Source organism: Paraburkholderia sediminicola, assembly GCF_046027825.1.
Lineage (GTDB): Bacteria > Pseudomonadota > Gammaproteobacteria > Burkholderiales > Burkholderiaceae > Paraburkholderia > Paraburkholderia sediminicola_D.
The window spans coordinates 1-57,264 of sequence record NZ_JAQQDU010000053.1 but is presented as its reverse complement, the minus strand read 5'-3'; the positions used below and the strand labels follow the sequence as shown (position 1 = coordinate 57,264).

Sequence of the window (57,264 nt, the reverse complement as noted above, 5' to 3'; positions counted from 1 at the left end):
CATGCGTGACGTCGATCCCTTGCCCACCGGGGGCGACGTCGGATTGCACGGTGATGGTGGGTTGCCGGTCGCGTTCCCAGATCACACCGTATTCGAGGTCGTTGCGCAGATGACCGAGCGTGCCGAGCGGCACCGGGCCGTTCGGCGTTGGCATCGCCAGCGTGACGAGCTTCGCGGGGTCGACGCGTTCCGCTTTGGGCGCGCGCAGATCGACGCTGATCAGCTTGTCGCGCTCGCGATACTGCGTGACGGTGTAGCCGGAGAGCGTCATCGCGAGGAAGCTCGAAATGTCTTCGGAGGTCACGCCGAGTTCGCGTGCCTTCTTCTGATCGACTTCGAAGCGCACGGAACGCTCGGCGGGCTCGTCCCAGTCGAACTGGACGTTGCGGGTGCCGCTGTCGGCGCGCATGGTCGCGGCAACGCGCTCGGCGATCGACCGCACGGTGGCGATATCGTCGCCGCTCACGCGGAACTGCACGGGGTAGCCGACCGGTGGGCCGTTCTCGAGGCGCGACAGGCGTGTGCGGATCGCCGGAAAATTGTTGCGCAATTCCGGTTCGAGCCACTGTGCGAGCTTCTCGCGATCTTTCACCGATTTCGCCGTGATTACGAACTGCGCGAAATTGGGCTGCGGCAATTGTTGATCGAGCGGCAGATAAAAACGCGGCGCACCGGTGCCGACGAAGTTCACCGTATGATCGATTTCTGGACGGCCAACGAGCGCCTTTTCCAACCGCTCTGCTTGCCGCAATGTCGCATCGAACGACGCGCCTTCGGGCAAGCGCACATCCACCAGCAGTTCGGGACGGTCAGAGCTCGGGAAGAATTGCTGCGGCACCAGCGTGAAACCCGCCATGGCCAGGATGAACAGCACGACGGTGATCGCCAGCACGACGAAACGCCGTTCGATGCACCAGCCGATCCAGCCGCGCAGCCGATGATAGAAGCGGGTGTCGTAGATGTCGTGTTCGTGATCTTCCGCTTCGTGAGCCTGACGTTTGCGCTCTGGCAGCATGTGATAGCCGAGCAGCGGAATCAGCACCACCGCGGCGAACCACGACGCGATCAGCGCGATCGCCGACACCTCGAAGATCGAGCGCGTGTATTCGCCTGTGCTCGACTTCGCCAAAGCAATCGGCAGGAAGCCGGACACGGTCACGAGCGTCCCGGTCAGCATCGGGAAGGCGGTACTGGTGTACGCAAAGGCTGCCGCGCGCGTGCGGCTCCAGCCTTGCTCGAGCTTCACGGACATCATTTCGACGGCGATGATCGCGTCGTCCACCAATAGCCCCAAAGCGAGCACCAGTGTGCCCAGCGACACCTTGTGCAACCCGATATCAAACAGATACATGCACAGCGCCGTGACGGCGAGCACGACAGGTATCGAGATCACGACCACCATCCCGGTGCGCACGCCCAGCGACAGAAGACTGACCACCAGCACGATCGCGATCGCCTCGGCGACGGCTTCGAGAAAATCGTCGACAGAATGCGCGACGGCGTTCGGCATGCTCGACACTTCGACCAGGTGCAAACCGGCGGGCAGGTAGGCCCGCAGCGTGACCATCTGCTGATCGAGCGCTTTGCCCAGACGAATCACGTCGCCGCCCGGCTGCATCGTGACGCCGATGCCGAGCACCGCCTTGCCGCCGGAGCGCATTTGCGTGGCGACCGGATCGTCGTAGCCGCGCTTGATGGTCGCGATGTCGCCGAGACGGAACGAGCGGTTGTTGATGCGGATCAGCGTGTCGGCGAGCGCGTTGACGTCCTTGAACTGACCGGTGGGGCGCACGAACACGCGGTCGTCGGTGGTAGTCAGCGTGCCCGCTGGCGAGACGCTGTTCTGTGAATTGATGGCCTGGCCCAGTTGCTGCGGCGAGATGCCAAGGCGCGTCAATTGCGTGTTGCTAATCTCGATGTAGATGTGCTGATCCGGATCGCCGAAATAATCGACCTTGCCGACGCCCGGCACGCGTAGCAGCACCGTGCGCAACTGGTCCGCGTAGTCGTGCAGTTGGGCGGCGGAAAAGCCGTCGCCCTCGAGCGTCCAGATGTTGGTGTAGACGTCGCCGAATTCGTCGTTGAAGAATGGGCCTTGTATGCCTGGCGGCAAGGTTGACGCGATATCGCCGACTTTCTTGCGCACCTGATACCAGGTTTCGGGCACGTCCTTGACCGGCGCCGAGTCCTTCATTGAGAAGAACATCAGCGACTCGCCGGGGCGCGAGTAACTACGCACGAAATCAATGGCGGGCGTTTCCTGCAATTTCCGGCCGATGCGGTCCGTGACCTGTTCCTGCACCTGGCGCGCGGTCGCGCCGGGCCAGAAGGTCCGGATCACCATGACGCGAAACGTGAAGGGCGGATCTTCGGATTGGGCGAGACGGGTATAGGCGAGGACGCCGAATGCGGTGGCGAGCGCGATCAGGAAGACGACCAGCGCCTGATGGCGCAGCGCCCATGCGGACAGGTTGAAGCGTCCTTCTTCAGGCGTGGTGCTCATGAAGCGAAGTCCTCGGGATGCAGCGGCGGGACCGCGTGGACTTTTTCGCCGGCAGTCACAGTGTGTACGCCCTGGAGTACGACGCGTTCACCGTCCTTGAGCCCCTGGGTGATCACGATCGTGCGCTCGTTGTAGCGCGTGACCGTCACTCGGCGCAGTTCTAATGCATTGTCCGTGGCGCGCACGACCCACACGGCCGGCTGGGTGCCGTCGTGGAACAGGGCGGTGGCGGCTACGGTGAAGGCCCCGCTTTGACCCGCTGATGCATTGGCAGATGAATCCGAGGGCGAAGGGGCGGCGAGTGCGATGTCGGCTGTCATGCCGAGGCGCACGTCCGGGCCGGGATTCTCGAGTGTGAGCTTGGCGCGGTAAGTGCGGCTTTGCGGATCGGCGGCAGGCGACAGTTCACGCACGCGCGCATTGAAGCTGCGGCCCGGCAGTGCAGCCAGCGTGACCGTTGCGGTCTGCCCGATTGAGAGCGCGGCTAGCGCGCTTTCCGGCACGTCGCAGACGACGTCGATGTCGCCGCTCCATGCGAGGTTGTAGACGGCTTGACCCGCGGACACATTCTGGCCGGTGTCGGCCTGTTCGGCGGTGATCACGCCGGCGTGATCGGCAATGAGCGTGGTGTACTGCAACTGGTCTTTCGACAGCGCCGCCTGCTGCGCGGCCTGGTCGCGCTGCGCGGCGGCAGATGCGTAGGCGTTAGTGGTCTGTTCGAGCTGTGCGGGCGCGATCAGGTTTTCTTTCGCCTGTGCCTGGTCACGATCGAGTTGCTGCTTCGCATACACGAGCGTGTGTTGCGCGGCTTCGAGTTGAGCCTGCGCGCTGGCGGCATTCTTCTGCGCATCCGCCGGGTCGAGCCGGGCGACGATCTGCCCGTTCTTCACCACGTCGCCCAAACGTACGCGCCGTTCAATGATCTTGCCACCGACGCGAAACGATAGCGGTGTGGAATAGCGCGCCTGCACTTCGCCCGGCAACGATGCCGCGGCCGTCGCGCTGCCGTCCGCATGCACGGCGACGGCGACCACCGGACGGGGCGCGGGCGCCGCCGCTTCTTTCTTCGAGCACGCGGCTAGCGTGACGAAACCGGCGAGAGTGAGGGCGAAGGCTGCGCGGCGCAGGCGCGCGGGACGGGCATACCGATGGAACTGCGGGCGTATCTCAGGCGATGCGGGAGGACCGGGACGCTTCACAATTACCCCAACAGGAGACAGCGAACGAACAGGGCAAGCCGCAGTGGCCCGCCAGCGAAGACGCGGGGCCGAATCATGCAATTGGCATACGCGTCTGACTTCGAATGATGGAATGCATTCTAATACACACATGTATTTGAATGTTGGAGTGAATTGGGATTCTTTTCGGTGCTAGACTGGCGCCCATGAAACGGCAACGACTTACACGCGAGCAGAGTAAAGACCAGACGCGTCAGCGTCTGCTCGATGCTGCGCAAGCGATTTTTATGAAGAAAGGCTTTGTCGCGGCGAGTGTCGAAGACATCGCCGGGGCGGCGGGTTATACACGCGGTGCGTTCTATTCGAACTTCCGCAGCAAGAACGAACTGTTCCTCGAACTACTGCGGCGCGACCACGAGACCATGCAGGCGGGGTTGCACGCTATTTTCGAAAACGCGGCGTCGCGCGAAGAGATGGAAGCGCGCGTGCTGCGCTACTACAGCAACCTGCATCGCGAGAACAAGTGCTTCCTGCTGTGGGTAGAGGCGAAGCTGCTGGCCGTGCGTGACGGCCGCTTCCGGATACGCTTTAACGCGTTTACGCACGAGAAACTCGAGCAGTTGAGCGCGTACATCCGAGAATTTTCGCTGCGAGTGGGCACGCCGCTGCCGCTGCCGGCGGAGACACTGGCGATGGGCTTGATGGGGTTGTGCGACGGCGTGCAGTTTTTCTACACGGTCGACCCGCAGAACGTGCCAGCGGAGATGGCTGAAACGGTACTGGGGGGATTTTTCGCGCGCGTGGTGTTTGGGCGCAACGCGTAATCGGCGCGCGAGAGGGGCGCGGCGAAGGCGCTCAGATTACCGCAGCGTAGCGGGCGCGTGCAGCCGAGCGACGCCGGCTGGCGTGCGTTGGGCCGCCGCACATGCTGCGCGGTGAGATCCGCGCATCAATCATTTTGTATGATGAATATCGGAGAATCAGTTCGCCGGCAACTGCGCGCAGGCGTCCGCAACCGGCGTGGCGCAGGCGAACGAATACTGCCCGCTGTAGCGCAGGGCCTCTTCGCCGACGTGCAGGACGACCTTGATGTCCGGGCACCGCTCGTAAGCGATGAAGGCCGAACAGGCCGCGGCGGACCAGCAAACCAGTGAAAACGCGATTTTTTCGAGAAGCTGAAAACGATGTGGCATAGCGATATGTTCCTTTCGGGCGCTATGATACCAGCATCTAAGGGTTTATACCTATCTTATGCCCGCAATAAACCTCGCAATAGTGTCGCGAGGGCCTCAGGAACCTGACGGGATTGTCATGTTCAGGTCAGGGTTGGGACATGATCGGGTCGATACAATCGAATCGTTGGGCAAATCCGCGCGCACCTTGTCGCGCGGGTCGACATAGGCGGCAGCGTTGCGCCGGCCCGGCGTTACCGAGGCAGGAGTCGTCCATGAATCAATTGCAGTCGATGCGCGTATTCGTCAAGGTGGCCGACCTGGGCAGTTTCGTGCGCGCGGCCGGCGCGTTGGATCTTTCCACTGCCGTCGTCACGCGTCACGTCGCGGATCTGGAGGCGCGCCTCGGCACGCGGCTGCTCAATCGCACGACGCGCCGGCTTTCTCTGACCGAATCCGGCTCGACCTATCTGGAACGTGTGCGCCACATTCTCGATGACCTGGAAGGTGTCGAGCAGATGGTGGTGGCGCGCAATCACGAACCGGTCGGGACCTTACGCATCGTCGCGCCGGTCGTGTTCGGGCTGCATAGCCTGGCGCCCGTGGTGCAGACGTACGCCGCGCATTATCCCGATGTGAAGCCTGACGTCACGCTGGCGGATCGCCACGTCGATCTGGTGGAAGAGGGTTATGACGTCGGCATCATGGTCGCGCGGCAGATGCGCAGCGCGAGCATCGTCACGCGGCGGCTGACCACCGGTTATATGACGGTGTGCGCGACGCCCGCATATCTGGAGCAGCACGGTACGCCGACCCGCCCGGAAGATCTGTTGACGCATCCGTGCCTGAGCCGGCCAGCCGAGCAGGGTGGTGACGAAAAGGTGTTCACCGGGCCGCAAGGTGAAGTCCGCGTGAGGCCTACCAACGCGATTGCGGCGAACAACACCGAGATGCTGAGGCAGTTCGCCCTGCTGGGCATGGGCGTGGCGATTTTGCCGAGCTATCTGATCGGCCGCGATCTTGCGTCGGGGCGCCTCGTGCCCTTGCTTACCGACTATCGTCTGCCGCAAGTCGAAATCACGATTGCGTATCCAAGCCGGCTACATTTACCGGCGAAAGTGCGGACCTTTATCGATCACCTTGTCGCGCATTTCCAGCAGACCGATGAGCACGCGCGCGATCCACGCGCCAGGATGCCGCGGCGAGCCGTGGCCGGCTCGCCGGTTTATGCCGACGACCTGCCGGTGTCCGCCTTGCCGGGCGACGCGGCGCGGCTGAAGCCTCAGGCTCCGCGCGCGCGAATAGTGGTGGCGTCTTCACCGCTCTGACGGGCGTGCGCGGCACCTCGGCGCATGGGCGACGCAAGCCCGCCTAGATCCACACGTCGTTTGCGGCGGTGCGTTCGTTGCTTTCTTCGCCGGTATTCTTCACGCCACGTGGCTCGATCAGCAGGAGCTTGACCTCGTGTTCGGCATACGGTTTGTGCTCCGTGCCTTTGGGCACTACGTACATTTCTCCTGCTGAAAGCAGCACGGATCCATCGCGCAGGTCGATGCGCAACTGTCCGTCGAGCACGATAAACGTTTCGTCCGTGTCGGCATGTTCGTGCCAGACAAAGTCGCCTTCGATGCGCACCAGCTTGAACTGATAGTCGTTCATTTCCGCGACGACGCGCGGTTGCCATTGGTCGTTGATGAGCTGCAGCTTTTCCGCAAAGTTGATGGCGCGGTGAGATTGTTGAATCGCTTGATGGGTGGACATCGAGGTGCTCCTCCTGAGTGGTAGGTGTCAGGCACGAGCGTAGAGCGGAAGGCGCTATTGGGTCTTGTACGTTTGTGCGCGCCGCTGCCCGGCGCTAAGATACCCGTCGGTCGCGTTGTCGCCTAACGCGTGCCGAGCATGGTTGGGCCCAGCATCCTGAGCCAATGTGCTGGCGCCACGCCCCACGCGCGCTTGAAGTGCCGCGTCATATGGCTCTGGTCGGTAAAGCCGGCCGCCGCCGAGGCGTCGGCGAGCGACACGCCCTGAACCGCGAGGCGGCGCACGAGATCGAGGCGGCGCATGGTCAGATAACGGTGCGGACTCGTGCCGAACAGCGCACGAAAATCCCGCGACAGACTCCAGCGGTCGCGGCTTGCGGCTGCCGCCAGTTCGTCGAGCGTCACCGCGCTATCGAGCGAACCCAGCATGTACTCGCGGGCCCGCTCCGCCGCGAGGTAATCCACTGGCCGGCGCGTCGTGCTCGCCGCACCTGCCACTGCGTCGAGCGCGATGGCCAGATCGTAGAGCGCATCGTCCTGTTCGAGCGAATCGATGGCGCAGTCCATCGTGCGCAACAGGCTTTCGGTGGCCGCAAAGAGGCGCGGGTCGTTCGACAAGCCGCCTTCGAGGAAGGGCAACGGCTTGCCGCCGAGCGCCTGCTGGAACAGCGCCGGGTCGACATAGATCATCCGGTAGTGAAAGCCGTCGCGGGTGCCGGCCTGGCCGTCATGCGGTTCATCGGGATGCAACACCATCGTGCCGCCCGGCAAGCTGTTACGCATGCTGCCGCGATAGCGGAAGCTCTGCACGCCTGCCAGCGTGCGGCCGATCGCATAGGTGTCGTGCCGGTGCATGGCATAGCCGGCATGATGAAAGAATGCTTCGATTCGCTCAATGCCGCTCGCGCCGCCCGAATGTGGCGAGCGATGAATCCAGTCGGCCGTGGGTTGCTGGTCTGACGAACGCGAACCCAGCGTTATCAGGCGGGACTTTCCGCTCATGCCCCCAGACCCGGCCCGTAATTGCCGCCGATCAGGCGCGTGATCGACGTCACGTCGGCGTAATCCTGTTCCGGCAAACCGTCGAGCATCGACACCAGCTCGTTGCTAGCGCCGGCTTCGCGCGCGGCCTCGACTAGCGCATCCTTATAAGTCGGGAAACGGACTTCTTGCAGAATATCGGCGATCTGGAGATCAATCGATTCGCCGGGAATAGCCGATGCGGTCATGCAAGCGCTCCTGGGGGGCGGTTTTCAGGTCTTATTCAGGTCTGCAGGTGCTCGTTCTGGCCCGTGAAGCTTCGCTCCAGATGCCGCGACTTGGGCAATGCGATGTATTGCCATTGTTGCGGACGATTGTCGTCCGTGACAGCGACGTCCGGCGCCGCGGGGGCGACGGGTGCAGCGTTGGCGCGTTCGGCAAGGCTATTGGCGGCCGTGCTGTCCGTCGCGGTATGAACCGGGGCGGCAAAACACGAGGCTGACAGCGTAACCATGGTCAACAGTGTCGAGGTTTTCATCGCCCGACCTCCTAAGCTCATGCGGCGCTAACAGTTGAGCGAGCGCTGTGCCGTCCCCGCGTCGAAAGGAAGGCGCAACCTACACGCGGCGTTGCCCTATGCGGGCGGCGTGCATCTACCATCTTAGATGGCAAACGGCTGCGGCGCGCGCGCAAAAGCGACAAAACCTCATTGTAGATTTCACATGATGGCAGGAAAAAGGCAAAGCAGTCGCGAACGGTCGTACAGCATTTATGTTGCGATGCAATACACCCCGCGTCTAGCGCAGCACCTCGAACCGTGTCCATGGCCACGACGGCCGGTCGCGCATATAGCCGTTGAGCCAGTTCCACTGCGGATGGCGCTTCATGAACGCCTGGGCGTCGAATGGGCGGCCGCACGGATGTCCCCAGCGTGCGGTGAAGGCCATGCTGCGCGCCATGTCGCTGTCGACCACCTTGCCGTCGTTGGCGCCCCACGGATTGAACGGCCCCTGGTCGGAACCGCCGAAGCGCGCGTCGTCCAGTTCCAGATGCCCGCAGATGGTGCGCGAGCACGGGTTGTCGTTGCGGTCGAGATAAACGTCGTGATGGTCGGCGATCATCTCTTTCGCGAGTTCGGCGTCGATCTTGCCGTGATGCATTTCTTCGAGCTGCATGAAGCGTAACCGGCGCGCGCCGTTCTTGCGCACGTCCGTATAGTCTTCGCCTTCGCCGATGCATTCCTGGTTGCGGATCTTCAGATCGGTCGCGGTGTTGTAACCGCTATAGAAGCCGTTTTTCGTACTCTCGAAACCGGAATAGTGCAGCCCGAGTTCGTAGCGCGCGATCTCGCCGGTCTTGGTGTCGCCGAGCAGCCAACTGTTCGCATAGCCGCCGTTATTGGCGACCGCGAACATCTCGCACCATTCGCCGATGTTGTTGGCGTATTGCGACGCGCGCCGTGAGCGATAGAACTCCGGCGCACCGGCCGCGTTGTAGCCGGCAAAGTTGGAGATGGTGGTTTCAGTGACCATCAGGCCGGCTTCGGTGACCCAGAAATCGGTGAGGCTGGAGATGCAGCCCGGCAGGCCCTGCATCAGGATGCGGTTGCCACGATCCGGCACGATGTCGAACACCACGTTGAACGCGTCGCCCGCGGCATAGCGGTCCCACGAGTTGTGCGCCATCACGATGCGGCCGTCCCGTGTGGCATTGCCGGTGGCGATGAACGCGCTGCAGTGATGGCCGCGACGTCCACGCCACGGTTTCAGGCCGAGCTGCGGTTGCTGGACTGCCGCATGGCTTGGCCACCAGCTTTGCAGCAAATCCATGTAACCGTTCCAGGCCAGCACTTCGGCGAACGGCAGCTTCGCGCCGTCGGCGATGCCCTGGATTTCGTCGGCGAATTCAGTGTCGAGTTTGTTGGCGAACTGGGACACGGCGGCGTCGACGAAGGTATCGAAGTCTTCGCCGGTATCCCATTTCGCGAGGTAGCGGGCGGTGCGGATCGCGTTCTGGATTTCAGTGGCGAGCAACTGGCCGTGCTGCTCACCGCGATCGTACGGCTCACCTTCGATATGCAGGAAAATCCAGCCCGCCTGATCGCGGCGCAGGGCATCGAGGGACGGTTCGCTCATCTTCGCTCCGATCGAAGGGCGGGCGTCTCGGTGCGCCCGTCTTGGCGTAACGCGCGCTGCTCGCAATCGCTGCAGCGGTTTCCCCATTGTAGAGAATCTGCCGCGCTTTGCATCGGCTGAGGCAGGAGCATGGGTGAGGCACCGCGCATTGCCGCGCGGCCTCGGCCAATGACTCAGCGATTGCGCGTCCCGGCGCCGGATGCCCGAATACCCGAACCCGGGCCTAGCGCGTCGGATTCATGCGGAAGTAGGCATCGAGCAGCGAAGTCTTGTACACCACCCCCGCCAGCTTCGGATCCGCAGCGCTTTCGACAACCGGCAGCCGCTCCCCCTGAAACGCCATGAAGTGCTGCAACGCAACGCCGAGCGGCATATCCGGTGTGAGCACGTCGAAATGCGGCTGCAGATAATCCGCAGCGGTTTTCGTGGCGGTGTCGCGCTTGTCGAGCAGATCGGAGGTGATGTCCTTGAGCGCGACCACGCCGAGAAACGCGCCGGACTCGTTGGCGACGTACAGATACTTCACGGGATATTCGAGGAACACGCGCGTCATGTCATGCACGGTCGCGTTCGGCGGCACGACGGTTTCGGCGGGACGGATCAGCTCGCGCATCTGCGTTGCGCGCAGGCGGGTGCGCTCCTGCTCCTCCTGATTGCGGCGCAGCGTGATCTCGTACATCGACGTCTTGCCGATCGCACGCGACACGAAATACGCAACCACACACGACAGCATCAGCGGCAGCACCACCTGATAGCTGAGCGTCATTTCAAAGATCATCAGGATCGCCATCAGCGGTGCCTGCGTGGCGCCGGCCAGAAACGCGCCCATACCGACCATCGCATAAGCGAACGGCGCCGAGGTGCTGTGCGGCCACAGTGCGTGCATGCCCAGGCCGAACAGCGAGCCGACCACCGCGCCGACGAAGAGCGTCGGCGTGAACACCCCGCCGATCGCGCCTGAACCCACGGTCGCCGACGTCGCGACGATCTTGAACACCAGCACGAGGACGAGTGCGTTCCACGTCCACGGCGAATGCAGAATCGAATTGACGACGCTGTAGCCGTTGCCCCACACCTCGGGCGTCCAGACCGACAGAATGCCGACTACCAGACCGCCCAACGCCAGCCGGATGGGCAGCGGCACGGGCAGTTTACGAAAGTTCTCTTTGGAGAAGTCCATCAGCCGCAGAAACTGCGGCGCGATCGCACCGCAGAGCAGCCCGAGCCCGACGAACAACAGAACTTCGGCACCCGCCACCGGCGGAAACACCGGCATTTCGTACGGCGGCTTGTAGCTGGTGAACTCGCGCATCGTGATGTTGGCGACCACCGCCGAGACCACCACGGGACCGAAGCTTTCCATCACGATCGAGCCGAGCACGATTTCAGTGACGAAAAACGCGCCGGCAATCGGCGCGCTGTACGCGGCGGTAATCCCGGCTGCCGCGCCGCAGGCGACCAGCAGACGCAGACGCGGCGGATCGAAATGCACCCAGCGGCCGATCAGCGACGCGGCCAGCGCTGCCAGTTGCACCATCGGGCCTTCACGGCCGATCGAGCCGCCGCTCGAAATCGTGAACAGCGACGACACGCTGCGCCAGAAGCTCAGCTTGACTGGCACCACGCCGTCGCCAATGGCGACTGCTTCCATGTAGTCGACGTGATTGCTCTTGTCGACGTGACGCTGCGCGATCAGTAGAAAGAAGCCGGCGACCAGGCCACCCGCGGCGGGCAGCCACACGCGCACTGTCCACGGCAAGCCGCGCGCCATTTCGACGAAACTACCGGACTTGCCGACAAATGCCAGTTGCAGCAACGCGATGGCTTCGCGAAAGGCAATCGTCGCGAACGCGCCCGCGACGCCGACCACGACCGACCAGACCAGCATCGTATGGGCGTCGGACAGACGGAACAGGCGTTGGGCGCGGGTGCGCAGCTTCAGCAGGAATGAAAGCACGTCGGCGGGAGAGGGTGTGATGGGTGGATGAAATGCGCGTACGGTAACAGCATTGCGCCCGCTGTTGGAAGCGGGCGCAATGCGGAGCGTGCGCGAAGAAGGAGGGCGCGGATCAAGTCGCCGCCTTGTCGAGTTCCGGGTAGTGCCGGAAGATGCAGGCTTCGTTATGCTCGATGCGCCGGTCGGACTGGAGATAGGCGGCGATGTTCGGCCGCTCGATCACCGCGTCGTGCAGCGCCGCGAGGCGTGGGTAGTGTTCGCCGAAACGCTTGAGCGCGCGCGGAAACGCGTACAGCAGACCGTCGATCAACTGGAACATCGACAAGTCGACGTAGGTGAGCGCGTCGCCCACCATGAACGTGTCGCCGGACGGGTTCTGTTTCAGCACGCGCTCGAAGTACTTCATGAACTTCGGAATCCGATTGTCGATGAACTCGTGTGCGCGCACTTTGGCGGCGTCTTTCTGGTCTTCGTAATACAGGGCGCTGGCGAGCGGATGATGCGTGTCGTGCGCCTCGGTCACCATATCGGCGATCGTCAGTTGCAGCCCGTTGGCGACATAGCGCAGGCTTTCAACCGATGGCGCCAGATTGAGCTTCGGGCCGAGGTAGAACAGGATGTTGGCGGTCTGCGCGATCACCAGATCGCCGTCTTTCAGAAACGGCGGCGCGAATGGCGGATAGGGCTCGTCGCGGCTCTTCATGATTGCCATCATCGCGTTCGTGCCCAAGCCGTCCGACGGCTCGCCGCGCGCCACTTCCACGTAGTCCGCGCCGGCTTCTTCCAGTGCCAGCCGCACGAATTCGCCGCGGCCCTGCAGGCCGTCCCAATAGTAAAGTTCCAGGCTCATCGATCGGTCCTCATTCCGGTTGCATGAACGGGTTTGCGTGGACGGGTGACGTCAGCAAGCAGTATGCCGTGCATGCGCGCCGGATGGGCTTCCTGAACGCACAAAACCCCGCACGCGGCGGGGTGGGTCAGGGGGCGAGGGCGGCTTAGCCGAACAGGTGCTGGACGGTCCATGTGATACCCAGTCCGCCCGCAATCAACCACACATACAGGATGAAGCCGGTGGTCAATGCGCGGGGTCCGGCCTGACGGATCTGCGAGATGCGGGTTTCGATACCGAGCGCGGTCATGGCCATGGTGAGCGCGAAGGTGTCGAGCATGTTCAGCGTGCTGGTCGCGCTTTCGGGCAAGACATGCAGCGAATTGATCACGACGAAGGCCAGGAAGCCGAGCGCGAACCAGGGAATGGCCAGCTTGCGCGGTGCATGTTGCTTGCCGTCTTCGGCCGTTGCGGTGGCGGCCGCGCCGCGTGCCGGGCGGTTCACCCACACGCCGACGACCAGCAGCACCGGCACCAGCAGCATCACGCGGGTCATCTTGACGATGGTCGCGATGTGAGTCGCTTCCGGGCTCACGTTGCTGGCCGCGCCGACCACCTGCGCCACTTCATGAATCGTGCCGCCGAAGAACAGACCCGCGCCCACCGTGTCGAGATGCAGCCAGCCCGCCTTGAACAGCACCGGGTAGAGGAACATCGAGAGGGTGCCGAACAGCACCACGCTGCCCACGGCCATGGCGCTCTTGTGCGGCTTCGATTGCAGCGTCGACTCGAATGCGAGCACGGCCGCCGCGCCGCAGATCGCGCTGCCCGCAGCCGTCAGCAGTGCCGTGTCGCGGTCGAGCTTCATGATCTTCATACCGGCCCACGTGCCGATCACCAGCGTGCTCACCACGATCAGCACCGATTCAGCGAGACCGGGCAGGCCGACCTGAGCGATTTCCTGCAGGCTCACGCGCAGCCCGAAAAACGCCACCGCGATGCGCAGGAGCTTGCGCGCCGAGAAGTTGACGCCGGCCGCCCAGCTATCGGGCATGCCGTCGCGCAGTGCGTTGCCGTAAATGGCGCCGGCCACGATGCCGACGATCAGCGGGCTCAAACCCAGGCCGGCGATGGCCGGGATCGCCGCGATGCGCGTCACGGCAGCGGCGAACAGCGCAACGAACAGAATGCCGTTGAGCTGGCCACGGGTGGATGACCCCGACGACCCGGCGGGTTTGGCAGAAGCGGCGAGGTGAGCGGTGGACATGGCGTAGCGCCTTCCTATGACTGTTCTGATTCGATAGTTCCAATCCTAAATTAGATATATCGATATGAAAAATCGTGATTTAGAATGTAAAGCATCGGTTCAGCAGATATTTCGACCCCCATGACCCCGGATCAACTTATAACGTTCGCCGCTGTCGCCGAGCATCGCAACATCAGCCGGGCGGCGGTTGCGCTGCATTTATCGCAGCCGGCCGTGTCCGGCCAGTTGCGACAGTTGCAGGACGAATTCGGCGAGCCGCTTTACCAGCGCGACGGCCGCGGCGTGCGCCTCACACCCGCTGGCGAGCAGCTCGCCAGCTATGCGACCCGGATGCGGGATACCTGGCGGCAGGCGCATGCGTATCGCGACGCCCTGCGCGGCCTTGAGCAAGGCACCTTGCGCATCGGCGCCAGCACCACCCCGGCGAGCTATCTGTTGCCGTACCTGATTGCCGACTTTCACCGCCGCCATCCCGACGTGACGCTGCATACCGCCGATGGCAACACCACGGAAATCGTCGGCGCGCTGGGCTCGGTGGATATCGCCATGATCGAAGGGCCGGTCGGCGTGGATCTACCGCCGGACACCGCGGTGCATGCGTGGCGCGAGGACGAGATCGTCGCGATCATGCCGCGTACGCATCCGCTGGCGCAGGCGAGCGCGGCGGACGGGGTGTGCATCAACGGCGGGCGGGCGGAGATGGCGGCACTCGGTCCGTATCCACTGGTGTTGCGCGAAGCCGGGTCGGCCGTTCGGCAGATCGTCGAGCGGGCCTTTGCGCGCGCGGGCGTGCCGATGCGTGTGGCATTGGAGATAGCCGGGGTCGAGGGCGTCAAGGAGGCGGTGCGGGCGGGAATGGGCGTCGGTTTCGTGTCGGCGATGTCGATGCGTCACGAGGACGGGGTGCTGTGCCGGTTCTCATTGAGCCCCGAGCCGCTGACGCGGCGGCTGTCGATTCTGGTGCCTCACGCGAGTGCGCCATCGCGGGTGGTCGAACAGTTCCTCGCGTTGTGCCTGGCGGATGGGCCCTGATCACGGTTGCCTGGGGATTTCCACTATGGTGCGCGACGGCTGGCTCGGCGCACTATTCGGTCATTCAAGCGCCTCGGCGCTTTTTTTCGAAACGTGTTTGGAACCGGTTCCAAATGCCGATCGTGAGACAGATTTGAGTAAATTCGACATGAGTGACGCAGTGGACGTGGTGATCGTCGCAAGCGCCTTCGGGATGGACGCGGTCCGCAAGGGCGGTCATCTGAAGTGGGCCAACGCGAGCAAACAGGCTGGCGCGGCAGCGTTCGAAGTGCGCCGCGAACTGTTCGCGGACGAAGCCGATGCCGCGCCGCAGGCATTGCGCGCGCTCGGCAAGTCGATCGCCGAACTGGGCCTGTGGTCGGTGTATTCGACCCCCGCTTCGCTGTACACGTCCGACGGACACCTCGACGCCGACGCATTGCGTCTCGCGCTCGATGAAGCGACGGCGTTCGGCGCGCGCTTCGTGAAGCTGCAACTCGGCGGTTTCGCCGCCGAGGCCAACGGCGCGGCGATTGCGGACCACCTGCGCGGCGCGAACGTGCGGCTTGTCGTCGAGAACGGCCAACTGGCCGAAGGCGGCTCGCTCGCGCAATTCACCGGTCTGTTCGATGCGCTGAAGCGCGAAGGCCACGCCGGTCTGCTCGGCATGACCTTCGACATCGGCAACTGGGCATGGCGCGATGTCGCGCCGCTCGACGCCGCCGGGCCGCTGGCTGCGCACGTCGAATACATCCATTGCAAGACGACGGTGGGCGAGGGCGCACGACGCTTTCCCGCCGCCCCGGCCGCCGGCGATACGCAGTTCGCCGCGGTGCTCGACACGCTGCCGCGCCACGTGCCGCGGGGCATTGAATTTCCGTTCGATGCGAATCGTATCGATGCGGACGCGGCGCACTACGTCGCGTGGCTGGCCGCCGCGTAAGCGGCGCGCAGGACCTTAAAAAATACGCAGGAGCGAAGCATGAGCAACACCAACGCAGCACTCGACGTCATCACCTACGGCGAAGCGATGGCCATGTTCGTGGCCGCCGAAACCGGGGCACTCGCCGGTGTCGGGCAATTCACCAAGCGCGTCGCGGGTGCCGATCTGAATGTGGCGATCGGTCTGTCGCGATTGGGTTTCAAGGTAGGTTGGATGAGCCGGGTCGGCAACGATTCGTTCGGCCAGTACGTGCGCGACACGCTGACGAAAGAAGGCATCGACCAGCGCTGCGTCACCACCGACGAGCGCTACCCGACCGGTTTCCAGTTGAAGTCGAAGAACGACGACGGCAGCGATCCGGCTGTCGAGTACTTCCGCAAGGGATCGGCGGCGAGCCACCTGTCGTTGGCCGACTACACGGCCGATTACGTGCTGCCCGCGCGTCACCTGCATCTGACGGGCGTGGCGCCGGCCATCTCGGCGAGTTCGTGCGAACTAGCCTTCCATCTGGCGCGTGAAATGCGTGCCGCAGGCAAGACCATTTCGTTCGACCCGAATCTGCGCCCGACGCTGTGGCCCTCGCGCGCCGCGATGGTCGAAGGGCTGAATGCGCTCGCCGCACTGGCCGACTGGGTGCTGCCCGGCATCGGCGAAGGCGAGATTCTGACCGGCTATACGCAGCCGGACGACATCGCAAAGTTTTATCTCGACCAGGGCGCGCGCGGCGTGATCATCAAGCTCGGCGCACAAGGCGCGTACTTCCGCACCGCCGACGATGCTGCTGTGATCGCCGGCCAACCGGTCGCGAAGGTGGTGGACACGGTTGGCGCGGGCGATGGCTTTGCTGTCGGCGTGGTCAGCGCGTTGCTAGAAGGCAAGACGCTGCCGCAAGCGGTCGCACGCGGCAATCGCATCGGCGCACTGGCGATCCAGGTGATCGGCGATTCGGAAGGCCTGCCGAGCCGCGCCGAACTCGACGCGCCCGAACGGACCGATGTGCCGCGCGTCGCGACCGTGGCCTGAGCGCGGGTGAGCCACGTACAACGCCGTATCCAGCACATTTAGCCAATCAGCATTAGCTAGTTCGATAACAGCAAGAGCGCGCGAGACGTGCCTCATGACCCCGCCCATCGTTGCTTCGGGAAGCCGTTAGCAACTACTTGCATGGGACCAGAGTAAGTGCTTTGCACCAACTCTGGTCAACAAAGGAGACTCCCATGACCTCATCGCTCGCGATTCGCCGTTGGTGGACGATCATGCCGATCGTATTCATCACATACAGCCTGGCCTATCTCGACCGCGCGAACTTCGGTTTCGCGTCGGCCGCCGGCATCAATCAGGATCTCGGCATCAGCAAAGGGCTGTCGTCGTTGATCGGCGCCTTGTTCTTCCTCGGCTATTTCTTCTTCCAGATTCCCGGCGCGATTTACGCAGAACGCCGCAGCGTGAAAAAGCTCGTGTTCTGGAGCCTGGTCCTGTGGGGCGGATGCGCGGCGCTGACCGGCATGGTCAGCAATATTCCCTCGCTGATGGTGATCCGGTTCGTGCTCGGCGTCGTCGAGGCCGCGGTGATGCCCGCCATGCTGATTTTCATCAGCAACTGGTTCACGAAGAGCGAGCGCTCGCGGGCCAACACCTTCCTGATTCTCGGCAATCCGGTGACGGTGCTGTGGATGTCGGTGGTATCCGGCTATCTGGTGCACTCGTTCGGCTGGCGCCACATGTTCATCGCCGAAGGTGCACCCGCGATCATCTGGGCGGTGTGCTGGTGGTTCATCGTGCAGGACAAGCCGCAACAGGTGTCGTGGCTCACGCAGCAGCAAAAGGACGACCTCGCCGAAACCTTGCGCGCCGAACAGGCCGCGATCAAGCCGGTCCGTAACTACAGCGAAGCGTTCCGCACACCTGCGGTCATCAAGCTGTGTGCGCAGTATTTTTGCTGGAGCATCGGCGTGTATGGTTTCGTGCTGTGGCTGCCGTCGATCCTGAAGAACGGTTCGACGCTCGGCATGGTCGAAACCGGCTGGCTCTCGGCGCTGCCGTATCTGGCCGCTACGATCGCCATGCTTGCGGCTTCGTGGGCATCGGATAAACTCAACCGCCGCAAAGTGTTCGTGTGGCCGTTCCTGCTGATCGGCGCGGTTGCGTTCGCCGCGTCGTATGCGCTGGGGTCTACGCACTTCTGGATTTCGTATGCGCTGCTGGTGGTCGCCGGCGGTGCGATGTATGCACCGTATGGGCCGTTTTTCGCGATCGTGCCGGAGCTGCTGCCGAGGAACGTCGCGGGCGGCGCGATGGCGCTGATCAACAGCATGGGTGCGCTCGGTTCGTTCGTCGGCTCGTACGTGGTCGGCTATCTGAATGGTGCGACCGGCTCGCCTGCGGCATCCTATGCGTTCATGAGCGCGGCGCTCGTCGCCGCGGTGATTCTGACGCTGATCGTCAAGCCACAGCCAGAAGCAGAGCCGCAGAACAAGGCCGCCAAACTCGCTACACCGTTGCAAGGAAAATAAGCTGATGAAGAAGATCGTCGCCTGGAAGTCGCTGCCCGAGGATGTGCTCGCGTATCTGCAACAGCATGCGGAAGTCGTGCAGGTCGACCCCGCGCAGCACGACACGTTCGTCGCCGCCTTGAAGGATGCGGATGGCGGCATCGGTTCGAGCGTGAAAATCACGCCGGCGATGCTCGAAGGCGCGAACCGGCTGAAGGCGTTGTCGACCATCTCGGTGGGCTTCGATCAGTTCGATGTGGCCGACCTCACGCGCCGTGGCATCGTGCTCGCGCACACACCGGACGTGCTGACCGAGTCCACGGCGGATACGGTGTTCTCGCTGATCCTCGCGTCGGCGCGGCGCGTCGTCGAACTCGCGGAGTGGGTGAAGGCGGGGCAATGGAAGCAAAGCCTCGGACCGGCGTATTTTGGCGTCGACGTGCAGGGCAAGACGCTCGGCATCGTCGGGCTGGGACGGATCGGCGGGGCGGTTGCGCGGCGCGCGGCGCTCGGTTTCAACATGAAGGTGCTGTACACGAATCGCAGTGCGAATCCGCAGGCGGAACAGGCCTACGGCGCGCGCCGCGTCGAGTTGGCGGAGTTGCTTGCCACCGCTGACTTTGTCTGTCTGCAGGTGCCGCTCACGCCCGCGACGAAGCACATGATCGGCGCGGCCGAACTCAGGTCGATGAAGAAGGGCGCGATTCTGATCAACGCATCGCGCGGCGCCACGGTCGATGAACAGGCGCTGATTGAAGCACTGCAAAACGGCACGATCCACGGCGCGGGTCTCGACGTGTTCGAGACCGAACCGCTGCCGGCCGATTCGCCGCTGCTGAAAATGGCGAACGTGGTCGCGCTGCCGCATATCGGTTCGGCAACGCACGAGACCCGCCATGCGATGGCGCGCAATGCGGCGGAAAACCTCGTCGCCGCGCTCGACGGGACGCTCGCCACCAACATCGTCAACCGCGAAGTGTTGAAGAAATGAGCGCGACGCCGCTTGCCGCCGCGCGCCGCGCGACGATCACCGACGTAGCGCGCGAAGCCGGTACGGGCAAGACCAGTATCTCGCGCTATCTGAATGGCGAGATGAGCGTGCTGTCGCCGGAATTGCGCGCGCGCATCGAGGCGGCCATCGAGCGTCTCGACTATCAGCCGAACCAGATGGCGCGCGGCCTCAAGCGTGGCCGCAATCGCTTGATCGGGATGCTGCTCGCTGACTTGACCAACCCATACACCGTGGAAGTACTGCAAGGCGTGGAGGCCGCTTGCCACGCGTTGGGGCTGATGCCGCTGATCTGCCACGCGGCCAATGAAGTCGAGATGGAGCGGCGCTATCTGCAACTGCTGACCACGTATCGTGTGGAAGGCGTGATCGTCAACGCGCTCGGGGTGCGGGAAGAAACGCTGCGGCCGGTGGGCGGCGGCGGGATTCCGGCGGTGCTGGTCGACCGTTCGGTGGAGGGCCTCGTCGCCGATATGGTCGGGCTGGACAACCGGGCGGCGGCTGAACTTGGCACGCGCCATTTGCTGGACCATGGTTTCGACGACATCTGGTTCGTCGTGCAACCCTTCGAGCAGGTCAGTTCGCGGCAACAGCGCGAGGCGGCGTTTCGCGCGGCGATGGGCGGCGAGGGTGGTACGGGCCACGAGGGCAGGACTGGCGGGAAAGGCGAAGGCAGCAAGGGCGGCGCGCGTGGGCATACGTTGGTGTTGAACCTTGGGGAGCCGGCAGCCGTCGAGCGCGCCCTTGCCGAACTGGACCGTGCAATCGATGCAGCCGGCGGCCCTGACGACTTTGGCGGCAGCACAGGGCACGCCGCAGGCAATGCCGGAGATAGCGCAACCGGTGATGCCGGAGATAAGGCAGCAGGCAAAGCCACAGATAACGCCGTAGGCGATGCTGGAGATTGCGCAGAAGGCAATGCCATCTTTAGCGTCACGCGCAAAGCCAGCCGCATCGCCTTGTTCGCGGCCAATGCGCCGGTCGCGCTGTGCCTCGCCCTCCATCTGAAAGCGCGCTACGGCGCGGATTGGCAGGCGCGTGTCGCGCTGCTGTCGATCGACGATCCCGAATGGGCCGAATTGACCGGCGTCACCACGATCCGCCAGCCGACCTACGAGATCGGCTACCGCGCGGTCGAGTTCCTCCATGAACGCATCGAAGGGGTTCAAACCACCGCGCGCGACTGCCTCTTGCCAGGCGAATTGATCGTCCGCGCCTCAACTTTGCGCTGACTTCGCGCTGATCTGCGATCATTCGGGCTGCGGCGCGCAGCGGGTGCGCGCCGGTCATCGCAAGGAAACTCATGGTTGTAGCACCGCTTACCCTCTCGAGCCTCGCCGTCGCGACCTTGTTCGTCGCCGCCTTACCGTTCCTGGTCTACCGCCGTTTGCGCCGGCCGCTCGCGTTGAACCCCCGTGACGCGATCACCGGCGTCGCCATCTTCGCGCTGTTCGCCATGGTGATCGAGCGCGCGCTGAACGATTACGTGCTGCATCGGAACGAAGCGACCGCCGCCTTCCTGTCCAATCCGCTGGCCTTCGTGGTGTATGGCGCGCTGGCCGCGGGTATCTGCGAAGAAGTGGGGCGTTTCATTGGCATGCGCCTGCTGCTCAAACGCGCGGCCGCGAAGTCGGCGTCCGCTGCGGCGGGCAACAGCGACGGCACGGCGCTGACTTATGGCCTCGGCCACGGAGGCGCGGAAGCCTGGCTGGTCGGCGTGCTGGTGCAAATTCAATGGATCCTGTTCGCTGTCTTTGAAAACCGCGGCGAACTGGACGGCTACCTGAGCAATCTGCCGACCGATTCGGTGATGCGCATCCACCTGATCCTTGCCAGCCTGACGCCACAGACGGCCGGCATTTTCGCACTCGAACGGGTGGCCGCGCTGGTGTTCCAGATCGGCTTGTCGGTGCTGATGTGGCGCGGCCTGCGGGCGGGCTGGCGCGGTATCCTGCCGCTCGCCATTGTGCTGCACGCGCTGGTCGACGTGCCGGCTGCGTTGTTCCAGGCGCAGCTCGTGCCGCTCGCCGCGGTGGACGGTGTGTATGCGGTGGGCGCGGTGATCGTGACGGGCCTGTTGTTCAGAGTCTTCCGTCGGCCGGCGGTTGCCGCCTAAACCGCTTTTGAAGCACTTGTGAGCCGCCTATGAGCAGCTTGCCACGCAGACCCTTCGTGATTTTCTAACTTCCGGCGTACCCTTTCGGTACGCCGTTCAGGCTCATCCTTTCGGCACACCTTATGGAAGAAGCTTACCAATACGACTGCGCGAATCCCGAGTTCGAGGAATTGGCGCGCGTCATCAGCGATCTGTTCCCCGAGCAGACGCAGTTCATTCAGCGTGCAAGCGAAGATGGCACGCCGATCCTGGCGATTCACTGGGTTGCCATGCGTTTCGGCGCGACCGCGCGCCGCATTGTCATGACCGTGGTGATTGCGCCGACGGCGTTGGCGCGTTATCGCGCGTTGCCGGCACGGCTGCGAGGCCGGAGTTTCGCCGTGTTGCGGGCATATGTCGAAGCGAGCATCGGCTCGCTCGAAGAGCAGTATGCGAACGGCGAGGCGGTGCCGCGCGACGTGACGGTGGATCTCGGCGACGAGTTTGCTTGAAACAGTGGCTTGAAGGAATTGACCGAAGGCGTTGATCCGAGGCCTTGACCTAAGGCCTCGGCTAGAACGCGGCGGGATGGACCGCGATCAGCTCGCTACGATTCAATCGGCAAGCCGATAGACCTTCGCGAAGCGTGCGGCCTGCACCACGCCGTAGTCGCCAGGGGCGTACTGCATGATCCAGTCGCCAGCGGCGCCGTGCAGCACGTCGCCGCCACTCGCTGAGCGGGCCAGTGAAAACGCTTCATTCATCTGTTTGGCCAGCACGACGGCCGGACGGTTGCGGTATGCACCCGGTTCGCCATGAGCGAGGGTAGCGTCTTCCGGCAGATATTTGGCGTCGAAGCGTTCGCGCGAGACGACCCAGCGGTCGCCGGTCGAGCCGGTGATCAGCGCATCGCCGCGGGCATAGCGGTTCGGGCCTTCCAGGCTCATCAGTTCGCCTTCTGCGGCGGCGAACTCAACGCTCACGGTTTCGTTTTTGACGACGCGCCGGGCGTTTGCATCGTTACTCAGATCGAGATTTTTCAGTTCGGGCATGAAGCGAGTCGGTGTAGAGAGATTGACAGCCGCGCCGGGACTTTGCGTCTCGACGCCACATACTCGCAATCATGCCAGATGCATTTGAAGTTCAGGTTCTTTTGCCATGAACCGAGCGCGCAGCGTGGAAACCCGCGCTGCGCGCAATCAACTGCACTGTCGACCCTGCGATTAACCTCTTACTGCGTCGCAGCCGCGTCGCTAGCCGGCGCCGGGGCCTTCTTGCCGCCCTTGCCATGGTGACGCTGGCCTTTTTCAGGGCCACCCTGATGGAACGTTGCGTCGGCCAGTTTCTTCTGTTCCGGCGAGAAGCTGCTGTACAGCGGATCGAACGCATCGACCAGTTTCTTCATGCCGTCCGCATGCGCTTGCGCGATCGTCGCGTATTGCTTCATGTCGTCGATTGCCGACAGGTTCGTATCGGCCTTGCGCTGCTGGAACAACTGGCCCATCGTCTGGCCATTGTTGCGCATGACATCGGCGAACGCGCTCCATTGCGATTCCTGCGCCGACGTGATCTTCAACTTCGTGTGCAGGTAAGCGATGCGGTCTTCGACATTGCGCTCGTGGCCAGCTTTTGCGGCGGGTGCTGAGGCGCCCATCGGTGCCGAAGCCGGTGCGGAAGTTTGTGCGAACGCGCCGCTCATGGCGACTGCGGTGGCCAACATGACGAGTGCTTTTTTCATCGAAACTCCTGATGTCTGTTCGAATTGTGACAAGGCGAGCATGGCGAGCGGCCCAACGCGCATCGGCATGGAGATGCGTAGCGGCCGGCTGCCCACTTCGCCGTCGCCGCTATTTGTATCACGATATCCCTACAATGCGCCTCTTGTGCGACAAACGCTTACAACCGAAACCAACAGGAAATAGCGGGTGGACAAATTCGTCAGCATGGAAATCTTCGTCGCGGTAGTCGAGGCCGGCAGTCTCACGGCGGCCGCCGAGCGCTTCGACATTTCGTCGGCGATGGTGGGCAAGCATATCCGCTCGCTCGAAACACGGCTCGCGACGCGGCTTCTGACGCGCACCACGCGTCGCCAGAGTCTGACTGAAATCGGCCGACAATACTACGAACAGTGCAGGCGCATTCTAGCCGACGTCAAGGAAGCGGAGTCGCTTGCCGAGGCAATGGCGGCCGCGCCGCGTGGGGTGCTGAAGGTGACGGTGCCGCTAACTTACGGCGTGGAAGTCTTTGCCCCGGCGATGACCGACTACCTGAGAGCATGGCCGGACGTGAGCCTCGAACTGGATCTGTCGAATCGTGTGATCGACCTGGTGGAAGAGGGTTTCGATGCGTCGGTGCGAATCGGCCATCTGCCGGATTCCAGTTTCGTTGCGCGGCCGTTGAAGCCTTACCGGATGCGCGCGTGCGCGTCGCCGGCTTATCTGGAGCGGGCCGGCACGCCGCGCACGCCGGCCGATCTCATGCAGCACGAATGCCTAGGCTTCCTGCATTGGGGCCGCGAAGGCTTGTGGCGGCTAGGCGGCGAGACCGCGGACGAAAACCAGCTGCGCGCCGGGCGATTCCGGGCGAACAACGGTCAGGCGCTCAAGGTTGCCGCATTACGTGGCTTCGGGCTGGTGTTGCAGCCGGAGGCGCTGCTTGCGAGAGAGATCGCCAGCGGCGAACTGGTGTCGGTGCTGGAAGACTATCTGCCCGAGGGCGCGCCCGTCCATCTGGTCTACCCACGCGACCGCCGCGCCACGCCCAAGCTCACCAGCTTTATCGATTTCGTGATGGAGCGGTTTGGGGTGTGATAATCCGCCCCATCGCTGACCAACTCCTTCGCCCTCGATGAGACCTCCGCGCCTCGACCAACTCGACGACCTCGACCGCAGCCTCGTTGCGCTGCTGCAAGCCAACGCCCGTGAGAGCGTCGCCAATCTCGCGCGTCAACTGGATGTGGCGCGCACCACCGTGATCGCCCGGATCGCCCGGCTCGAGCGCAGCAATGTGATCGGCGGCTATAGCGTGCGGCTCGGTCAGGACGTACTCGACTCGAGCATCCAGGCATACGTCGGCATCATCATCGCGCCGAAGTACGGGCCTGCGGTGCAGAAACGTCTCGGCAAGATGCCCGAGGTGCAACTGCTATGCGCGGTGAGCGGCGAGTTCGACTATGTGGCGTGGCTGCGCGCCGATTCGCCCGATCGCCTCAACGATCTGCTTGATGAGATCGGCGGCCTGGAAGGGGTGGAGCGAACCACGACGTCGATCATTCTTGCGCGCAAGATCGACCGCGGAACGGTGTGATCCTGGTGCCTGATTTTTACGCAGTTTTAACACGTTTTCGACATATCGACTGATTGCATCGTCATAACGTCGAAATTGCTGGTCATAGCGCAGCATTTTGCGTGTATGAACTGTTTTTGCTTCTCCCTAAACTGTGTCTCAAGGGTTCAGCCCGCCGGGCGCCGCGCCTAAGCGCAGCGCACTTCCCAAGCTGGAGACAGCAGACAAAAAGATTAGGAGAAGCGCATGAAAGTAGCCATCGTTGGCGCAGGTTTGATCGGTCACACCATCGCCCACATGTTGCGCGAAACCGGCGACTATGACGTCGTGGCGTTCGACCGCGATCAGCATGCGCTCGATAAGCTCGCCGCCCAGGGCATCCCGACCCGCCGCGTCGATTCCGCCGATGCAGCCGCGCTGCGCGCCGCCATTCAAGGCTTCGACACGCTCATCAATGCGCTGCCGTATTACCTGGCGGTGAACGTGGCCTCGGCCGCCAAGGGCGCAGGCGTCCATTACTTCGACCTGACCGAAGACGTGCGCGCCACCAGCGCGATTCGTGCAATCGCCGACGATGCCGACCACGCCTTCATGCCGCAGTGCGGTCTGGCGCCGGGCTTCATCGGGATCGCCGCGCATGAACTGGCGAACCGTTTCACTGAAATCCGCGACGTCAAGATGCGCGTCGGCGCGCTGCCGGAATTCCCGACCAACGCGTTGAAGTACAACCTGACGTGGAGCGTCGACGGTCTGATCAACGAGTACTGCCAGCCGTGCGAAGCGATCCGCGACAGCCGCACGCAGTGGGTGCAGCCGCTGGAAGGCCTCGAACACTTCTCGCTCGACGGTACCGAATACGAAGCCTTCAATACGTCCGGTGGCCTGGGTACGCTATGCGAAACGCTGGCGGGCCGGGTCGAATCGCTCGACTACAAGTCGGTGCGCTATCCGGGTCACCGCAACCTGATGCAGTTCCTGCTGGAGGACCTGCGTCTTTCGAGCGACCGCGACACGCTCAAGAGCATCATGCGCCGTTCGGTGCCCTCGACCGCGCAAGACGTCGTGCTGGTGTTCATCACTGTGAGCGGCATGCGCGACGGGCAACTGGTGCAGGAAGTGTTCACCCGCAAGATTTTCGCAAAGACGGTGTGCGGCGTGCCGATGAGCGCGATCCAGATCACCACGGCCGGCGCAATGTGCGCGGTGCTCGATCTGTTCCGCGAGCAGAAGCTGCCGCAAAGCGGTTTCGTGCGTCAGGAGCAGGTGTCGCTGCGCGACTTCCTCGCGAACCGCTTTGGCCAGTTGTATGAAGGGCAGTCGCTGGATGCGATGGCAACGGTGTAAGCCGAGACTGTCGCGCTGAGGTTGCAAATGAGGCTCAAAACCGAGGGCCGTGCGACGACGCGGTAGTGACCGCCGCGAGTAACGAAGAAAGCCTCTTAGAAGGCCGTGTTATGAACGCCAACGCCCCGCATTGCGGGGCGTTGTGCGTTTGAAACATCGGTGCTGAACGGGCTGCTGCACGGGTCGCTATTCCGACTGGCCGCTACACAGGCAGCGGCGGCATGGCTGACGACGCATGCGGTTCGCCAACCAGGCGCGCGAGCAACGCTTCGTAATCCGTGCGGGTTGGCGCGGTGTTGTCGAACATCAACAGGTCTTCGCAAATGTCCCCGCTCGGCACGAAACGGCGCTGCCGATACTCGTCCCAATGCGCGAGTTTGTAGGCGTCGTTCGGATTGCCGCGCGCGATGATGCGTTGACGCGCCATCTCTTCGGACGTGTAGACCCAGACGACTCGCAACGAAACGTCCGCGCCGATACCCAGCCATGCACGATCGAACAGGCGCCGCTCGCGCACTTCGCGCGACAGCGGACCGACGACCAGCGCGCTAATGCCGAGTTCGAGATTGTCGCGGGCGGTATCGAGCAGACCGCGATACTCGGGGTCGCGCAGGTGCTGCAGGAAGAGCGGGCTGTCGCGGTCGTTCGGGTCGCCGGTCAGCATGGCCATGGCGGCCGCGCTGTAGCCGCCGAACAGCGTATCTTTATCGAGCAGGCAGAAGGGCGACGCGATCGTCTGCATCAGCGGGCCAATCAGCTTCTTCGCCAGGGTGGTTTTGCCGGTGCCTGCGTGACCGCAGAAGAAAACCAGATGGGTCACGAAGACGTGTCCTCGGGCGTGGCAGGCGGGGTGCTGGCGAGTTGCGGGTCACGCGCGAATTTGCCGCTTGCTTCCAGCCACATCACATTGATGATGCCGAAGCCCAACGCCACGCCGATGCCGAGAATCCAGGTGAAGTACCACATTGCAGTCTCCTTGATCGTAGGTCCGGCGCGGCACGCGGTGAAGCGTTGCGCATAACCGGTACAGCGAAGCAAACCTGCTGGCAGACAAAGGTAGCACGCGGCGGATCCGAGGGTAAATCCGCAGCGCGCAGCGCCCACAGCGCAGCGCTTTGCAGCGATCATGAAGAAGAACGCGATCCTGTGCAAGAGGGGGCACGGCGTCTGGCCGCTCGACCAGGATGGCGCGATACGCCTATAACAAGAACACCATCACCAACAACGCCACGAGCCACACGGGAGATCCAGCATGCCGATGCGCCAGCACTTCCTCTGCAAAGCCGCGCTGCTTGCGCTTGCGATCGCGTCGCTTGCCGGGTGCGCCTCGACGCCGGCCGAACCCGTCCCGTTCAAGGAGGTGCCGCAAGCGCGCATCGTCCAACCCGGCTACACGCAGCCCGGAACCGGACTGGTCGCCGTCGACGTGCGGCGCGAACGTTCCCGTGACGTGATCGTGCGGTTCCGCGATGCCTTGGTGTATATCGACGGCGAGCAGGTCACCGACCTGATGAACGGCGAACATGTGGTCTTCTATCTGAGCCCGGGCGTACATCGCATTGGTGTCTCCACGCAATTCGATCCGGTCGTGGAAATGCACTTCACGGTGACAGCCGATACGCGCTATACGAACCGGGCGTCGGTCACCTTCGGCGAAGATAACCGCATCGCATTGCGCAGGGTTGCCCAATAGCGCAGGGAAGGGCCGGACAGCGCCGGATCGCGCCGGGCAAGGCCGAACCGTGCCCACCGTCACCGCCAGCAGGATTTGACAATTGGATACATGACGTCCACGCACAGCCGCTAACATGGCGGCTGTCGTGCATTCGTTCATGCAGATCCGCCGTCGGGCTTACGCACAGTGCGAAGCCGGCCGGTCTGTTCCGTTTTCAAGGTAATCCAACATGCTGATCAATTGCGCCGCCTATCAGGACGGCCGGAAGCTGGCTGACATCGATATCGAGAGCATCAGCGACTACGTAGCGCGGCCCGAGTGCTTCGTCTGGGTCGCGCTGAAAGACCCGGAGCCGGACGAGCTTGCCGTGATGAAAGACGAGTTCGGCCTGCACGAACTGGCGATCGAAGATGCGCAAAACGGCCATCAGCGTCCGAAAATCGAGGAGTACGGCGAGTCGTTATTCGCTGTCATGCATACCGTGGAAATGGATGAGGAGGGCGAACTACTGATCGGCGAGGTCGACGTATTCGTGGGGCATAACTATGTGCTGTCGGTGCGGCGCGGCACGCGCACCGGGTTCCAGGCCGTTCGCACCCGCTGCGAACGCGAGCCGCACTTGCTCAAGGAGGGCTCGGCGTTCGTGCTGTATGCGCTGGCCGACGACATCGTCGATCGTTATTTTCCGATCGTCGAGGCGATGAACACCGAGATCGAAGCGCTCGAAGACCGTATCTTCGAGCGCAATAATTCGGCGGCATCGCGCGCGATCATCGAGGATCTGTACTCGCTGAAACGCCGTCTGGTGATCCTGCAGCATCACATCGCGCCGCTTCAGGAGGCGATCAGTAAATTGACGGGTGGTCGTATTCCAAGCATCTGCGACGGTATGCAGGCTTATTTTCGCGATGTCTACGATCACCTCGAACGGATCGTGAAGATCATCGACGGCCGGCGCGAAATGGTTGTCACCGCGGTGCAGGTCAATCTGGGGATGATCTCGCTGGCCGAAAGCGAGGTGACCAAGCGGCTCGGCTCGTTCGCCGCGCTGTTCGCGGTGCCGACCATGATCGCCGGCATCTACGGGATGAACTTCGAGGCTATCCCCGAGCTGCATTACAAGTTCGGCTATCCAATCTGTCTGGCCGTGATGCTGACCGTGGACCTGGTCTTGTACTGGCGTTTCCGCAAGGCTGGCTGGCTTTAACTAGCCGTTATCCCATCGCCCCCCGCATTGTTCCTGCTTGCACCGTGCGCAATAAAAGTCCAGCATAGGCGGCTCGCCGGCCGCAGAGCTTGCAGCCGGCGGTAAATCTGCCACGCACGGACCGAGCGAGGGACCTTTGCCAAAACGCAGCCTGCCGGTGCGCCTATGCGTCGCGCCGAGCCGAATTCATCGAACGCGATGCATCGACGCACTTCCTGCGTACCGGTGCGCCGCAACACTGCGAATCGTTGACAGCCCGGACAAGGCACGCTGAGAATAGCCATCGCAAACGTTTGCGTACAACTAAAAATATGGCTCGACCGCGAGCCTGATAAACCCTGGAGAGATGCATGAGCCATCGCATTCGCCGCCGCATGCTGGCGGCCGCCGTTCTCGTTACCGCCACCGCCGCCTTGCCGTTTTCTTCCGCTTACGCGCAAGCCGCGCCGGCCCATAAGCCGAGGGTCGCGCTGGTGATGAAGTCGCTCGCGAACGAGTTCTTCCTGATCATGGAAAACGGCGCCAAGGACTACCAGAAACATAATGCCTCCCAGTTCGACCTGATCACCAACGGCATCAAGGACGAAACCGATACCGCGAACCAGATCCGGATCGTCGAACAGATGATCGTCTCGAAGGTCGATGCGATCGTGCTGGCGCCGGCTGACTCGAAGGCGCTGGTGCCGGTCGTCAAGAAGGCGGTCGACGCGGGCATCATCGTGGTGAACATCGACAACCGGCTCGATCCGGACGTGCTCAAGTCGAAAGACCTGAACGTGCCGTTCGTCGGCCCGGATAACCGCAAGGGCGCGCAGAAGGTCGGCGATTACCTGGCCAAAAAACTGAAGGCGGGCGATGAAGTCGGCATTATCGAAGGCGTGTCGACCACCACCAACGCGCAACAGCGCACCGCGGGCTTCAAGGATGCCATGCAGGCCGTCGGCGCCAAGGTCGTGTCGGTGCAGTCGGGCGAATGGGAAATCGACAAGGGCAACGCGGTGGCGTCGGCTATGCTCAATGAGTATCCGAACCTGAAGGCGCTGCTGGCCGGCAACGACAACATGGCGATCGGCGCAGTCTCGGCTATCCGCGCGGCAGGCAAGCAGGGCAAGGTGCTGGTGGTCGGCTACGACAACATCAACGCGATCCAGCCGATGCTCAAGGATGGCCGCGTCCTTGCCACGGCCGACCAGTATGCCGCCAAGCAGGCCGTGTTCGGCATCGACACCGCGCTGAAGGCAATCAGCGAGCACAAGAAGCAGTCGCAGTTGTCCGGCGTGGTGGAAACGCCCTGCGACCTGGTGACCAAATAAGCATTAGGCAGTCAGTATCGAAGTACGCGCCGCAAGAAGCACCGAAATACGCCCAGGTGCGCGGGTTCGCGCTCATGTCGCTGCATGCTGGATGCATGGAACAACACGCGAATCCGCGCCAATTCAATAAGCGCTCAAGAAACCTGCCGCGCCGCCGTTAAATCCAGAGGTAAGCGTCATGACGGTGGCTGCGCGGCGGGAGGGTGCGTGGTCGGCAGCGCCTGCGCATTCCGCGCATTGGCCCGGCATGACACGTGGCTGTCGTTGGCTGCCTCGTTCGAGTGAATCGCATGAGGCCGTACCGGGAGCCTCGAACCAGGATCGCGATGGATTCAACCGACCACGATGCCTTGCCTGCCGTGCTGTCTGTGAGCGGCATCGGTAAGACCTACACGGAACCGGTGCTCGCCGACGTTTCGCTGTCGCTGCGCGCCGGTGAGGTATTGGCGCTCACGGGCGAGAACGGCGCGGGCAAGAGTACGCTATCCAAAATCATTGGCGGCCTTGTCGACCCGACCACCGGCACGATGCGCCTCGGCGGGGCGCCCTACGCACCGGCGAGTCGTACCGCAGCCGAAGCGCTCGGCGTGCGCATGGTGATGCAGGAGTTGAATCTGCTGCCGACGCTGTCGGTGGCCGAAAACCTGTTTTTGAACCGTCTGCCGCAGACGGGCGCGTTCCGTTTCGGCTGGATCGACCGTCGCAAGCTGCGCGAGGATGCGCGCCATGCGATGGCGCAAGTCGGGCTCGACGCGATCGATCCGGATACGCTGGTCGGCGAACTCGGCATCGGGCATCAGCAGATGGTGGAGATCGCGCGCAATCTGATCGACGACTGCCGCGTGCTGATCCTCGACGAGCCGACCGCGATGCTGACCGCACGCGAAGTCGACCTGCTGTTCGAGCAGATCGACCGGCTCAAGGCGCGCGGTGTCGCGCTGGTCTATATCTCGCACCGGCTCGAAGAGCTGGCGCGGGTGGCCGAGCAGATCGCGGTGCTGCGCGACGGCAAGCTGGTGCATGTCGACGCCATGGCCAACCTGACGAGCGATGAAATCGTCACGTGGATGGTCGGCCGCGAGCTGGGCGAGCGGATCGATCTGGGCGTGCGCAACATCGGCGCGCCGTTGTTGAAGGTGGACAAGCTCACGCGCGGCAAGGTGGTGCGCGAGGTGTCGTTCGAGGTGCGCGCCGGCGAGATTTTTGGCATCAGCGGGCTGATCGGCGCGGGCCGCACGGAACTGATGCGGCTGATTTACGGCGCGGATCGGAAAGACGACGGAACGGTGTCGCTGGCTGAAACGCCGGGTGCCCCGCCCACGCCGGTGCAGATTGATTCGCCGTCGGACGCGGTGCGGGCCGGTATCGCGTTGATCACCGAAGACCGCAAAGGCGAAGGGCTGTTGCTGCCGCAACCGATTGCCGCCAACGTGTCGCTCGGCAATATCGGTCGCGTGGCGCGGCACGGCATCGTCGATGCGAAGCGGGAAAACGCGCTGGCGCAAACGCAGATCGATGCGATGCGGATTCGCAGTTCGGGGCCGGCGCAGATTGTCGGCGAACTGTCGGGCGGCAACCAGCAGAAGGTCGTGATCGGCCGCTGGCTGGCGCGCGACTGCCGCGTGCTGTTGTTCGACGAACCGACGCGCGGCATCGATGTCGGCGCGAAGTTCGATATTTATGGCTTGATGGGGGCGCTGGCGCGTGAAGGGCGCGCGCTCGTCGTGGTGTCGAGCGACCTGCGTGAACTGATGCTGATCTGCGACCGGATCGGCGTGATGTCCGCGGGGAGCATGACCGGACTGTTCGAGCGCGACAACTGGTCGCAGGATGCGTTGCTGGCCGCGGCTTTCGCCGGCTACCGCAGCCGCGAAGCGCTGCTGCATGCCCCCGACACCCATGAAGCAGGGAGTCTGTCATGACCGATCAATCGGTGCATGAAGCATCGAGTGGCAAGCCCGGCGCCGCGCAGGCAGGGGCGACGGCCGCGCCACCCGCGGATCCGTCCGCGCCGCTGGCAAGCGGCAAGCCGGTTGGCACGCGGCTCGGTTTTTCGAACTATCTAGGCCTCGCCGGTGCGTTGCTGGCGATGATCGTGCTGTTCTCGCTGCTGAGTTCGCACTTTTTGACGTACGACACGTTCAGCACGATCGCCAATCAGATCCCCGATCTGGTGGTGATGTCGGTGGGCATGACCTTCGTGCTGATCATCGCGGGGATCGATCTGTCGGTGGGTTCGGTGCTGGCGCTGGGCGGGTCGGTGGTGAGCGTGGCGGCGTTGAAGTGGGGCTGGGGACCGTTGCCGTCGGCCCTGCTCGGGGTCGCCGCGGCGGCGCTGACCGGCACCATCACCGGCGCGGTGACGGTGGGCTGGCGGATTCCGTCGTTCATCGTGTCGCTCGGCGTGCTCGAAGCGGCGCGCGGCATGGCGTACCAGATGACCAATTCGCGCACCGCCTATATCGGCGACGCGTTTGATTTTCTGTCGAATCCGATCGCGCTGGGCATCTCGCCGGCGTTCCTGATCGCGGTGGCGGTGATGGTGATTGCGCAACTGGTGCTCACGCGCACGGTGTTTGGCCGCTATCTGGTCGGCATCGGCACCAATGAGGAAGCGGTGCGGCTCGCGGGCGTCAATCCGCGGCCTTACAAGATTATTGTGTTTGCGTTGATGGGTGCGCTGGCCGGGCTGGCCGCGCTGTTCCAGATTTCGCGTCTGGAAGCGGCCGACCCAAATGCGGGCCAGGGCGTGGAGCTACAGGTGATCGCGGCGGTGGTGATCGGCGGCACGAGCCTGATGGGCGGACGCGGGTCGGTGATCAGCACGTTTTTCGGTGTGTTGATCATCTCGGTGCTGGCGGCCGGTCTGGCGCAGATCGGCGCGAACGAGCCGACCAAGCGGATGATCACCGGCGCGGTGATCGTGGTGGCGGTGGTGCTGGACACCTATCGCAGCCGCCGTAAGCGCGCATGATGGCGGCGCCGGTTGTCAGCAAGCTGGCGTATCCGGAGCAGTTGAAGCTGTTGAAGCAGTCGATGCAGGAAGCGCGGTAAAGCGTAAGTATTCATGGGTTTGGTCTGTCTTCGATGAAGACGTCCGGTGGGTCGCCAGGTGGCGTGGCCGGCGGGAACAACAGGCAGGAGAGCAACAGAATATGGCGACGATCAAGGATGTGGCGGCCGTGGCGGGGGTGTCGTTCACGACGGTATCGCACGTGGTGAACAACTCACGGCCGGTGTCGGCCGACGTGCGCGCGAAGGTCGAACACGCGATCCGTCAGCTTCACTATGTACCGTCGGCGGTGGCCCGCTCGCTCAAGGCGCGGGCGACAGCGACGATCGGTCTGGTGGTGCCGAACAGCACAAACCCGTATTTCGCGGAGATGGCACGCGGTATCGAGGATGGTTGCTCGCGCAACGGCTATTGCCTGTTCTTCTGCAATTCCGACGACGATCCGGCCAAGCAGCGTAATTATCTGCGCGTGTTGCAGGAAAAGCGCATCGACGGACTGATCGTCGCCTCCGCCGGCGACGACGCAGTGCTGGCGCAGACACTCGCCGACGCCCGCGAGCCGCTGGTCGTCGTGGACCGCAATATCGAAGGCGTGAACGCGGATCTGGTGCAGATCGACCACGAGAAGGGCGGCTACCTCGCGACGCGTCATTTGCTCGAACTGGGGCACGTACGGATTGGCTGCATCACCGGGCCAGTGAAGACGGCGGTGAGCGCCATGCGGGTGCACGGCTTCATCCGCGCGATGGCGGAGCGCGGTATCGAGATTCCGTCCGGGGCGATCGTCGAAAGCGATTTTTCGGGCGCGGGCGGCCATCGCGCGGCCTCACAGCTGTTCGACACGGTGAAGCCGTCGGCGATTTTTGCCGGTAACGACATGATGGGCATCGGCGCGCTGCGCGCCGCGGCGGAGCGCAATATCAGCGTGCCGCGCGACTGTTCGATCATCGGTTTCGACGATATCGAACTGGGACGATTTACGTATCCGTCGCTCTCGACCGTGGGGCAGTCGGTCCGCGCACTCGGCGATATGGCCGCGCAGACCTTGATCGAACGCATCGCCGGGACGTCGTCGGGTAATCCGCGCGCGCCGGGGCGCCGACGTGTCGTGTCGCCGCGCCTGATCGTGCGCGAATCGACCGCGACCTGGGCCGGCGCGGCCAGGCGCGATCTGGCAGCCTGATATCAGGCGCTGCCTTGCCGGGCGCGGGCCGAAAGGCTTGGCGTCCGGTCTTTCGTGCTGCTTTTGCAACTTTGCTGAGCGTGCGCCAACGCCAGGCTCAGAGTTGGGCGTAAAGCCGGGCGCGGAAATTTTGCGCCCGTCACGGAGATGCGCCCCAACTAGACCCGGGGCCGTGCCGCGTCCAGGCTCCGCTTCCTCAAAATTAACCGACCGCACTCATCAGCGCCTCAGTGCCTGCCCGCCAGTCGATCCTTCCGCTTGAGCCTGTCTTTTACGTCCTCGGTTTGCCGCCGGGGCCGTTCAAATTTCACTCCCTGAATGCCAGACACACTGCGTGACCTTCGTGCAGGCGTGGTCTGTCGGCATTTTGTAATTTCTTCCAATTTCTTACAACGTCTTTCTTCATACCATATAAGACCTTCAAGTATGCAGGCGGAATGCCGTAAACCTGAGTATTAGAGCGCGGCATCAAATCAGCGCCATGCACGCAGACGCCACACGTTACCCCGCGCTGCGCACGCAGCCTCTCATTTGCTAAGTACAGGAACAAGCATGTTGAACAAAGGCATCACGATCAAGGCGCGGATTGGCCTCACGATGGCTTTTCTCGCCGCGCTGCTAGTCGCCATTGGCGTTTTCGGTCTGTTCGGCATGAGCCGTTCGAACGACGCTTACCAGGACACTTTCACTAACGCCATGCCGAGCGCGGTCGATATCGGCAATGCCGAACTGTTTGCGGCGCGCGAGCGCCTGGCGCTCGACCGGGCCGCGTTCATGATCGGCACGCCGGAAGCGGCGTCGACGCTCGAGCGCGCGCGTTCGATGCGCGTCACCTCCGACATGTGGTGGAAAAAGTATATGGACCTGCCGCGCGACGCTGAGGAAGACCGTCTCGCGCAGGACGTTATCGCCAAACGTGACGCGCTGCATCAGCAATTGGACCTGTTTTCGGCATCGGTCGCGGCGAACGACCAGACCAAGGTCGTCGACGGCGCCAAGCGCATCTCGGATAGGTACAATGATCTCGCCACCTCCGACGACGCGCTGCGCAAGTTCCAGTTTGTATCGGCCAAGGAAGGTTACGACTCCGCGCAAAGCACTTTCGAAGTGTTCCGCATGGTGAGCGCCGGCGCACTGCTGGTCGGCGTGCTTGCCGCCGTGCTGTCCTACGTGACGCTGAGCCGCGCGATTGCCCGTCCGCTCGACGCAGCCCTGGGTCATTTCGACGAGATCTCCGCAGGCGATCTTCGCCGCCCGGTCTTGGTCACCTCGCGTGACGAAATGGGGCAGTTGCTCGAAGGCATCGCCAAAATGCAGCGCAGTCTCACCGAAACGGTGCGTACGGTGCGCGGCGGCAGTGAATCGATCGCGACGGCCACGCGCCAGATCGCGGCCGGCAATATCGACCTGTCCTCGCGCACGGAAGAGCAGGCGTCGGCATTGCAGGAAACCGCGTCGAGCATGGAAGAGCTAACCGGCACGGTCAAGCAGAACGCCGACAACGCCCGCCAGGCGAGCTCGCTCGCGGCCAATGCGTCGGAGATCGCCAACAGGGGCAGCGCGGTGGTCGGCCAGGTGGTCGGCACGATGGGTGACATCAATCAGAGCTCGGCGAAGATTGCCGACATCATTTCGATCATCGAAGGGATTGCGTTCCAGACCAACATTCTGGCCCTGAATGCAGCCGTGGAAGCCGCACGGGCTGGCGAAGAAGGGCGTGGCTTCGCGGTGGTGGCAGGTGAAGTGCGCAGCCTCGCGCAGCGTTCGTCGGCGGCGGCCAAGGAAATCAAGGAACTGATTGACACGTCGGTGGAGCGCGTGCAGTCCGGCTCCGCGCTGGTCGACGAAGCCGGCCGCACGATGACCGAGATCATCGGCGCGGTGCAGCGCGTGACCGACATCATGGGTGAGATCGCCGCGGCCTCGGAAGAGCAGAGCAGCGGCATCGACCAGGTGGCGCGCGCGGTCACGCAGATGGACGAAGTCACGCAGCAAAATGCCGCGCTGGTGGAAGAAGCCGCCGCGGCAGCATCTTCCCTCGAAGATCAGGCGGGCAAGCTGCGTACCGCGGTCGCGGTGTTCCAGCTCGAAGAAAGCGGCTTCAAGGCACCGGTGAGCGCGGCGCCGAAGCGCGCGGCCGCGCCGGTTCGCCCGATGGCGGCACGTAAGGTGTCACAACCTGCGGCACACACCGGTGCGCAGCCCGCCACGGGGGCCAAGGCCACGGCACCTGCAGCGGCGCCGGCCGCCGCCGCGCCGACGAGAACACCCGCCAAGGCAGCGGCGAGCGCGGGCAGCGATCAGGATTGGGAAACCTTCTGATCGGTATGACAGCGGCCACCACGCCGCAACATTCGTTCCCGGTGATGCGTCAGAGGGAACCACGCTTGTGCGGCTCGGCCGCATGACGACAAAGACCGCGATTGCGTAGGCAACCGCGGTCTTTTTTCGTGGTTTGCGGACTAAGTCACGTTCATGAACGTTGTCCGCGCCCTGGCGAGCGTCGTGATCCGGTACATTGACGGGCGCGACTACGGCTTGCATCGGCAACATCGCCGCTGCAGGCTGTCAGCGCGCGGACCGTGAGCCCGCTTTTCTTCAACTGCCGCAGCTCAGCGCGGCGCACCACCGCTCAACGCGCCAGCCATAAAGGACCGACATGACGCCATACGACCTCGCGCACCGCCTCGTCGAAGCCCGCCGGCAGCATCGCCCGATCGATGCGCCCCCACCCGACAGCCTGCCGCCTGACGCAGCAACCGCGTACGCGATCCAGCAGGCTGTTATCGTGGGCCTCGGCGACTCGACGGGGGCGTGGAAGATCGGTGCCAGAGCGCCGGGCGGGGCCGCCGCAGGCGCGCCGATTCCGGCTTCGCTGGTCCTGCCGTCGCCCGCGCGGGTGGCCCATACCGGTTTCTTCCGGGTGCTGGTGGAGCTGGAGATCGCCTTTCGTTTCGCCGAGGCGATCGAGCCGCGCGGCCGGGCTTATGCGCGCGATGAGGTGCTCTCGAAGGTCGGAGTCGTGCTGCCGACCATCGAGATCGTCGATAGCCGCTTTACCGAATGGCCCAATGTCGCGCCGCTCGCGCAACTGGCTGACGCACAGAACAACGGCGCATTGATCACGGGCCATCCGGTGGCCTATGCGGGCCTCGCACGCAGTTTCGATTTTGTGTCGCCCGAACTGGAGCTGAGCTTCAACGGCGACTCGCTGGTGCCTGAAGCCACCGGTAATCCGGCCGGCGATCCGCGCGAACTGCTGGTGTGGTTCGTCAACCATTGTGCCGCCATGGGCATTACCATCGAGCCGGAATGGACGATCACCACGGGTTCGTACGTCGGTGCGCACAATGTGGACAAGCCGGGCATCGTCCGCGGCCATATCGACGGTCTCGGTGAAGTGGAGATTGAACTGACCTGAGCGCGTCACCGTGTACTTGTAACGGCGCGATTGTCACCGCCCGCCTGTAACGGTCCATGACGAAGCTTCAAGAAAACGGCTGCCTGCGGGCGGCCGTTTTACATTTGCCGCATCTGCACTGGGTGCTTTGCCGTATACACCTATGAAGCGGCCCATTACGCGGCCGTGATCCAGTTATACGGGCGACTAACCATACCGTCGACGCGGTTAATGCAAAAGGTCCGGCGTGAACGGCAAGCGCGTGGCGTTCCACCACACTCGATGTGAAATGGCGCGGAACAAAACCTTCGGTGCATTGACGAACCGCTTGATGATGCGCCGGTGAACAACGCCTCAGGTCAGCACGGTGAACGAACATGTAACACAGCGTTTATTGCTGTAGACCAAATGGCGATGCCGCGCGTTGATTAAAAAAGTGCCGGGGCACAGGAAAACGCATAACGTCCGCGCTCGATGAAATAAAGTGTGCGCATGCAGACAGGCCGTCCGGTGCAGCAGTGAGATTGTTCGATGAACGAGACGATTCGTGTAACAGAGCATTGCGCGATTTGCTGGGCAGCACGGCAAGCAGAGGGTGTGGCAAGACAAGGATGGCAGTGGAGAGGCAGCAACGTGGGCCTGCAAGTGCTGCGCAATCGCTGTGATGCGAGTGCAAGATTGTAGGTGAGCGAATCTGTGTTTCCAAGTGAGGAATGTTGGGAGGCGGGTACGGCGCGATTTTCGCAACGTAGTTCGTGAAAAAAAATTTAAAAGGGTTTAGGATGAATTCGAGCGATGTCGTTTCCGAATAGCGCGCCGCGCACGACATCGGTCTAGACTTCGGCGAGGAGGTAGCATGGATATCTACAGCAGTTTCGCGACCCGCTTCGAGAAAACGCGAGAAGATGAACTCTCGCTCGAGGAGTATCTCGCGCTCTGCAAAGACAATCCCGCCGCGTACGCCACGGCTGGCGAACGCATGTTGACGGCAATCGGGGAACCAGAACAGATCGACACTCGCAACGATCCGCGCATGTCGCGCATCTTCGCGAACAAGGTGATCAAGGTATACCCCGCGTTCCGTGAGTTCTACGGAATGGAAGATGTGATCGAGCAGGTGGTCGCGTACTTCCGGCACTCGGCCCAGGGGCTCGAAGAAAGAAAGCAGATCCTGTATCTGTTAGGGCCAGTCGGCGGCGGTAAATCGTCCATCGCGGAACGTCTGAAGCAACTCATGGAACGCGTGCCGTTCTACTCGATCAAGGGCTCGCCCGTGAACGAGTCGCCCCTCGGTCTGTTCGACTACGACGAGGACGGTCCGATCCTCGAAGAGCAGTACGGTATTCCACGCCGCTACCTGAAAAATATTCTTAGCCCGTGGGCGGTCAAGCGCCTGCACGAATACAACGGCGACATCCGCAAGTTCCGCGTGGTGCGCCGCTACCCATCGATCCTTCGTCAGATCGGCATTGCCAAGACCGAGCCGGGTGACGAAAACAATCAGGACATTTCGTCGCTGGTCGGCAAGGTCGATATCCGCAAGCTCGAACAGTACGCACAAGACGACGCGGACGCATACAGCTACTCCGGTGGCCTGTGCCTCGCGAATCAGGGCTTGCTCGAGTTCGTTGAAATGTTCAAGGCGCCGATCAAGGTCTTGCACCCGCTGCTGACCGCGACTCAGGAAGGCAACTTCAAGGGCACGGAAGGCTTCGGCGCGATTCCGTTCGACGGCGTGATCCTCGCCCACTCGAACGAGTCGGAATGGAAGGCGTTCCGCAACAACCGTAACAACGAAGCACTCCTCGACCGGATCTTCGTGGTGAAGGTGCCGTATTGCCTGCGCTACGGCGAAGAGGTGAAGATTTACGAGAAGCTGCTGCGTAATTCGTCGCTGGCCAATGCGATATGCGCGCCGGGTACGCTGAAGATGATGGCGCAGATGTCGGTGCTCACGCGTTTGCAGGAGCCGGAAAACTCCAGCCTGTTTTCGAAGATGCAGGTGTACGACGGCGAGAATCTCAAGGACACCGATCCGAAGGCCAAGTCGTATCAGGAGTATCGCGACTTCGCGGGCGTGGATGAAGGGATGACCGGCGTGTCGACCCGTTTCGCGTTCAAGATCCTGTCGCGTGTCTTCAACTTCGATTCGACCGAAGTCGCGGCGAATCCGGTGCATTTGATGTACGTGCTTGAACAGCAGATCGAGCGCGAGCAGTTCCCACCGGAAACCGAGCAGAAGTATCTGTCGTTTATCAAGGACGTGCTGGCGTCGCGCTATGCCGAGTTCATCGGCAAGGAGATTCAGACCGCGTATCTGGAGTCGTACTCCGAGTATGGTCAGAATATTTTCGATCGCTATGTGACATATGCGGACTTCTGGATTCAGGATCAGGAGTTCCGCGACCACGACACCGGCGAGAGTTTCGACCGCGCGGCACTGAACGCCGAACTGGAGAAGATCGAGAAACCCGCGGGCATCAGCAACCCGAAGGACTTCCGCAACGAGATCGTCAACTTCGTGCTGCGTGCGCGTGCTGCCAATGCGGGGAAAAATCCTGCCTGGATCAGCTACGAGAAGCTGCGCGTCGTGATCGAAAAGAAGATGTTCTCGAACACGGAGGAACTGCTGCCGGTGATCTCGTTCAACGCCAAGGGCTCGGCGGAAGAGCAACGCAAGCACGAAGACTTCGTCAACCGGATGGTGACGAAGGGCTATACGCCGAAGCAGGTGCGCTTGCTATGTGACTGGTATCTGCGCGTGCGCAAGTCGTCATGATACGCACTGCGTGCCGCCCGCGCGGTCCGACCGCGCGGGCACCTTGCGAGGCGCAAGCTGCATGGACATAGCGTTGCGTTTGCAGACATGAGTATGCAAACATGCCTATGTAATGTGCGTCTCGTGCAGCGGAAATTTGCAGTGGGAGACCGGGCGTGCTTCATCAAATCATCGACCGCAGGTTAGCAGGCAAGAACAAGAGCATTGCAAACCGCGAGCGCTTTCTGCGCCGCGTTAAGAACTATATTCGTCGCGCCGTCTCGGAAGCGGTGCGCGACCGTAGCATCAAAGACATCCAGAACACCCAGAGCATCACCATCCCGCGCAAGGACATCGCGGAACCGTCGTTCCGGCATGGTCCCGGCGGCAAGCGGGAAATGGTGCATCCAGGCAACTCGGACTACATTCGCGGCGACAAGATCCAGCGCCCGCAAGGGGGCGGCGGCGGAGGCGGGGGCAACCAGGCCAGCAACGAAGGCGAGGGTCAGGACGACTTCGTGTTCGAGTTGAGCCGCGAAGAATTCATGCAGTATTTCTTCGACGATCTCGAGCTCCCGCGTCTTGTCAAAACCCATCTGATGGCCGTGCCGACGTGGAAAAGCATCCGCGCCGGCTGGGCTGCCGAAGGCACGCCGAATAATATCGACGTGGTCCGTTCGCTGCGCAGCGCGCTCGGCCGCCGCATCGCGCTCGGTGCGCCGCTCGTCAATCAGTTGCACGAGATGGAGCGGCAACTCGAAGTGATGAAGGCCGATCCGGACGACCGTCGCGACGAAATCAAACTGCTCGAAGAAGAAATCCACCATTTGCGCGGGCGCATCTGGCGTATTCCGTTTATCGATCCGTTCGATCTGCGCTATGTGAACCGGGTGAAGCAACCTACGCCGTCGAGCCAGGCCGTGATGTTCTGTCTGATGGATGTGTCCGGTTCCATGGACGAGCAGCGCAAGGACCTCGCCAAGCGCTTCTTCATCCTGCTGTATCTGTTCCTCAAGCGTAACTACGAAAAGATCGAAGTGGTGTTCATTCGTCACCACACCCGCGCCGAGGAAGTCGACGAAGACACGTTCTTCCATTCGACGGAAAGCGGCGGCACGGTGGTGTCGAGCGCGCTGGAGTTGATGCAGAAGGTGATGGACGAGCGCTATTCGCCGACTGAATGGAATATTTACGGCGCTCAGGCTTCTGACGGCGACAATTGGACCGACGATTCGCCCAAGTGCCGCAAGATACTTTCGGATGACATCCTGGACAAGGTGCGCTATTTTGCGTATATCCAGGTCACGCCGGAAGAGCAGAACCTGTGGCTCGAATATGCCCAGTTGGCGCTGAGCCAGCCGCATATGGCGATGAAGAAGGTCGAAACCGCGGCCGACATCTATCCGGTGTTTCGGGAGTTGTTTGAAAAGCAGGTGGCGTCTTCATGACGACAAAACACCTGCACAACGAAGCGCGCGGCTATCAGCCGGAGCGTGGGAAAGGCGTGCCGCAGAAGCAACAGTCGGGGCATGCCGAGGCGAAGGCGGACGATACGGGAGCCGCCGCAGCCGGAGCAGTCGACGCAGCTGCAGCACGGGGACACACCGGAACGCCCACTGAGGGGCAAAGGGAAGTCCGTATGAACGTAGCCGATAGACGGCCTTTGCCGTGCCCGTCCGACTGGACCTTCGAATTGATCGAGGAGTACGACACGCATATTGCCCGTGTTGCAGAGCAATATGAACTCGACGTCTATCCGATCCAGCTCGAACTCATCAGCGCCGAACAGATGATGGACGCTTACGCGTCCGTCGGCATGCCGGTGAACTACCGTCACTGGTCGTTCGGCAAACACTTTCTCTCCACCGAAAAGAGCTACCGTCGGGGGCAGATGGGGCTGGCGTATGAGATCGTCATCAATTCGAACCCCTGCATCGCGTACCTGATGGAAGAGAACACGATGACGATGCAGGCGCTCGTCATCGCGCACGCGGCCTATGGGCACAACTCGTTCTTCAAGGGCAACTATCTGTTCAAGCTGTGGACGGATGCGCACGCGATCATCGATTACCTCGTCTACGCGAAGAATTACATCGCTGAGTGCGAGGAGCGCTTCGGGCTTGACCGGGTGGAGGAACTGCTCGACTCGTGCCACGCGTTGATGAACTACGGCGTGGACCGTTACAAGCGGCCGCAGAAGCTCTCGCTGGAAAAGGAGTTTGCGGCGCGCCGCGAACGTGAGGCGTATCTGCAATCGCAGGTCAACGAACTGTGGCGCACCTTGCCGACCCGGCATACACCATTGCCGGAGGAAATCGAGGAGCGTTATCCGCCGGAGCCGCAGGAAAACCTGTTGTATTTCGCGGAGAAGAACGCGCCGTTTCTTGAGCCGTGGGAACGGGAAGTGATCCGGATCGTGCGCAAGGTCGGGCAGTATTTCTATCCGCAACGGCAAACCCAGGTCATGAACGAAGGCTGGGCCACGTTCTGGCACTACACCTTGCTCAACACGATGTACGCCCAGGGCAAGCTGGAAGACGGTTTCATGATGGAGTTTCTCCATTCGCACAGCAATGTGGTCTACCAGCCGCCGGTCACGAAACCGTATTACAGCGGCATCAACCCGTATGCGCTCGGTTTTTCGATGATGAGCGATATCCGCCGGATCTGCGAATCGCCGACGGAGGAGGACCGCAAGTGGTTCCCCGAACTCGCCGGCAGTCCGTGGCTACCCGCGATGCACTATGCGATGCGCAACTTTAAGGACGAGAGTTTCGTCGCTCAGTATCTGTCGCCGCATCTGATCCGGGAGATGCGTCTGTTCTCGGTGCTCGATGACGATATGCGCGATGCGCTCGAAGTGTCGGCGATTCATGACGACAGTGGGTATCAGTACGTGCGTCAGGCGTTGTCGCGGCAGTACGACATGCATCATCGGGAGCCGAATATTCAGGTGTGGGCGGTGAATACGCGTGGTGACCGGAGCCTGACGTTGCGGCATTTCATGAGCGACAACCGGCATCTGTCCGGCGATAGCGATGAGGTGCTGAAGCACATGGCGCGCTTGTGGCAGTTCGACGTCTTCCTGGAAAGCGTCGATGAGAATGGCACGGTGAGGAAGCGGTATGAGTGTAAGTATGTGCCTCCGGCAGTGAGGGTTTGAGGAGGGGGTGCCCGCGGGGCGGGGGTGGTGCCGTTCCGCTCCGCGGGGGTCTCGGTGTTCTTGTTTTGGTTACCTGCGCGGCGCTTTTTGGCTGTGCCCTTACGGCGTTGGCCTTTCCTTGAATTGATATTGGATTATTAGCGTCGCCCCTGTGCGGGGCGGGCACCTACTTTTCTTTGCCTGCCGCAAAGAAAAGCAACCGTATTGGAAGTCAAGCGGCGAACAACTGCTCAAGGTGGAAACCGTTGGCGTCCGGGAGTATTTTGCACGCGCGAGTTGTCCTCGCGACCTGCACAGGGGCGACGCTAATAAACCACTAAGAAAACAAGGAAAGGCCAACGCCGCAGGCACACAGACGAACAAGCGCCGCACAGGCAAACAGATCAAGCAAAGCCCAACGCCGCAGGCACACGGACAGACCAAACACCGCGCGGGCAAAAAGCCAGGAAAAGGCCAACGCCGTAGGCATACAGACAAAAAACGCTGCGCGAACAAAAAACCACCCCTCCCGTCAGCGAACTTAACAAACTCCCATCTTCCCCTTTCAATTCGGTAAAATTCGCGCACACGCGCTATGGGTGCCCCTGCGGCACCTCGATGCCTGTGTTGTGAAGGCGGCGCCACGACCGCTACCTCCGTTTAAAGACAAGGAAAGACAACAATATGACCGACCTATCCGATCAAACCGTGGCCACGGCTCACGACGCACACGACACCCGGCGCCGCATCTTCGCGATCGTTGGCGCTTCATCGGGCAATCTAGTCGAGTGGTTCGACTTCTACGTGTACTCGTTCTGCGCGCTGTACTTCGCGCCGGCATTCTTCCCGAGCGGCAACACCACTACGCAGTTGCTCAACACCGCCGGCGTCTTCGCCGCAGGCTTCCTGATGCGCCCCATCGGCGGCTGGTTCTTCGGCCGGCTCGCCGACAAGCACGGGCGCAAGTCTGCGATGATGGTGTCAGTGTTCATGATGTGCGGCGGCTCGCTCGTGATCGCAGTGCTCCCCACGTATGCGCAGATCGGCGCCTTGGCGCCGGCGCTGCTGCTGGTCGCTCGCCTGTTCCAGGGCCTCTCGGTGGGCGGGGAATACGGCACCAGCGCGACTTATATGAGTGAAGTCGCGCTCAAGGGCCGTCGCGGTTTCTTCGCATCGTTCCAGTACGTCACGCTGATCGGCGGTCAGTTGTGCGCGCTGCTGGTGCTGGTGATCCTGCAACAAACGCTCTCCACCGAAGAGCTGAAAGCGTGGGGTTGGCGCGTGCCGTTCGTGATCGGCGCGTTGGCGGCCCTGGTCGCGCTGTATCTGCGTAAATCGCTCGAAGAAACCACCACGGCCGAGACGCGTCGGCGCAAGGAAGCCGGCACGCTGCGCGGCCTGTGGCAGCACAAGGGCGCCTTCGTGACGGTGCTCGGCTTCACGGCCGGCGGCTCGCTGATTTTCTATACGTTCACCACGTACATGCAGAAGTACCTGGTCAACACGGCCGGCATGCATGCCAAGACGGCCAGCAACGTGATGACCGCGGCGCTGTTCGTCTACATGGTGATGCAGCCGGCGTTCGGCGCCTTGTCGGACCGCATCGGCCGCCGTCGTTCGATGCTGTTCTTCGGTCTCTTCGCGACCATCGGCACTGTGCCGCTGCTGCACGCATTGAAAGACGTGACGAGCCCGTATGCGGCGTTCGGCCTTGTCGTCGTGGCGTTGGCGATCGTCAGCTTCTATACGTCGATCAGCGGCCTGATCAAGGCCGAAATGTTCCCGCCGGAAGTGCGCGCGCTCGGCGTGGGTCTGTCGTACGCGGTGGCCAATGCGATCTTCGGTGGCTCGGCGGAATATGTCGCGCTCTGGCTGAAGTCGGTGGGCAACGAGTCGATGTTCTACTGGTATGTGACCGCACTGTGCGCGATCGCCGGCCTCGTGGCGCTGCGCATGCGCGATCCTTCGAAAGAAGGGTATCTGCGTCACGAACCGTGAGCATAGGCGATACGCTCAAACAGCACGTATGAGCGCTGTTTGAAAACGGCGGCCAGGGGCAACCCGGCCGCCGTTTTTTTACTCTATCTGCAAGCGCGGCAAGCGCGGCAAGCGCGGCAAGCGCGGCAAGCACGGCAAGCACGGCGCACGCTCAAGCCACCACGATCTCCGTTCCCAGCACATGCAGCAGGTCGCGCAGCGCCTCGGCTTGCGCCATCTTCGCATCGCTGCGCAAATGAATCTGCACGGCTCGCCCCGCAATTCCATCGACGGGATGCGCAAGCCACAACTCCACAGCAAGCCCCAATCCTTCTGGCTGATTGACGACGACCGGCTCGATCACACGCGGCTTGAAACAGGCACTGTCGGACATGGCGAATCACCTCGGGGATGATGACGGATCGAGGTCCATCCTAATCAGCCGCACGCGCATGACCAAGCAACAAATACGCGTTTGCTAATGAGCGGATGCTTAGCAGAAAACGCGCTTAATACAGGAGCATTTCTTGGTTCGGTGCGCGCCGCGTCGCTGCTAATGTGGCGCCCATGCGTGGTTATCGGTTGCACCTCACGGTTGCAACGGATATCTCCAACACGCATCCGTTTCTGAAACATCGCACGCATATTGAACAAGCATCGCACGCAAACAAAGAGATCCATAAAAATGAAATCGACACTACTCGCTGCCTGGCTCATGACAATGACGGGGCTCTCGATGACGGTATCGGGACTCGCCCACGCCGACCGCCTCGACGACATCAAGAAAGCCGGCGTACTGCGCGTCGCAACTTTCGACAGCAACCCGCCGTTCGGCTACGTCGACGCAACCAGCAACCACATCGTCGGCCTCGACGTCGACTACGCGAAAGCGCTCGCCGATAAGCTCGGCGTGAAACTCGAACTTCAACCGACCAATCCGGCCAACCGCATTCCGTTCCTGACCTCGAAGAAAGTCGACCTGGTGCTCGCCAACTTCACGATCACCGACGAGCGCGCCAAACAGGTCGATTTCAGCATTCCGTATTTCTCCTCGGGGCAGCAGTTTCTGGCGAAGAAGGGCGTGCTGAAGTCGCCGGATCAGATCAACAGCCTGCGCGTGGGCGCCGACAAGGGCACCACCAACGAAATCACGCTGCGCGAGAAATTCCCGCAAGCCACGATCGTCGCGTACGACGACACGCCGTTCGCGTTCGCGGCCTTGCGCGCGGGCAACGTGCAGGCGATCACGCAGGACGGGCCGAAGCTGGTCGGCCTGCTCGCCAATGTGCCGGACAAGCAGAACTACGAGATTCCGGCGTTCACGATTTCGAACGACTACATGGGTGTCGGCATCCCGAAGGGCGAGACGCGCCTCGTCGGTTTCGTGAACGACACGCTGAAGGGACTGGAAGCCGACGGCTCGGCCGCGCAGATCTACAACCGCTGGTTTGGTCCGCAAACGAAGACGCCGCTTGCGCGCATCTTCAAGATTGGCGACAAGACCTGATCGCCGTGTCGCTGTAGCAACTGTGAATAAATGGGCACGTTGGCAACGTGCCCGTCGGCGTTTCTGAAAGAAGCAGGTTTAAAGAAGCAGGTTGAAAGATGCAAGCGTGGCTCGCTCCAAAGTATCTGATGTGGCTGTGGCAAGGCTTCGGCGTAACCGTCGGTCTCGCGTTGACGGCGGCGCTCGCGGCCACCTTGTTTGGCTTCGTGCTGGCGATCGCGCGTCATGCCCGGTATTGCTGGCTGCGTCGTGCAACGGCCACCTATGTACTAGTGTTTCGCAACACGCCGTTGCTGGTGCAACTGTTTTTCTGGTACTTCGGCGCGGCCACGTTGATGCCTGACGTAATGATGCAATGGCTGAACACGCCGCACGGTTTGCACATCGGTGCGTACGCGTTGCGCTGGCCATCGTTCGAATTTGTTGCCGGGTGGGTCGGGCTCACGTGCTATACGGCGGCGTTCATCGCCGAAGAATTCCAGGCGGGTTTGCGCGGCGTGCCGACCGGTCAGCATGCTGCAGCCGCGGCCCTGGGTCTCACGCCATTGCAGGCGTTCCGCTACGTCGTTCTGCCGCAAGCGGTGCGCATTTCGCTGCCGCCGCTCTTCGGTCAATACATGAACCTCGTGAAAAATTCATCGCTGACTATGGCGATTGGCCTTGCCGAACTGTCGTATGCATCGCGGCAGGTCGAGACGGAGAGCTTCAAAACTTTCGAGGCGTTCGGTGTGGCAACCGTGTTGTATATCGTTGCCATCGCTTTGATCGAAGCTGTCTCGCATACGGTGGCGCATGTGCGTGACCGCTCATTCGTGAGGCGCTGAGTATGACATGGTCGCTGCTTGCCAATAACCTGCCGTATCTGCTGGTCGGCGCATTTCCGCAAGGGCCGCTCGGCGGCGCGGCGCTCACCCTCGGGCTTGCCTTGTGTTCCGCGCTCGCGTCGGCCGTGCTCGGCGTCGCGGGTGGCATTGCGCTGGCGACGGCGGGGCGCGCCGCGCGTGTGCCGTTGCTACTCGTGATCGGTTTCTTCCGCGCGATTCCCGTGTTGATGCTGATCTTCTGGACGTATTTCCTGTTGCCGGTAGTCTTCCACGTCGATGTGCCAGGACTCGCAACGGTCGTCTGCGCGCTCTCGCTAGTCGGCGGCGCCTACCTTGCTCATTCGGTGCACGCGGGCATTCGCGCGGTCGGAGAGGGGCAGTGGCAAGCCGGGCTGTCGCTCGGCCTGACGCGCATGCAAGCCCTGCGCTACGTGTTGCTGCCTCAAGCGATGCGCATCATGGCGCCTTCGTTCGTGAATCAATGGGTGTCGCTGGTGAAGGACACCTCGCTCGCGTACATCGTCGGCGTCGGCGAACTGTCGTTCGTCGCGACGCAGGTCAGCAATCGGCTGATGGTGTACCCCGCGCAGATCTTCCTGTTCGTCGGTTTCATCTATCTTGTGTTGTGCACGGCGCTTGACTGGCTCGCCACTTATGCGCTGACGCGGCGCAAGCGCATCGTGCGATCGCACGCACCGGCCGCCGCAGAGGCATTGACTGGCGACTAACCGACTGATCGACCAGCCTTAAAGCAGCAGCGATGGTTGTCCAATGATCGGGTTCGTAGAACACTTTGCAGCGAAGGAAGGGGCTCGCATCCGGCTGTCGCTGCGTCAGGCGCGCTACCGCACGCTCACGGCCGCACGTGAGAGCATGAGCAGGTGGTAATAGAGCCGCACGCTGAAACCATAGTTGTAGGCAAAGAGATGTGTGAGCGCGATCTTCGACCCGAGTACCGCCTGGCGATTCTTCGCATGAACCGAGACGACGATCGGCGCGAGCCGGCGCAACGCCAGCTTGCGTGACGGTTCCAGTTGCGGCGGCAGACGAATGCATACGCACTGACGGTAGGGGCAACCGTCGTGCCGCGCGTGCTCTGCGAGATCGAGGTCGCGGTCTTCCGATACACCGACACGTAGTCGTGCAGATAAAACACCTCGCGCGCCGCGAGACAGAGTTCGGTGCCAAACACGAAATCGCAGCACATGCCGTACTGATCCTTGTAGCCGATCCGTTTGACAAGGTCCGCGTTGGCCATCCAGCCGTTATTCGGGAACATCTGGATCAGCCCGGTTCTGCCTGGCAAAGCCTGCAAACCTTCGGCGTCCTTCGTGCGGTGAAACGCCGTGTTCAGCCGCGTGCTCGCGTCGAAATCGACTGCGCCGCTGTGGTCGGCCTCGTACTGATCGGCGAATGCCACCTCCAGTTGCGGATGACGCGTCCATAGCGACACGAGCTTTTCGACGCCGTCGGTGGTGAGCAGGTCGTCGTCGTGAATCAGCAGAATCTTGTCGCCGCGTGCGTGCTCGAACAGGCTCGCGACGTTGCGCGCCTGGCCGAGCGACGGCTGGTTCTTCGTATAGCGGATGCGCGGTTCGTTCGCATAGCGCGTCGCCATCAACTGCTGGGTGCGCACGTCCTTCGAATCGTCGCCGATCACGATTTCCAGATTGCCGTAGCGTTGCGCAAGGCAGGAGTCGATACATGCGACAAGCAGTTCAGGCCGATCGCACGTGGGCAGGCAAATGGAAACCTTCGGGACCGGAGGGAGTGTGGAGGAGGTCGAGGAGGTGAGTGAGATGGACATGGGCTTCGCCGTTTTATCTGTTGAGGGGCGGCAGCCGGTTCGCTTGGCGCTCACGTTGCTGCAAGCAGGAAAATAGTCCATCGCGCCAGAAAAATAATTGGTAATAATTCGGAAAAAATGTCTGCCTTCTGAAAGGCTTTAGAAGGGAAGATTTATGCGGTTTTGCCGCTTATGCGCAGCAAAGCCGCTCGCAGACTAGTGCTCGATATTTCAACTGACTGACGGTTCGCCCTCGCCAGGTTTCTTGCCCGGCCGGTCAGCGGGAGACTGATGGCGCCCCTCATCGTCGCGTTCGGGCAGCTTGCTCTTTTCATTGTCGCTGTGAATGACAGGTTGCGGATGTTCGATGTCGGCCGGCTTGGTCGAGGTGCTTTCATGGGTTGCGCTCATTTTCGTGCTCCTGGTTTGAGGACACTTAATGGGTAGCAAGGCTCAGTCCTGACGACGGGGTGCGTCTTATCGTGCGGCATGTGCGCTGCGCCAAAACGCACACCGGATGCACCCGCACGGTGCCGACGCGCTTCGCGCGAGTGCAGTGGCGCGTCAAAGCGCGAGCCGTGCCTGGCTCGAAACGCCCGCGGTTGCGCGGTGCATGCTGCCGCGCAACAATTGGCACAACATTCGCTTAAAGGGACACCAGAGTAGAAGCGGCTAGCGAGCCGGCATGCAAGTGCCGGTCACCGTGGGGCATTGCTCTTGGGGCGCATCGTGCGCCCACGTCGAAGCAATTCGACGTTTGAACGGAACCGTCCGGTTCCGCCAACAAGGAGCGTGCGATGCAGTTGCCCCAAATTTTCACCCGACTGTTATGCGTCTGTGCACTCCGTGCTAATACGCGCGGCGATCTGCGTTCGTTTGCGCCTGTGCGTGTGCATGCATTTGCAGGCCTGCGTGATCTCGTTCACGTGCAGTGCATGGGGCAGGCCGCCCGTTCCTCGTCGCTTTGCCTTCCCACCATCCCAACTATTCCCACGTTCACACGGAGTTCAGTCATGCGCGTTCTGCATCTTCTCTCCCGCATTGCACGAATTGCCTCTTGCGGTCACTCATTTATCGCGCGGACCGTTAGCGCCGCCGCGCTCGCCAGCGGCATGCTCGCCGCGCCGCTGGCCCATGCCGAAGATCACGTCACGTTGCTGACCAGCTGGTACGCACAAGCTGAGCACGGCGGTTTCTATCAGGCGGTGGCGACCGGCATTTACAAGAAGTATGGGTTGGATGTCACGATCAAAATGGGCGGTCCGCAAGTCAACGGCATGCAGTTGCTCGCCGGCGGCCAGGCGGATTTCCTGCTCGGTTACGACTTCCAGGTGCTCTCGAGCGTCGAAGCCGGTATTCCCGTCACCACGGTTGCCGCGGCATTCCAATACGACCCGCAAGGCATGATGACCCACGCCGACGTGACCAGTCTCGCCGGCCTGAAGAACAAGACCATCCTTGTCGCCGGTTCGGGCCGCACGACCTGGTGGCCGTGGCTCAAGGCGAAATACGGCTACACCGAGGCGCAAGCGCGTCCGTACACCTTCAACCTGCAGCCGTTCTTCGCCGATCCGAACGTGGCGATGCAGGCGTATCCGTCGTCGGAAACCTATCAGGCTGAGCAGGCCCACGCGAACGCGCACTTCTTCCTGTTCGCCGACGACGGCTATCCGCCCTACAACACGACGATCGTCACGATGCGCGACACGCTCAAGAACAAGCCGGATGTGGTGGCGCGTTTCGTGAAGGCATCGATGGAAGGGTGGAAGAGCTATCTGAACGATCCGGCGCCCGCTAATGCGCTGATCAAGAAAGACAACCCGCAGATGAGCGACGGGCAACTTGCCTACGGGGTGGCGCAACTGAAGAAACTCAAGCTTGTGACGGGCGGCGATGCGGCGACCCAAGGTATCGGCACGATGACCGATGCGCGCTGGAAGAAGACCTTCGAGTACATGGTCGACGCGAAGCTGCTCAAACCCTCGACCGACTATCACGCGGCCTACACGCTGCAGTACATCCAGAACGCGAAGGTCATGCCCTGAGTGCTGAGGCGCTTGAGGCCCGGTCGCCGCCGGCACCGTTTGCACAGCAAATACGTTTAAAGCTTAAAGAAGGAGTTTCACCATGCTGGTCACTCGTCAAAAAGTTTTGCGCCGCTTCTGGTACGCAATCATGCCGATGACGCAACTCGATGCCGGTCCGCAGCCGTTCACCTTGCTCGGCGAGCCGATCGTGTTATGGAAGGGCGCAGGCGGCAAGCCGCACGCACTGCGCGATCGCTGTTGCCATCGCACGGCGAAACTGTCGAAGGGTTTCGTCGACAACGACGGCAATATCGCCTGCGGCTATCACGGCTGGACCTACGACTGCACCGGCCAATGCGTGAAGATTCCGCAGAACGGCGGCAGCGCGATTCCGTCGCGCGCGGTCGTGCCGTCGTACCACTGCGAAGAACGCTACGGCTATGCGTGGGTCGCGCTCGACGATCCGCTGCAACCGATTCCCGAGTTTCCGGAAGAAGGGGCGCCCGGTTATCGCCGTATCTTGCAGTTCTATGAGCGATGGGAAGCGAGCCCGCTACGCATGATGGAAAACTCCTTCGACAACTCGCACTTCAGCTTCGTGCACAAAGGCAACTTCGGTCTGTTCGATAACCCGAAACCGTCGAAGTATGAGTTCCGTCCGAACGAATGGGGCTTCGAAGCCGAAACGCATGTCCCCGTGCGCAATCCGCCGGCGAGCTATCGCATCACGGGCACGACCGAGGAGGTCACTGAGCGCCATCTGATCAACCGCTGGTACATGCCGTTCGCGCGCCGCTTCGGTTGCGTGTATCCGGCGAGCGGCATCCATCACATCATCTATAACTGCGCGACGCCGATCGACGACCGCACGCTGATGCTGTCGCAATGGCTCTATCGTAACGACACGGAAGACGCGTGTTCGACGCAGGAACTGATCGACTGGGACCGTCCGATCACTGACGAAGACCGCGACATTCTCGAAGCGACCGACTACGACGCATGCATCGACGTACGCCGTCAGCAGGAATGCCACATGGAATCGGACCAGCCCGGTTTGCTGATGCGCCGCATGTTGCTGAAGCTATTGAACGATAACGGCGAGTCCGAAATCTTTCGCGAAGTATTCCCCATCAACGTGGAGGCATGATCATGGCGTCCGCTCAAACCTGGTCTCCGAAGCCGCCTGTCCCTTTACTGTCGGTGCAGCGCGTCGACAAGCGCTATCCGAACGGCACGGTTGCGCTCGAAGACGTGCGGCTTTCGATCGAAGCCGGCGAGTTCATCTCCTTGCTCGGGCCGTCCGGCTGCGGCAAGAGCACCTTGCTGAAGATGTTCGCCGGCATTGAAACGCCGACGCACGGCCATATGCGCTGGTGGGGTCAGCCGTTCGACACGGTCGGCTCGAAAGGGCGGCGCATGTCGATGGTGTTTCAGGAAGCGACCTTGATGCCTTGGGCCACCGTCGCCGATAACGTCCGCCTGCCGCTCGATCTCGCGCACGTGCCGCGCCGTGAAGCGGATGCACGCGTCGCCGAGGCCCTCGATGGCGTGGGGCTCGCGAAGTTCGGCACGGTGCTGCCGCGCGAGTTGTCGGGTGGCATGCAGATGCGCGCGTCGCTGGCGCGTGCGCTCGTCACCGAACCGGATCTGCTGTTGCTCGACGAACCGTTCGGCGCGCTCGACGAGTTCACCCGCAACCGCCTCGACAGCGATTTGCGCGCGCTGTGGCGACGGCGTGGCATGACGGTGGTGTTCGTCACGCACAGCATTTACGAAGCGGTCTATCTATCGAGCCGCGTGGTGGTGATGCAGGCACGACCGGGTCGCATCATCGCTGAAGTGCCGATTGATGGCCCGCTCGAACGCGACGATGCATTCCGTGTCGGTGAGCCGTTCATGCAGCACTGCAAGACGCTCTCCGAGTTGATTACCGATGCACATCGTGCGTCGTTTGCGAACGAAGAAACAGGAGTGCAATCATGACAGGCGAAGTGCTTGCGGGTCATTCGACCAACACCAAAGCCAGGGACGCCAGAGACATCAGGGACGCAAGGGATGCGAGGGATGCGAGGGACGCGAGGGACGCGAGGGACGCGAGGGACGCGAGGGATGCGAGGGATGCGAGGGATGGCGGGGACAGCAGGGACACCAACCGCACCCCGGCGGCCGCGAAGACCACGCGTCGACCGTGGTTGCAACGTCTCGGCATGACGAAGGCGATCGCACCGTGGGTGGTCGGTGTGGTGGTGCTGGCGTTGTGGCAGGGCTGGTGCGTGCTGATGAAGGTGCCTGCGTATCTGGTGCCGTCGCCGTCGGCGATCGCGACCGAGTTGGTGCAGGACGCGCCCTTGCTGTTCGGCAGTTTGCTGGCGACGTTGAAAATCACGCTGCTGGCGTTTGCACTTGCCACCGTGCTGGGCGTCGTCATCGCCTTGCTGTTCGTGCAGAGCCCGCTGATCGAAGCGAGCCTGTTTCCGTATGCGATTCTGTTGCAGGTGACGCCGGTTGTGGCGATCGCGCCGCTGATCATCATCTGGGTCAAGGACATGAATGTGGCGCTGGTGCTATGCGCGACGTTGGTGGCTTTGTTCCCGATCATCTCGAACACGGCGCTCGGCTTGCGCAGCGTGAATCCGGGTTTGATCAACCTCTTCAGGAGCAATCGCGCGACCCGTTGGCAGACCTTGGTGCGCTTGCGAATTCCGAGCGCGTTGCCGTATTTCTTCGGCGGCCTGCGGATTTCGAGCGGCCTTTCGCTGATCGGCGCGGTGGTCGCCGAGTTCGTCGCGGGGACGGGCGGCAGCGGCGCGGGCCTTGCTTATCAGATTCTGCAGGCGGGTTTTCAGCTGAATATTCCGCGGCTTTTTGCGGCACTGTTGCTGATCACCGTGACGGGCGTCGTGCTATTCGCCATCACGGCATGGGTATCGCGCATCGGTTTGCGTGGCTGGCACGATAGCCAACTTTGATTTTTTCGCGCTCAGGCTTATGACCCCATACGACACGAAACCCTCTACGCTGATTCGTAACGCCGCCGCGATCATGACGGGCGGACGCGGTACGGCGGATGATCCATCGCGTGTGAAGGGTCCCGACATTCGCATCGTCGGCGACACGATCGACGCAATCGGCGCGCTTACGCCACGTCCTGGCGAGACGGTTGTGGACGCTACCGATTGCGTGATTTACCCAGCGTGGGTCAACACGCATCACCATCTGTTCCAGTCGTTGCTCAAGGGTGACACCGCCGGACTCGATGCCACGCTCACGCCATGGCTTGCGGCGACACCGTATCGCTTTCGTGCGCTATTCGACGAGCGGCGCTTCCGGCTCGCGGCGCGCATTGGTCTGATCGAACTTGCGCGTTCCGGCTGCGCGACGGTGGCCGATCACAACTACGTGTACTACCCGGGCATGCCGTTCGACAGTTCGGCGATTCTGTTTGAGGAAGCGGAGAAGCTCGGTTTGCGTTTCGTCCTGCTGCGCGGCGGCGCGACGCAAACGCGGCAACTCGAAGCCGAATTGCCGACGGCGTTACGTCCCGAAACGCTGGACGCCTACGTCGCTGATATCGAACGGCTTGCGGCCCAATACCACGATGCTTCACCGCGAGCGATGCAGCGGGTCGTGATGGCGCCGACCACGGTGTTGTATTCGATTTCTCCTCACGAGATGCGTGAGACGGCGGCGGTCGCACGCCGGTTGGGTTTGCGTTTGCATAGCCACTTGTCGGAGACGGTCGGCTATCAGGACAGTGCGCAGTCGATGCACCGGCAGTCTCCGGTCGCTTTCTGCGGCGAGCACGACTGGCTTGGCAGCGACGTGTGGTACGCGCATCTCGTCAAGGTCGACGCCGACGAAATTGCGCTGCTCGCGCAGACGGGCACAGGTGTCGCGCATTGTCCGCAGAGTAACGGGCGGCTGGGCAGCGGCATTTGCCCGGTGCGGGAGATGGCTGACGCTGGGGTGCCGGTGTCGATTGGCGTCGACGGTGCGGCTTCGAACGAAGCGGCCGACATGATTTCCGAAGTCCATATGACGTGGCTGGCGCAGCGGGCGCGGCTTGGGATGATGGCGCAGCCGGCGTATCGGGGCGGCAGTTTTGAAGGTGGCGCGGGTGCAGCCAGTGTGGCTGATGTGATTCATTGGGGGACGGCGGGCGGGGCTCGCGTCATGGGGCTGGATGAGGTTGGGAAGGTTGCGGTGGGTTATGCCGCGGATCTTGCGGTTTATCGGCTCGACGATCCGAGGTATTTTGGGTTGCATGATCCGGCGATTGGGCCGGTTGCCTCGGGGGGGAGGCCATCGCTGGCCGTGCTTTTTTCTGCTGGGAAGCGGGTTGTTGTTGATGATCAGATTGAGGGAGTCGATCTTGGGGCGCTGGCGCGCGAGGCTCGGAGGGTTGTGAGGGAGTTGCTGGATGAGGTTTGAGGAATAGGGTTTGGGGTTTTTTTTTGCCTGCGCGGCGCTTTGTCTGTGCGCCTGCGGCGTTGGCCTTTCCTTGAATTGATATTGGACTATTAGCGTCGCCCCTGTGCGGGGCGGGCACCTACTTTTCTTTGCCTGCCGCAAAGAAAAGTAGGCAAAAGAAAGCGGCTCGAACCCCCTGCTAAGCGGGTCCCTCGCAGAGTTGCGGCAGTGGTGCATCTGGAATCCGTGCCCTCGCACATTCGGCGTCAGTGACAAAGCACTCATCAGCTCCCACTCCGCACTGCGTGCGTCGCGGATGGGGCTGCATGGGAAACCAGAGGTTTCGCTTCGACGCTGTGGGGGCCATCGGCTTCGCCTCGGCGAAGCACCTCTGCAATCATGGGCGAACCCCGACTTCGAATGATATGTCGGTGTGCATAGCAGAGCAGTAGCAGTAGCAGTAGCAGTAGCAGTAGCAGTAGCAGTAGCAGTAGCAGTAGCAGTAGCAGTAGCAGTAACAGTAGCAGTAACAGTAGCAGTAACAGTAGCAGTAACAGTAACAGTAGCAGTAACAGTAGCAGTAACAGTAGCAGTAACAGTAGCAGTAACAGTAGCAGTAACAGTAGCAGTAACAGTAGCAGTAACAGTAGCAGTAACAGTAGCAGTAACAGTAGCAGTAACAGTAACAGTAGCAGTAACAGTAGCAGTAGCAGTAACAGTAGCAGTAGCAGTAACAGTAGCAGTAACAGTAGCAGTAACAGTAACAGTAACAGTAACAGTAACAGTAACAGTAACAGCCGCAGTTGTAGTTGTAGTTGTAGTTGTAGTTGCAGTTGCAGTTGCAGTTGCAGTTGCAGTTGCAGTTGCTGTCGCTGTCGCGATCGCAGTGGCGGTAGCAGTGGCAGTAGCGGTGCAACGACGAATCACGATCTAGTGTGGAAACGCGAGTGCGGAACGCGGCGGGTGGTTTAATGAAATGCGCTTCGGCGCGCGCAGCGCCGCCGGAAGTATGACTGCCTTGTCACTCGCGTCGAATGTGCGAGGGCACAGATTCCAGATGCACCACTGCCCCCTCCAAGCC

At 62.2% G+C, this 57,264-nt stretch carries 51 protein-coding genes and 1 pseudogene (1 of these 52 only partly in view); 34 read left to right on the top strand and 18 right to left on the bottom strand.

What is annotated here, in order from left to right:
- Positions 1 to 2,503 carry the 5' portion of an efflux RND transporter permease subunit gene (locus PQQ96_RS26060; RefSeq protein ID WP_408298034.1) on the bottom strand. 620 nt of this gene lie to the left of the window's left edge, so only the first 2,503 of its 3,123 coding nucleotides appear in the window; it begins with the start codon at positions 2,501 to 2,503; the stop codon falls past the left edge of the window.
- Entirely contained in the window at positions 2,500 to 3,669 is a 1,170-nt protein-coding gene (locus tag PQQ96_RS26055) for an efflux RND transporter periplasmic adaptor subunit (protein ID WP_408298038.1), read from the bottom strand. Before PQQ96_RS26055 ends, PQQ96_RS26060 begins: the two co-directional genes overlap by 4 nt.
- 218 nt (positions 3,670 to 3,887) lie before the next feature.
- On the opposite strand from PQQ96_RS26055, the gene PQQ96_RS26050 reads away from it, so the two are divergent.
- Positions 3,888 to 4,505 (top strand): TetR/AcrR family transcriptional regulator, encoded by a 618-nt coding sequence (locus PQQ96_RS26050; RefSeq protein WP_408298032.1) that lies wholly within the window; start codon positions 3,888 to 3,890, stop codon positions 4,503 to 4,505.
- Between the two features lie 156 nt (positions 4,506 to 4,661).
- On the opposite strand, the gene PQQ96_RS26045 is transcribed toward PQQ96_RS26050, so the two are convergent.
- A complete protein-coding gene (locus tag PQQ96_RS26045) occupies positions 4,662 to 4,874 on the bottom strand; it encodes a hypothetical protein (protein ID WP_408298030.1) in 213 nt (70 codons plus the stop codon).
- A gap of 254 nt (positions 4,875 to 5,128) precedes the next feature.
- Between PQQ96_RS26045 and gvmR the strand changes: the two genes are divergently transcribed.
- Positions 5,129 to 6,181 carry a transcriptional regulator GvmR gene (gvmR, locus tag PQQ96_RS26040; protein WP_408298028.1) on the top strand — a complete coding sequence of 351 codons (1,053 nt, stop codon included), beginning with the start codon at positions 5,129 to 5,131 and terminating at the stop codon, positions 6,179 to 6,181.
- Positions 6,182 to 6,224: 43 nt separating this feature from the next.
- On the opposite strand, the gene PQQ96_RS26035 is transcribed toward gvmR, so the two are convergent.
- The 8 genes from PQQ96_RS26035 to PQQ96_RS26000 form a co-directional block, all read right to left on the bottom strand.
- Entirely contained in the window at positions 6,225 to 6,614 is a 390-nt protein-coding gene (locus PQQ96_RS26035) for a cupin domain-containing protein (protein WP_408298026.1), read from the bottom strand.
- A gap of 122 nt (positions 6,615 to 6,736) precedes the next feature.
- A complete protein-coding gene (locus tag PQQ96_RS26030) occupies positions 6,737 to 7,615 on the bottom strand; it encodes an AraC family transcriptional regulator (RefSeq protein WP_408298024.1) in 879 nt (292 codons plus the stop codon).
- A complete protein-coding gene (locus PQQ96_RS26025; protein ID WP_121110626.1) occupies positions 7,612 to 7,842 on the bottom strand; it encodes a DUF2795 domain-containing protein in 231 nt (76 codons plus the stop codon). The genes PQQ96_RS26030 and PQQ96_RS26025 overlap by 4 nt, the downstream gene beginning before the upstream one ends.
- A gap of 35 nt (positions 7,843 to 7,877) precedes the next feature.
- Entirely contained in the window at positions 7,878 to 8,132 is a 255-nt protein-coding gene (locus PQQ96_RS26020; RefSeq protein ID WP_408298023.1) for a hypothetical protein, read from the bottom strand.
- Positions 8,133 to 8,391: 259 nt separating this feature from the next.
- Positions 8,392 to 9,729, bottom strand: a complete 1,338-nt coding sequence (locus tag PQQ96_RS26015) for a C45 family autoproteolytic acyltransferase/hydrolase (RefSeq protein ID WP_408298021.1) — start codon at positions 9,727 to 9,729, stop codon at positions 8,392 to 8,394.
- A gap of 223 nt (positions 9,730 to 9,952) precedes the next feature.
- Positions 9,953 to 11,686, bottom strand: a complete 1,734-nt coding sequence (locus PQQ96_RS26010) for a ClcB-like voltage-gated chloride channel protein (RefSeq protein ID WP_408298019.1) — start codon at positions 11,684 to 11,686, stop codon at positions 9,953 to 9,955.
- A gap of 112 nt (positions 11,687 to 11,798) precedes the next feature.
- The gene (locus PQQ96_RS26005) at positions 11,799 to 12,536 is read right to left on the bottom strand and encodes a glutathione S-transferase (RefSeq protein WP_408298017.1); all 738 of its coding nucleotides are present in this window, start codon (positions 12,534 to 12,536) and stop codon (positions 11,799 to 11,801) included.
- Between the two features lie 145 nt (positions 12,537 to 12,681).
- Positions 12,682 to 13,782 carry a YeiH family protein gene (locus tag PQQ96_RS26000; protein WP_408298015.1) on the bottom strand — a complete coding sequence of 367 codons (1,101 nt, stop codon included), beginning with the start codon at positions 13,780 to 13,782 and terminating at the stop codon, positions 12,682 to 12,684.
- Between the two features lie 120 nt (positions 13,783 to 13,902).
- Here PQQ96_RS26000 and PQQ96_RS25995 point away from each other — a divergent pair, with 120 nt between their 5' ends.
- The 8 genes from PQQ96_RS25995 to PQQ96_RS25960 all read left to right on the top strand — a co-directional run bounded on the left by PQQ96_RS25995 (position 13,903) and on the right by PQQ96_RS25960 (position 21,844).
- Positions 13,903 to 14,814: a LysR family transcriptional regulator gene (locus PQQ96_RS25995; protein ID WP_408298013.1), complete on the top strand. Its 912-nt coding sequence runs from the start codon at positions 13,903 to 13,905 to the stop codon at positions 14,812 to 14,814.
- A gap of 148 nt (positions 14,815 to 14,962) precedes the next feature.
- Positions 14,963 to 15,736 carry a sugar phosphate isomerase/epimerase family protein gene (locus tag PQQ96_RS25990; RefSeq protein ID WP_408298011.1) on the top strand — a complete coding sequence of 258 codons (774 nt, stop codon included), beginning with the start codon at positions 14,963 to 14,965 and terminating at the stop codon, positions 15,734 to 15,736.
- A 39-nt stretch (positions 15,737 to 15,775) separates the two neighbouring features.
- Positions 15,776 to 16,759, top strand: coding sequence for a sugar kinase (locus PQQ96_RS25985; protein ID WP_408298009.1), 984 nt, complete (start codon positions 15,776 to 15,778; stop codon positions 16,757 to 16,759).
- Between the two features lie 194 nt (positions 16,760 to 16,953).
- Positions 16,954 to 18,249, top strand: coding sequence for an MFS transporter (locus PQQ96_RS25980; protein ID WP_408298007.1), 1,296 nt, complete (start codon positions 16,954 to 16,956; stop codon positions 18,247 to 18,249).
- Positions 18,250 to 18,253: 4 nt separating this feature from the next.
- Positions 18,254 to 19,219, top strand: coding sequence for a 2-hydroxyacid dehydrogenase (locus tag PQQ96_RS25975; RefSeq protein ID WP_408298005.1), 966 nt, complete (start codon positions 18,254 to 18,256; stop codon positions 19,217 to 19,219).
- Entirely contained in the window at positions 19,216 to 20,469 is a 1,254-nt protein-coding gene (locus tag PQQ96_RS25970; RefSeq protein WP_408298003.1) for a LacI family DNA-binding transcriptional regulator, read from the top strand. The genes PQQ96_RS25975 and PQQ96_RS25970 overlap by 4 nt, the downstream gene beginning before the upstream one ends.
- A 71-nt stretch (positions 20,470 to 20,540) precedes the next feature.
- On the top strand, positions 20,541 to 21,353 hold the full coding sequence (locus tag PQQ96_RS25965) for a YhfC family intramembrane metalloprotease (RefSeq protein ID WP_408298001.1): 813 nt from the start codon (positions 20,541 to 20,543) through the stop codon (positions 21,351 to 21,353).
- Between the two features lie 122 nt (positions 21,354 to 21,475).
- Positions 21,476 to 21,844, top strand: a complete 369-nt coding sequence (locus PQQ96_RS25960; RefSeq protein ID WP_408297999.1) for a DUF3022 domain-containing protein — start codon at positions 21,476 to 21,478, stop codon at positions 21,842 to 21,844.
- Between the two features lie 102 nt (positions 21,845 to 21,946).
- Here PQQ96_RS25960 and PQQ96_RS25955 read toward each other — a convergent pair whose 3' ends face one another.
- Positions 21,947 to 22,384: a PGDYG domain-containing protein gene (locus PQQ96_RS25955; RefSeq protein ID WP_408297997.1), complete on the bottom strand. Its 438-nt coding sequence runs from the start codon at positions 22,382 to 22,384 to the stop codon at positions 21,947 to 21,949.
- A 179-nt stretch (positions 22,385 to 22,563) separates the two neighbouring features.
- Positions 22,564 to 23,070, bottom strand: a complete 507-nt coding sequence (locus PQQ96_RS25950; protein WP_408297995.1) for a Spy/CpxP family protein refolding chaperone — start codon at positions 23,068 to 23,070, stop codon at positions 22,564 to 22,566.
- A gap of 187 nt (positions 23,071 to 23,257) precedes the next feature.
- On the opposite strand from PQQ96_RS25950, the gene PQQ96_RS25945 reads away from it, so the two are divergent.
- From PQQ96_RS25945 to PQQ96_RS25935, 3 genes are all read left to right on the top strand, one after another.
- Positions 23,258 to 24,142, top strand: a complete 885-nt coding sequence (locus PQQ96_RS25945; RefSeq protein ID WP_408297993.1) for a LysR substrate-binding domain-containing protein — start codon at positions 23,258 to 23,260, stop codon at positions 24,140 to 24,142.
- Positions 24,143 to 24,179: 37 nt separating this feature from the next.
- Positions 24,180 to 24,638, top strand: a complete 459-nt coding sequence (locus tag PQQ96_RS25940) for an Lrp/AsnC family transcriptional regulator (protein ID WP_408297991.1) — start codon at positions 24,180 to 24,182, stop codon at positions 24,636 to 24,638.
- A 225-nt stretch (positions 24,639 to 24,863) separates the two neighbouring features.
- Entirely contained in the window at positions 24,864 to 25,961 is a 1,098-nt protein-coding gene (locus PQQ96_RS25935; RefSeq protein ID WP_408297989.1) for a saccharopine dehydrogenase family protein, read from the top strand.
- 202 nt (positions 25,962 to 26,163) lie between these two features.
- Here the strand turns inward: PQQ96_RS25935 and PQQ96_RS25930 are convergent, their stop codons facing one another.
- Entirely contained in the window at positions 26,164 to 26,781 is a 618-nt protein-coding gene (locus tag PQQ96_RS25930; RefSeq protein WP_408297987.1) for a P-loop nucleotide/nucleoside kinase family protein, read from the bottom strand.
- Positions 26,778 to 26,927, bottom strand: a complete 150-nt coding sequence (gene cydX / locus PQQ96_RS25925) for a cytochrome bd-I oxidase subunit CydX (protein WP_408297985.1) — start codon at positions 26,925 to 26,927, stop codon at positions 26,778 to 26,780. The genes PQQ96_RS25930 and cydX overlap by 4 nt, the downstream gene beginning before the upstream one ends.
- A gap of 286 nt (positions 26,928 to 27,213) precedes the next feature.
- Here cydX and PQQ96_RS25920 point away from each other — a divergent pair, with 286 nt between their 5' ends.
- From PQQ96_RS25920 to PQQ96_RS25865, 12 genes are all read left to right on the top strand, one after another.
- The gene (locus PQQ96_RS25920; protein ID WP_408297983.1) at positions 27,214 to 27,654 is read left to right on the top strand and encodes a hypothetical protein; all 441 of its coding nucleotides are present in this window, start codon (positions 27,214 to 27,216) and stop codon (positions 27,652 to 27,654) included.
- A 211-nt stretch (positions 27,655 to 27,865) separates the two neighbouring features.
- On the top strand, positions 27,866 to 28,843 hold the full coding sequence (gene corA, locus PQQ96_RS25915) for a magnesium/cobalt transporter CorA (protein WP_408297981.1): 978 nt from the start codon (positions 27,866 to 27,868) through the stop codon (positions 28,841 to 28,843).
- 350 nt (positions 28,844 to 29,193) lie between these two features.
- Positions 29,194 to 30,156 carry a sugar ABC transporter substrate-binding protein gene (locus PQQ96_RS25910; protein WP_408297979.1) on the top strand — a complete coding sequence of 321 codons (963 nt, stop codon included), beginning with the start codon at positions 29,194 to 29,196 and terminating at the stop codon, positions 30,154 to 30,156.
- Positions 30,157 to 30,482: 326 nt separating this feature from the next.
- Positions 30,483 to 32,078, top strand: a complete 1,596-nt coding sequence (locus PQQ96_RS25905; protein WP_408297975.1) for a sugar ABC transporter ATP-binding protein — start codon at positions 30,483 to 30,485, stop codon at positions 32,076 to 32,078.
- Positions 32,075 to 33,130, top strand: coding sequence for an ABC transporter permease (locus PQQ96_RS25900; protein WP_408297973.1), 1,056 nt, complete (start codon positions 32,075 to 32,077; stop codon positions 33,128 to 33,130). The genes PQQ96_RS25905 and PQQ96_RS25900 overlap by 4 nt, the downstream gene beginning before the upstream one ends.
- 181 nt (positions 33,131 to 33,311) lie before the next feature.
- A complete protein-coding gene (locus tag PQQ96_RS25895) occupies positions 33,312 to 34,352 on the top strand; it encodes a LacI family DNA-binding transcriptional regulator (RefSeq protein ID WP_408297971.1) in 1,041 nt (346 codons plus the stop codon).
- Positions 34,353 to 34,904: 552 nt separating this feature from the next.
- Positions 34,905 to 36,674, top strand: a complete 1,770-nt coding sequence (locus PQQ96_RS25890; protein ID WP_408297969.1) for a methyl-accepting chemotaxis protein — start codon at positions 34,905 to 34,907, stop codon at positions 36,672 to 36,674.
- Between the two features lie 337 nt (positions 36,675 to 37,011).
- Positions 37,012 to 37,773, top strand: coding sequence for a hydratase (locus PQQ96_RS25885; RefSeq protein ID WP_408297967.1), 762 nt, complete (start codon positions 37,012 to 37,014; stop codon positions 37,771 to 37,773).
- An 835-nt stretch (positions 37,774 to 38,608) separates the two neighbouring features.
- The gene (locus PQQ96_RS25880; protein ID WP_201081880.1) at positions 38,609 to 40,531 is read left to right on the top strand and encodes a PrkA family serine protein kinase; all 1,923 of its coding nucleotides are present in this window, start codon (positions 38,609 to 38,611) and stop codon (positions 40,529 to 40,531) included.
- Between the two features lie 155 nt (positions 40,532 to 40,686).
- Positions 40,687 to 41,958 (top strand): YeaH/YhbH family protein, encoded by a 1,272-nt coding sequence (locus PQQ96_RS25875; RefSeq protein WP_408297965.1) that lies wholly within the window; start codon positions 40,687 to 40,689, stop codon positions 41,956 to 41,958.
- Positions 41,955 to 43,673: a SpoVR family protein gene (locus PQQ96_RS25870; RefSeq protein WP_408297964.1), complete on the top strand. Its 1,719-nt coding sequence runs from the start codon at positions 41,955 to 41,957 to the stop codon at positions 43,671 to 43,673. Before PQQ96_RS25875 ends, PQQ96_RS25870 begins: the two co-directional genes overlap by 4 nt.
- 663 nt (positions 43,674 to 44,336) lie before the next feature.
- The gene (locus PQQ96_RS25865; protein ID WP_408297962.1) at positions 44,337 to 45,650 is read left to right on the top strand and encodes an MFS family transporter; all 1,314 of its coding nucleotides are present in this window, start codon (positions 44,337 to 44,339) and stop codon (positions 45,648 to 45,650) included.
- 151 nt (positions 45,651 to 45,801) lie between these two features.
- Here PQQ96_RS25865 and PQQ96_RS25860 read toward each other — a convergent pair whose 3' ends face one another.
- Entirely contained in the window at positions 45,802 to 46,023 is a 222-nt protein-coding gene (locus PQQ96_RS25860) for a hypothetical protein (RefSeq protein ID WP_063495933.1), read from the bottom strand.
- A gap of 291 nt (positions 46,024 to 46,314) precedes the next feature.
- On the opposite strand from PQQ96_RS25860, the gene PQQ96_RS25855 reads away from it, so the two are divergent.
- The 3 genes from PQQ96_RS25855 (at position 46,315) to PQQ96_RS25845 (ending at position 48,688) form a co-directional block, all read left to right on the top strand.
- Positions 46,315 to 47,136 carry an ABC transporter substrate-binding protein gene (locus PQQ96_RS25855; RefSeq protein WP_408297960.1) on the top strand — a complete coding sequence of 274 codons (822 nt, stop codon included), beginning with the start codon at positions 46,315 to 46,317 and terminating at the stop codon, positions 47,134 to 47,136.
- A gap of 98 nt (positions 47,137 to 47,234) precedes the next feature.
- Positions 47,235 to 47,960: an amino acid ABC transporter permease gene (locus PQQ96_RS25850; RefSeq protein ID WP_408297958.1), complete on the top strand. Its 726-nt coding sequence runs from the start codon at positions 47,235 to 47,237 to the stop codon at positions 47,958 to 47,960.
- A 2-nt stretch (positions 47,961 to 47,962) separates the two neighbouring features.
- Positions 47,963 to 48,688 carry an amino acid ABC transporter permease gene (locus tag PQQ96_RS25845; RefSeq protein WP_408297956.1) on the top strand — a complete coding sequence of 242 codons (726 nt, stop codon included), beginning with the start codon at positions 47,963 to 47,965 and terminating at the stop codon, positions 48,686 to 48,688.
- A 114-nt stretch (positions 48,689 to 48,802) separates the two neighbouring features.
- Here PQQ96_RS25845 and PQQ96_RS25840 read toward each other — a convergent pair.
- A pseudogene (locus tag PQQ96_RS25840) lies at positions 48,803 to 49,767 on the bottom strand (glycosyltransferase family 2 protein).
- 210 nt (positions 49,768 to 49,977) lie between these two features.
- A complete protein-coding gene (locus PQQ96_RS25835) occupies positions 49,978 to 50,157 on the bottom strand; it encodes a hypothetical protein (protein WP_408297954.1) in 180 nt (59 codons plus the stop codon).
- A 602-nt stretch (positions 50,158 to 50,759) separates the two neighbouring features.
- Here PQQ96_RS25835 and PQQ96_RS25830 point away from each other — a divergent pair.
- From PQQ96_RS25830 to PQQ96_RS25805, 6 genes are all read left to right on the top strand, one after another.
- Positions 50,760 to 51,791, top strand: coding sequence for an ABC transporter substrate-binding protein (locus tag PQQ96_RS25830; RefSeq protein ID WP_408297952.1), 1,032 nt, complete (start codon positions 50,760 to 50,762; stop codon positions 51,789 to 51,791).
- Positions 51,792 to 51,873: 82 nt separating this feature from the next.
- Entirely contained in the window at positions 51,874 to 52,920 is a 1,047-nt protein-coding gene (locus PQQ96_RS25825) for an aromatic ring-hydroxylating dioxygenase subunit alpha (RefSeq protein ID WP_408297950.1), read from the top strand.
- A 2-nt stretch (positions 52,921 to 52,922) separates the two neighbouring features.
- Positions 52,923 to 53,756, top strand: coding sequence for an ABC transporter ATP-binding protein (locus tag PQQ96_RS25820; protein WP_408297948.1), 834 nt, complete (start codon positions 52,923 to 52,925; stop codon positions 53,754 to 53,756).
- 224 nt (positions 53,757 to 53,980) lie between these two features.
- On the top strand, positions 53,981 to 54,742 hold the full coding sequence (locus tag PQQ96_RS25815; RefSeq protein ID WP_408297946.1) for an ABC transporter permease: 762 nt from the start codon (positions 53,981 to 53,983) through the stop codon (positions 54,740 to 54,742).
- A gap of 19 nt (positions 54,743 to 54,761) precedes the next feature.
- On the top strand, positions 54,762 to 56,204 hold the full coding sequence (locus PQQ96_RS25810) for an isoxanthopterin deaminase (protein ID WP_408297944.1): 1,443 nt from the start codon (positions 54,762 to 54,764) through the stop codon (positions 56,202 to 56,204).
- 412 nt (positions 56,205 to 56,616) lie between these two features.
- The gene (locus tag PQQ96_RS25805; RefSeq protein WP_408297942.1) at positions 56,617 to 57,117 is read left to right on the top strand and encodes a hypothetical protein; all 501 of its coding nucleotides are present in this window, start codon (positions 56,617 to 56,619) and stop codon (positions 57,115 to 57,117) included.
- The last annotated feature ends 147 nt before the right edge of the window (positions 57,118 to 57,264 follow it).

Excerpts from the sequence above, each read along its gene's own strand:
- PQQ96_RS26005 (WP_408298017.1), bottom strand. The coding sequence starts at position 12,536 with ATGAGCCTGGAACTTTACTATTGGGACGGCCTGCAGGGCCGCGGCGAA.
- PQQ96_RS25810 (WP_408297944.1), top strand. The coding sequence starts at position 54,762 with ATGACCCCATACGACACGAAACCCTCTACGCTGATTCGTAACGCCGCC.
- PQQ96_RS25825 (WP_408297950.1), top strand. The coding sequence starts at position 51,874 with ATGCTGGTCACTCGTCAAAAAGTTTTGCGCCGCTTCTGGTACGCAATC.
- PQQ96_RS25975 (WP_408298005.1), top strand. The coding sequence starts at position 18,254 with ATGAAGAAGATCGTCGCCTGGAAGTCGCTGCCCGAGGATGTGCTCGCG.
- PQQ96_RS25855 (WP_408297960.1), top strand. The coding sequence starts at position 46,315 with ATGAAATCGACACTACTCGCTGCCTGGCTCATGACAATGACGGGGCTC.
- PQQ96_RS26050 (WP_408298032.1), top strand. The coding sequence starts at position 3,888 with ATGAAACGGCAACGACTTACACGCGAGCAGAGTAAAGACCAGACGCGT.
- PQQ96_RS25880 (WP_201081880.1), top strand. The coding sequence starts at position 38,609 with ATGGATATCTACAGCAGTTTCGCGACCCGCTTCGAGAAAACGCGAGAA.
- PQQ96_RS25895 (WP_408297971.1), top strand. The coding sequence starts at position 33,312 with ATGGCGACGATCAAGGATGTGGCGGCCGTGGCGGGGGTGTCGTTCACG.
- cydX (WP_408297985.1), bottom strand. The coding sequence starts at position 26,927 with ATGTGGTACTTCACCTGGATTCTCGGCATCGGCGTGGCGTTGGGCTTC.
- corA (WP_408297981.1), top strand. The coding sequence starts at position 27,866 with ATGCTGATCAATTGCGCCGCCTATCAGGACGGCCGGAAGCTGGCTGAC.
- PQQ96_RS25950 (WP_408297995.1), bottom strand. The coding sequence starts at position 23,070 with ATGAAAAAAGCACTCGTCATGTTGGCCACCGCAGTCGCCATGAGCGGC.
- PQQ96_RS25960 (WP_408297999.1), top strand. The coding sequence starts at position 21,476 with ATGGAAGAAGCTTACCAATACGACTGCGCGAATCCCGAGTTCGAGGAA.
- PQQ96_RS25820 (WP_408297948.1), top strand. The coding sequence starts at position 52,923 with ATGGCGTCCGCTCAAACCTGGTCTCCGAAGCCGCCTGTCCCTTTACTG.
- PQQ96_RS25920 (WP_408297983.1), top strand. The coding sequence starts at position 27,214 with ATGCCGATGCGCCAGCACTTCCTCTGCAAAGCCGCGCTGCTTGCGCTT.
- PQQ96_RS25940 (WP_408297991.1), top strand. The coding sequence starts at position 24,180 with ATGAGACCTCCGCGCCTCGACCAACTCGACGACCTCGACCGCAGCCTC.
- PQQ96_RS25990 (WP_408298011.1), top strand. The coding sequence starts at position 14,963 with ATGAGTGACGCAGTGGACGTGGTGATCGTCGCAAGCGCCTTCGGGATG.
- PQQ96_RS26000 (WP_408298015.1), bottom strand. The coding sequence starts at position 13,782 with ATGTCCACCGCTCACCTCGCCGCTTCTGCCAAACCCGCCGGGTCGTCG.
- PQQ96_RS26035 (WP_408298026.1), bottom strand. The coding sequence starts at position 6,614 with ATGTCCACCCATCAAGCGATTCAACAATCTCACCGCGCCATCAACTTT.
- PQQ96_RS26045 (WP_408298030.1), bottom strand. The coding sequence starts at position 4,874 with ATGCCACATCGTTTTCAGCTTCTCGAAAAAATCGCGTTTTCACTGGTT.
- PQQ96_RS25910 (WP_408297979.1), top strand. The coding sequence starts at position 29,194 with ATGAGCCATCGCATTCGCCGCCGCATGCTGGCGGCCGCCGTTCTCGTT.
- PQQ96_RS25935 (WP_408297989.1), top strand. The coding sequence starts at position 24,864 with ATGAAAGTAGCCATCGTTGGCGCAGGTTTGATCGGTCACACCATCGCC.
- PQQ96_RS25870 (WP_408297964.1), top strand. The coding sequence starts at position 41,955 with ATGACGACAAAACACCTGCACAACGAAGCGCGCGGCTATCAGCCGGAG.
- PQQ96_RS25970 (WP_408298003.1), top strand. The coding sequence starts at position 19,216 with ATGAGCGCGACGCCGCTTGCCGCCGCGCGCCGCGCGACGATCACCGAC.
- PQQ96_RS25890 (WP_408297969.1), top strand. The coding sequence starts at position 34,905 with ATGTTGAACAAAGGCATCACGATCAAGGCGCGGATTGGCCTCACGATG.
- PQQ96_RS25900 (WP_408297973.1), top strand. The coding sequence starts at position 32,075 with ATGACCGATCAATCGGTGCATGAAGCATCGAGTGGCAAGCCCGGCGCC.
- PQQ96_RS25860 (WP_063495933.1), bottom strand. The coding sequence starts at position 46,023 with ATGTCCGACAGTGCCTGTTTCAAGCCGCGTGTGATCGAGCCGGTCGTC.
- PQQ96_RS26030 (WP_408298024.1), bottom strand. The coding sequence starts at position 7,615 with ATGAGCGGAAAGTCCCGCCTGATAACGCTGGGTTCGCGTTCGTCAGAC.
- PQQ96_RS26025 (WP_121110626.1), bottom strand. The coding sequence starts at position 7,842 with ATGACCGCATCGGCTATTCCCGGCGAATCGATTGATCTCCAGATCGCC.
- PQQ96_RS26015 (WP_408298021.1), bottom strand. The coding sequence starts at position 9,729 with ATGAGCGAACCGTCCCTCGATGCCCTGCGCCGCGATCAGGCGGGCTGG.
- PQQ96_RS25955 (WP_408297997.1), bottom strand. The coding sequence starts at position 22,384 with ATGCCCGAACTGAAAAATCTCGATCTGAGTAACGATGCAAACGCCCGG.
- PQQ96_RS25850 (WP_408297958.1), top strand. The coding sequence starts at position 47,235 with ATGCAAGCGTGGCTCGCTCCAAAGTATCTGATGTGGCTGTGGCAAGGC.
- PQQ96_RS25965 (WP_408298001.1), top strand. The coding sequence starts at position 20,541 with ATGGTTGTAGCACCGCTTACCCTCTCGAGCCTCGCCGTCGCGACCTTG.
- PQQ96_RS25815 (WP_408297946.1), top strand. The coding sequence starts at position 53,981 with ATGACGAAGGCGATCGCACCGTGGGTGGTCGGTGTGGTGGTGCTGGCG.
- PQQ96_RS25905 (WP_408297975.1), top strand. The coding sequence starts at position 30,483 with ATGGATTCAACCGACCACGATGCCTTGCCTGCCGTGCTGTCTGTGAGC.
- PQQ96_RS25995 (WP_408298013.1), top strand. The coding sequence starts at position 13,903 with ATGACCCCGGATCAACTTATAACGTTCGCCGCTGTCGCCGAGCATCGC.
- PQQ96_RS25830 (WP_408297952.1), top strand. The coding sequence starts at position 50,760 with ATGCGCGTTCTGCATCTTCTCTCCCGCATTGCACGAATTGCCTCTTGC.
- PQQ96_RS25980 (WP_408298007.1), top strand. The coding sequence starts at position 16,954 with ATGACCTCATCGCTCGCGATTCGCCGTTGGTGGACGATCATGCCGATC.
- gvmR (WP_408298028.1), top strand. The coding sequence starts at position 5,129 with ATGAATCAATTGCAGTCGATGCGCGTATTCGTCAAGGTGGCCGACCTG.
- PQQ96_RS26020 (WP_408298023.1), bottom strand. The coding sequence starts at position 8,132 with ATGAAAACCTCGACACTGTTGACCATGGTTACGCTGTCAGCCTCGTGT.
- PQQ96_RS25845 (WP_408297956.1), top strand. The coding sequence starts at position 47,963 with ATGACATGGTCGCTGCTTGCCAATAACCTGCCGTATCTGCTGGTCGGC.
- PQQ96_RS25835 (WP_408297954.1), bottom strand. The coding sequence starts at position 50,157 with ATGAGCGCAACCCATGAAAGCACCTCGACCAAGCCGGCCGACATCGAA.
- PQQ96_RS25985 (WP_408298009.1), top strand. The coding sequence starts at position 15,776 with ATGAGCAACACCAACGCAGCACTCGACGTCATCACCTACGGCGAAGCG.
- PQQ96_RS25885 (WP_408297967.1), top strand. The coding sequence starts at position 37,012 with ATGACGCCATACGACCTCGCGCACCGCCTCGTCGAAGCCCGCCGGCAG.
- PQQ96_RS25865 (WP_408297962.1), top strand. The coding sequence starts at position 44,337 with ATGACCGACCTATCCGATCAAACCGTGGCCACGGCTCACGACGCACAC.